At 57.0% G+C, this 55,045-nt stretch carries 58 protein-coding genes and 1 pseudogene (2 of these 59 only partly in view); 31 read left to right on the top strand and 28 right to left on the bottom strand.

Annotated features, from left to right (window positions below; genetic code table 11):
* From AACY49_RS07255 to AACY49_RS07245, 3 genes are all read left to right on the top strand, one after another.
* A protein-coding gene (locus AACY49_RS07255; protein ID WP_339522662.1) for an anti-phage dCTP deaminase crosses the window boundary here: on the top strand, positions 1 to 645 show its 3' portion. 1,035 nt of this gene lie to the left of the window's left edge; 645 of the gene's 1,680 nt are visible here — the last part of the coding sequence; the start codon falls outside the window, past its left edge; it ends in the stop codon at positions 643 to 645.
* 477 nt (positions 646 to 1,122) lie between these two features.
* Positions 1,123 to 2,439 (top strand): serine/threonine-protein kinase, encoded by a 1,317-nt coding sequence (locus tag AACY49_RS07250; RefSeq protein ID WP_339522660.1) that lies wholly within the window; start codon positions 1,123 to 1,125, stop codon positions 2,437 to 2,439.
* Positions 2,436 to 3,155 (top strand): PP2C family protein-serine/threonine phosphatase, encoded by a 720-nt coding sequence (locus AACY49_RS07245; RefSeq protein WP_339522658.1) that lies wholly within the window; start codon positions 2,436 to 2,438, stop codon positions 3,153 to 3,155. Before AACY49_RS07250 ends, AACY49_RS07245 begins: the two co-directional genes overlap by 4 nt.
* A gap of 222 nt (positions 3,156 to 3,377) precedes the next feature.
* Here AACY49_RS07245 and AACY49_RS07240 read toward each other — a convergent pair whose 3' ends face one another.
* Positions 3,378 to 3,581 carry a helix-turn-helix domain-containing protein gene (locus tag AACY49_RS07240; protein WP_339522656.1) on the bottom strand — a complete coding sequence of 68 codons (204 nt, stop codon included), beginning with the start codon at positions 3,579 to 3,581 and terminating at the stop codon, positions 3,378 to 3,380.
* Positions 3,582 to 3,787: 206 nt separating this feature from the next.
* Here AACY49_RS07240 and AACY49_RS07235 point away from each other — a divergent pair, with 206 nt between their 5' ends.
* The 3 genes from AACY49_RS07235 to AACY49_RS07225 all read left to right on the top strand — a co-directional run bounded on the left by AACY49_RS07235 (position 3,788) and on the right by AACY49_RS07225 (position 5,434).
* Positions 3,788 to 4,708, top strand: a complete 921-nt coding sequence (locus tag AACY49_RS07235; protein WP_339522654.1) for a hypothetical protein — start codon at positions 3,788 to 3,790, stop codon at positions 4,706 to 4,708.
* Between the two features lie 29 nt (positions 4,709 to 4,737).
* Positions 4,738 to 5,187, top strand: a complete 450-nt coding sequence (locus AACY49_RS07230; RefSeq protein WP_339522652.1) for a hypothetical protein — start codon at positions 4,738 to 4,740, stop codon at positions 5,185 to 5,187.
* Positions 5,188 to 5,251: 64 nt separating this feature from the next.
* On the top strand, positions 5,252 to 5,434 hold the full coding sequence (locus tag AACY49_RS07225; RefSeq protein WP_339522650.1) for a hypothetical protein: 183 nt from the start codon (positions 5,252 to 5,254) through the stop codon (positions 5,432 to 5,434).
* Between the two features lie 149 nt (positions 5,435 to 5,583).
* Here the strand turns inward: AACY49_RS07225 and AACY49_RS07220 are convergent, their stop codons facing one another.
* The 6 genes and pseudogenes from AACY49_RS07220 to AACY49_RS07195 all read right to left on the bottom strand — a co-directional run.
* Positions 5,584 to 5,838: a hypothetical protein gene (locus AACY49_RS07220; RefSeq protein WP_339522648.1), complete on the bottom strand. Its 255-nt coding sequence runs from the start codon at positions 5,836 to 5,838 to the stop codon at positions 5,584 to 5,586.
* Positions 5,839 to 5,880: 42 nt separating this feature from the next.
* Positions 5,881 to 7,185, bottom strand: a complete 1,305-nt coding sequence (locus AACY49_RS07215) for a hypothetical protein (protein ID WP_339522646.1) — start codon at positions 7,183 to 7,185, stop codon at positions 5,881 to 5,883.
* The gene (locus tag AACY49_RS07210) at positions 7,166 to 7,540 is read right to left on the bottom strand and encodes a plasmid mobilization protein (RefSeq protein WP_339522644.1); all 375 of its coding nucleotides are present in this window, start codon (positions 7,538 to 7,540) and stop codon (positions 7,166 to 7,168) included. Before AACY49_RS07210 ends, AACY49_RS07215 begins: the two co-directional genes overlap by 20 nt.
* 1,201 nt (positions 7,541 to 8,741) lie before the next feature.
* Positions 8,742 to 9,716 (bottom strand): AAA family ATPase, encoded by a 975-nt coding sequence (locus tag AACY49_RS07205; RefSeq protein ID WP_339522642.1) that lies wholly within the window; start codon positions 9,714 to 9,716, stop codon positions 8,742 to 8,744.
* A 237-nt stretch (positions 9,717 to 9,953) separates the two neighbouring features.
* Positions 9,954 to 11,633, bottom strand: a complete 1,680-nt coding sequence (locus AACY49_RS07200; RefSeq protein WP_339522640.1) for a recombinase family protein — start codon at positions 11,631 to 11,633, stop codon at positions 9,954 to 9,956.
* A 45-nt stretch (positions 11,634 to 11,678) separates the two neighbouring features.
* Positions 11,679 to 11,807, bottom strand: a pseudogene (locus tag AACY49_RS07195) (magnesium chelatase domain-containing protein); the annotation flags it as partial.
* A 358-nt stretch (positions 11,808 to 12,165) separates the two neighbouring features.
* On the opposite strand from AACY49_RS07195, the gene AACY49_RS07190 reads away from it, so the two are divergent.
* The gene (locus tag AACY49_RS07190) at positions 12,166 to 12,429 is read left to right on the top strand and encodes a HigA family addiction module antitoxin (RefSeq protein WP_320392922.1); all 264 of its coding nucleotides are present in this window, start codon (positions 12,166 to 12,168) and stop codon (positions 12,427 to 12,429) included.
* 11 nt (positions 12,430 to 12,440) lie between these two features.
* Here AACY49_RS07190 and AACY49_RS07185 read toward each other — a convergent pair whose 3' ends face one another.
* Entirely contained in the window at positions 12,441 to 12,962 is a 522-nt protein-coding gene (locus tag AACY49_RS07185; protein WP_339522635.1) for a BRO-N domain-containing protein, read from the bottom strand.
* A 437-nt stretch (positions 12,963 to 13,399) separates the two neighbouring features.
* Positions 13,400 to 13,660 (bottom strand): accessory factor UbiK family protein, encoded by a 261-nt coding sequence (locus tag AACY49_RS07180; RefSeq protein WP_123720247.1) that lies wholly within the window; start codon positions 13,658 to 13,660, stop codon positions 13,400 to 13,402.
* 416 nt (positions 13,661 to 14,076) lie between these two features.
* Here AACY49_RS07180 and glnK point away from each other — a divergent pair, with 416 nt between their 5' ends.
* From glnK to sutA, 4 genes are all read left to right on the top strand, one after another.
* A complete protein-coding gene (gene glnK, locus AACY49_RS07175) occupies positions 14,077 to 14,415 on the top strand; it encodes a P-II family nitrogen regulator (protein WP_002555808.1) in 339 nt (112 codons plus the stop codon).
* A 35-nt stretch (positions 14,416 to 14,450) separates the two neighbouring features.
* Positions 14,451 to 15,788, top strand: a complete 1,338-nt coding sequence (locus AACY49_RS07170; protein WP_052964517.1) for an ammonium transporter — start codon at positions 14,451 to 14,453, stop codon at positions 15,786 to 15,788.
* A gap of 212 nt (positions 15,789 to 16,000) precedes the next feature.
* Positions 16,001 to 16,426, top strand: a complete 426-nt coding sequence (locus AACY49_RS07165; RefSeq protein WP_008015517.1) for a secondary thiamine-phosphate synthase enzyme YjbQ — start codon at positions 16,001 to 16,003, stop codon at positions 16,424 to 16,426.
* A 102-nt stretch (positions 16,427 to 16,528) separates the two neighbouring features.
* Positions 16,529 to 16,852: a transcriptional regulator SutA gene (gene sutA / locus AACY49_RS07160; RefSeq protein ID WP_007980816.1), complete on the top strand. Its 324-nt coding sequence runs from the start codon at positions 16,529 to 16,531 to the stop codon at positions 16,850 to 16,852.
* A 188-nt stretch (positions 16,853 to 17,040) separates the two neighbouring features.
* Here sutA and AACY49_RS07155 read toward each other — a convergent pair whose 3' ends face one another.
* Genes AACY49_RS07155 through lptM form a run of 6 tightly spaced genes read right to left on the bottom strand, consistent with a single transcriptional unit; the run spans position 17,041 to position 21,648 of the window.
* The gene (locus AACY49_RS07155) at positions 17,041 to 17,748 is read right to left on the bottom strand and encodes an HAD family hydrolase (RefSeq protein WP_258698515.1); all 708 of its coding nucleotides are present in this window, start codon (positions 17,746 to 17,748) and stop codon (positions 17,041 to 17,043) included.
* Positions 17,745 to 18,644: a tyrosine recombinase XerC gene (xerC, locus tag AACY49_RS07150; protein WP_258698516.1), complete on the bottom strand. Its 900-nt coding sequence runs from the start codon at positions 18,642 to 18,644 to the stop codon at positions 17,745 to 17,747. The genes AACY49_RS07155 and xerC overlap by 4 nt, the downstream gene beginning before the upstream one ends.
* A 2-nt stretch (positions 18,645 to 18,646) precedes the next feature.
* Entirely contained in the window at positions 18,647 to 19,372 is a 726-nt protein-coding gene (locus AACY49_RS07145; RefSeq protein WP_339522626.1) for a DUF484 family protein, read from the bottom strand.
* Between the two features lie 13 nt (positions 19,373 to 19,385).
* Complete coding sequence (dapF, locus tag AACY49_RS07140) at positions 19,386 to 20,216, bottom strand: diaminopimelate epimerase (RefSeq protein ID WP_258698518.1); 831 nt, start codon at positions 20,214 to 20,216, stop codon at positions 19,386 to 19,388.
* A gap of 4 nt (positions 20,217 to 20,220) precedes the next feature.
* Entirely contained in the window at positions 20,221 to 21,468 is a 1,248-nt protein-coding gene (gene lysA / locus AACY49_RS07135; RefSeq protein ID WP_339522625.1) for a diaminopimelate decarboxylase, read from the bottom strand.
* Positions 21,469 to 21,477: 9 nt separating this feature from the next.
* Positions 21,478 to 21,648: an LPS translocon maturation chaperone LptM gene (gene lptM, locus AACY49_RS07130; protein WP_074871901.1), complete on the bottom strand. Its 171-nt coding sequence runs from the start codon at positions 21,646 to 21,648 to the stop codon at positions 21,478 to 21,480.
* 369 nt (positions 21,649 to 22,017) lie between these two features.
* Here lptM and cyaY point away from each other — a divergent pair, with 369 nt between their 5' ends.
* The 3 genes from cyaY to rnk all read left to right on the top strand — a co-directional run bounded on the left by cyaY (position 22,018) and on the right by rnk (position 23,236).
* Positions 22,018 to 22,350 carry an iron donor protein CyaY gene (gene cyaY, locus AACY49_RS07125; RefSeq protein WP_258698520.1) on the top strand — a complete coding sequence of 111 codons (333 nt, stop codon included), beginning with the start codon at positions 22,018 to 22,020 and terminating at the stop codon, positions 22,348 to 22,350.
* Between the two features lie 4 nt (positions 22,351 to 22,354).
* Positions 22,355 to 22,582 carry a DUF1289 domain-containing protein gene (locus tag AACY49_RS07120; RefSeq protein WP_258698521.1) on the top strand — a complete coding sequence of 76 codons (228 nt, stop codon included), beginning with the start codon at positions 22,355 to 22,357 and terminating at the stop codon, positions 22,580 to 22,582.
* Positions 22,583 to 22,825: 243 nt separating this feature from the next.
* Positions 22,826 to 23,236, top strand: a complete 411-nt coding sequence (rnk, locus tag AACY49_RS07115; protein WP_320392928.1) for a nucleoside diphosphate kinase regulator — start codon at positions 22,826 to 22,828, stop codon at positions 23,234 to 23,236.
* Between the two features lie 6 nt (positions 23,237 to 23,242).
* Here rnk and AACY49_RS07110 read toward each other — a convergent pair whose 3' ends face one another.
* The 3 genes from AACY49_RS07110 to AACY49_RS07100 all read right to left on the bottom strand — a co-directional run bounded on the left by AACY49_RS07110 (position 23,243) and on the right by AACY49_RS07100 (position 27,103).
* Positions 23,243 to 26,092 (bottom strand): class I adenylate cyclase, encoded by a 2,850-nt coding sequence (locus AACY49_RS07110; RefSeq protein WP_339522619.1) that lies wholly within the window; start codon positions 26,090 to 26,092, stop codon positions 23,243 to 23,245.
* A 207-nt stretch (positions 26,093 to 26,299) separates the two neighbouring features.
* The gene (locus AACY49_RS07105; protein ID WP_007894898.1) at positions 26,300 to 26,545 is read right to left on the bottom strand and encodes a TIGR02647 family protein; all 246 of its coding nucleotides are present in this window, start codon (positions 26,543 to 26,545) and stop codon (positions 26,300 to 26,302) included.
* A 273-nt stretch (positions 26,546 to 26,818) separates the two neighbouring features.
* Positions 26,819 to 27,103 carry a hypothetical protein gene (locus AACY49_RS07100; RefSeq protein WP_258698524.1) on the bottom strand — a complete coding sequence of 95 codons (285 nt, stop codon included), beginning with the start codon at positions 27,101 to 27,103 and terminating at the stop codon, positions 26,819 to 26,821.
* Positions 27,104 to 27,230: 127 nt separating this feature from the next.
* Here AACY49_RS07100 and AACY49_RS07095 point away from each other — a divergent pair, with 127 nt between their 5' ends.
* Positions 27,231 to 27,890, top strand: coding sequence for a glutathione S-transferase family protein (locus tag AACY49_RS07095; RefSeq protein WP_339522616.1), 660 nt, complete (start codon positions 27,231 to 27,233; stop codon positions 27,888 to 27,890).
* Between the two features lie 118 nt (positions 27,891 to 28,008).
* Here AACY49_RS07095 and argH read toward each other — a convergent pair whose 3' ends face one another.
* On the bottom strand, positions 28,009 to 29,403 hold the full coding sequence (argH, locus tag AACY49_RS07090; protein ID WP_258698526.1) for an argininosuccinate lyase: 1,395 nt from the start codon (positions 29,401 to 29,403) through the stop codon (positions 28,009 to 28,011).
* Between the two features lie 462 nt (positions 29,404 to 29,865).
* Between argH and AACY49_RS07085 the strand changes: the two genes are divergently transcribed.
* The 7 genes from AACY49_RS07085 to rsd all read left to right on the top strand — a co-directional run bounded on the left by AACY49_RS07085 (position 29,866) and on the right by rsd (position 36,313).
* Positions 29,866 to 30,612 (top strand): LytR/AlgR family response regulator transcription factor, encoded by a 747-nt coding sequence (locus tag AACY49_RS07085; protein WP_258698527.1) that lies wholly within the window; start codon positions 29,866 to 29,868, stop codon positions 30,610 to 30,612.
* Between the two features lie 136 nt (positions 30,613 to 30,748).
* Positions 30,749 to 31,690, top strand: a complete 942-nt coding sequence (gene hemC, locus AACY49_RS07080; RefSeq protein ID WP_339522612.1) for a hydroxymethylbilane synthase — start codon at positions 30,749 to 30,751, stop codon at positions 31,688 to 31,690.
* Positions 31,687 to 32,454 (top strand): uroporphyrinogen-III synthase, encoded by a 768-nt coding sequence (locus AACY49_RS07075; RefSeq protein ID WP_339522611.1) that lies wholly within the window; start codon positions 31,687 to 31,689, stop codon positions 32,452 to 32,454. Before hemC ends, AACY49_RS07075 begins: the two co-directional genes overlap by 4 nt.
* 16 nt (positions 32,455 to 32,470) lie before the next feature.
* A complete protein-coding gene (locus AACY49_RS07070) occupies positions 32,471 to 33,613 on the top strand; it encodes a uroporphyrinogen-III C-methyltransferase (RefSeq protein WP_339522609.1) in 1,143 nt (380 codons plus the stop codon).
* The gene (locus tag AACY49_RS07065) at positions 33,610 to 34,848 is read left to right on the top strand and encodes a heme biosynthesis protein HemY (protein ID WP_258698531.1); all 1,239 of its coding nucleotides are present in this window, start codon (positions 33,610 to 33,612) and stop codon (positions 34,846 to 34,848) included. The genes AACY49_RS07070 and AACY49_RS07065 overlap by 4 nt, the downstream gene beginning before the upstream one ends.
* Before the next feature lie 263 nt (positions 34,849 to 35,111).
* Entirely contained in the window at positions 35,112 to 35,663 is a 552-nt protein-coding gene (locus AACY49_RS07060; RefSeq protein ID WP_258698532.1) for a disulfide bond formation protein B, read from the top strand.
* A gap of 179 nt (positions 35,664 to 35,842) precedes the next feature.
* Entirely contained in the window at positions 35,843 to 36,313 is a 471-nt protein-coding gene (gene rsd / locus AACY49_RS07055; protein WP_258698533.1) for a sigma D regulator, read from the top strand.
* A gap of 61 nt (positions 36,314 to 36,374) precedes the next feature.
* On the opposite strand, the gene AACY49_RS07050 is transcribed toward rsd, so the two are convergent.
* Complete coding sequence (locus AACY49_RS07050; RefSeq protein WP_339522605.1) at positions 36,375 to 37,040, bottom strand: FKBP-type peptidyl-prolyl cis-trans isomerase; 666 nt, start codon at positions 37,038 to 37,040, stop codon at positions 36,375 to 36,377.
* Between the two features lie 192 nt (positions 37,041 to 37,232).
* Here AACY49_RS07050 and AACY49_RS07045 point away from each other — a divergent pair, with 192 nt between their 5' ends.
* Entirely contained in the window at positions 37,233 to 38,360 is a 1,128-nt protein-coding gene (locus tag AACY49_RS07045; RefSeq protein ID WP_339522603.1) for an AlgP family protein, read from the top strand.
* On the opposite strand, the gene AACY49_RS07040 is transcribed toward AACY49_RS07045, so the two are convergent.
* The gene (locus AACY49_RS07040) at positions 38,357 to 38,821 is read right to left on the bottom strand and encodes a TIGR02444 family protein (protein WP_339522601.1); all 465 of its coding nucleotides are present in this window, start codon (positions 38,819 to 38,821) and stop codon (positions 38,357 to 38,359) included. The two genes, AACY49_RS07045 and AACY49_RS07040, sit on opposite strands and share 4 nt — an antisense overlap.
* 50 nt (positions 38,822 to 38,871) lie before the next feature.
* Between AACY49_RS07040 and AACY49_RS07035 the strand changes: the two genes are divergently transcribed.
* From AACY49_RS07035 to AACY49_RS07025, 3 genes are all read left to right on the top strand, one after another.
* A complete protein-coding gene (locus AACY49_RS07035; RefSeq protein ID WP_320392940.1) occupies positions 38,872 to 40,782 on the top strand; it encodes an ATP-binding cassette domain-containing protein in 1,911 nt (636 codons plus the stop codon).
* A complete protein-coding gene (locus AACY49_RS07030; RefSeq protein WP_339522597.1) occupies positions 40,782 to 41,363 on the top strand; it encodes a mechanosensitive ion channel family protein in 582 nt (193 codons plus the stop codon). The genes AACY49_RS07035 and AACY49_RS07030 overlap by 1 nt, the downstream gene beginning before the upstream one ends.
* 213 nt (positions 41,364 to 41,576) lie before the next feature.
* The gene (locus AACY49_RS07025; protein WP_258698539.1) at positions 41,577 to 42,209 is read left to right on the top strand and encodes a LysE family transporter; all 633 of its coding nucleotides are present in this window, start codon (positions 41,577 to 41,579) and stop codon (positions 42,207 to 42,209) included.
* 79 nt (positions 42,210 to 42,288) lie between these two features.
* Here AACY49_RS07025 and AACY49_RS07020 read toward each other — a convergent pair whose 3' ends face one another.
* The 5 genes from AACY49_RS07020 to AACY49_RS07000 form a co-directional block, all read right to left on the bottom strand.
* Positions 42,289 to 43,032, bottom strand: coding sequence for a penicillin-binding protein activator LpoB (locus tag AACY49_RS07020; protein WP_339522593.1), 744 nt, complete (start codon positions 43,030 to 43,032; stop codon positions 42,289 to 42,291).
* Positions 43,033 to 43,035: 3 nt separating this feature from the next.
* Positions 43,036 to 43,623, bottom strand: coding sequence for a penicillin-binding protein activator LpoB (gene lpoB, locus AACY49_RS07015; RefSeq protein WP_105340689.1), 588 nt, complete (start codon positions 43,621 to 43,623; stop codon positions 43,036 to 43,038).
* Between the two features lie 39 nt (positions 43,624 to 43,662).
* Complete coding sequence (locus AACY49_RS07010; protein WP_223490503.1) at positions 43,663 to 44,034, bottom strand: YcfL family protein; 372 nt, start codon at positions 44,032 to 44,034, stop codon at positions 43,663 to 43,665.
* Positions 44,035 to 44,049: 15 nt separating this feature from the next.
* Positions 44,050 to 45,444: a COG3014 family protein gene (locus tag AACY49_RS07005; protein ID WP_339522589.1), complete on the bottom strand. Its 1,395-nt coding sequence runs from the start codon at positions 45,442 to 45,444 to the stop codon at positions 44,050 to 44,052.
* 207 nt (positions 45,445 to 45,651) lie between these two features.
* A complete protein-coding gene (locus AACY49_RS07000; protein WP_339522587.1) occupies positions 45,652 to 47,049 on the bottom strand; it encodes a COG3014 family protein in 1,398 nt (465 codons plus the stop codon).
* 153 nt (positions 47,050 to 47,202) lie between these two features.
* On the opposite strand from AACY49_RS07000, the gene AACY49_RS06995 reads away from it, so the two are divergent.
* Together AACY49_RS06995 and AACY49_RS06990 are read left to right on the top strand one after the other, a co-directional pair.
* Positions 47,203 to 49,101: an FTR1 family protein gene (locus AACY49_RS06995; RefSeq protein ID WP_339522585.1), complete on the top strand. Its 1,899-nt coding sequence runs from the start codon at positions 47,203 to 47,205 to the stop codon at positions 49,099 to 49,101.
* 105 nt (positions 49,102 to 49,206) lie between these two features.
* Positions 49,207 to 49,662: a YaiI/YqxD family protein gene (locus AACY49_RS06990; RefSeq protein ID WP_258698544.1), complete on the top strand. Its 456-nt coding sequence runs from the start codon at positions 49,207 to 49,209 to the stop codon at positions 49,660 to 49,662.
* Between the two features lie 116 nt (positions 49,663 to 49,778).
* Here the strand turns inward: AACY49_RS06990 and elbB are convergent, their stop codons facing one another.
* On the bottom strand, positions 49,779 to 50,447 hold the full coding sequence (gene elbB, locus AACY49_RS06985) for an isoprenoid biosynthesis glyoxalase ElbB (RefSeq protein WP_258698545.1): 669 nt from the start codon (positions 50,445 to 50,447) through the stop codon (positions 49,779 to 49,781).
* 114 nt (positions 50,448 to 50,561) lie between these two features.
* On the opposite strand from elbB, the gene AACY49_RS06980 reads away from it, so the two are divergent.
* Positions 50,562 to 51,809 (top strand): sterol desaturase family protein, encoded by a 1,248-nt coding sequence (locus AACY49_RS06980; protein ID WP_339522582.1) that lies wholly within the window; start codon positions 50,562 to 50,564, stop codon positions 51,807 to 51,809.
* Here the strand turns inward: AACY49_RS06980 and AACY49_RS06975 are convergent.
* The gene (locus AACY49_RS06975) at positions 51,790 to 52,422 is read right to left on the bottom strand and encodes a DedA family protein (RefSeq protein ID WP_339522578.1); all 633 of its coding nucleotides are present in this window, start codon (positions 52,420 to 52,422) and stop codon (positions 51,790 to 51,792) included. The genes AACY49_RS06980 and AACY49_RS06975 overlap by 20 nt on opposite strands.
* Positions 52,423 to 52,623: 201 nt before the next feature.
* Here AACY49_RS06975 and hemB point away from each other — a divergent pair, with 201 nt between their 5' ends.
* Together hemB and ppk1 are read left to right on the top strand one after the other, a co-directional pair.
* Entirely contained in the window at positions 52,624 to 53,637 is a 1,014-nt protein-coding gene (gene hemB, locus AACY49_RS06970) for a porphobilinogen synthase (protein ID WP_320392947.1), read from the top strand.
* Between the two features lie 18 nt (positions 53,638 to 53,655).
* Positions 53,656 to 55,045, top strand: the 5' portion of a protein-coding gene (gene ppk1 / locus AACY49_RS06965; RefSeq protein WP_339522576.1) for a polyphosphate kinase 1. 833 nt of this gene lie beyond the right edge of the window; 1,390 of the gene's 2,223 nt are visible here — the first part of the coding sequence; its start codon is at positions 53,656 to 53,658; the stop codon falls past the right edge of the window.

Below are 55,045 nucleotides of genomic sequence, written 5' to 3'. Positions count from 1 at the left end.
AGTTCTAAAGTTGAAGTTTCTGACGATGTAAAGGACGAGTTGGCTAAATTGATTCAGAAAGAAACGCGAGCCGGATCGATTATCGAGTTTTCGCGGGCGATTCACGCTGAAATGGAAGCGATTTTGGGATTAGCTCGTTCTCAGGGTAATTCTACAGATTCCTGTGAAATGTATACCACTACGTTCCCTTGTCATAACTGTGCAAGGCACATCATCGCAGCGGGTATTAAGCGCGTAGTTTACATTGAGCCTTACGAAAAAAGCTTGGCGTTAGATCTGCATGAGGATGCCATCACCACAGACGTAAACCATGCAGGCAAAACGCTCTTTGAAACGTTTTCGGGCGTTTCACCAGGAAAATACGCTTCATTTTTTGTAGCTCGTGGAAGTCGTAAAAATAGCAGTGGTCAAGCGGTCGACATTATTAAAACCGATGCTTTGCATATCGGAACTGAATACCTTGACCCTTATCAAACCATTGAAAGTAAAGTAGTCCAGGACCTGATGTCGAAAGTCGCGCCGCCGTCAACGCTATCAACGCCTCCTCCTCCGACAGCTCCGGATATACCTCCTACGCCTCCCGCGCCAAATACACCACCGCCACCAGCACCTCCGCCTGGTCCACCTACGCCTCGTGCGGCTTAATTCAGCCTGCCCTTTGAAAAATTGGTGACCATCAGAAAACGCAGCCCTTGGTCTGACCAACGCCTGCAATAAAAAACCGTCTCATCAAGGCGGTTTTTTTTCACCCGAAATCATACCAATTCATGCGCAACAGCCAGCAGTAGTTTGCCCCCCTAATCCATCCCACCAAATCTCCTCCTCCGACGACCTTCAAAACCGCAGGAAGCGGCTCTCCCCAACTCAAGGAACGACCATGTCCTCCCATCGCCTATAGCCGCGTACAGATTGGCGTGTACCGTTGAAATCTAGCTTGCCCATGGTTTGCCGTCGCTGACGATGGACGGTTTACCCGATACGGCCCAGCTAGCGATTTATCAAAATTAATCCAAAATGAGCAAAAAGCTGTGAGGTGACCCTGATGGGTAAACACGGTAGAATTGTCGGTCGCCCTACGCCCCTAGGATTCGAATCCGCTCACCATATTTCACGGAGACACCGATGACGTATACGTTTAACTACGCCAAAGGCCGCGGCGGATTTGCAAGGGTAGATATCGTCTCCAATCATCAGGGTCAGCAGTTCGCGCAAAAAACCTATGACCCACAAGCGCAACTACTGAATGACGTTGGAGATGCAGAGCTTCGCCGCCGTTTCGTAAGGGAAGTCCAATACCAATCGTCAGTGAACCATCCGAATGTCGTGCAGATTTTGCAGAGTTTTCTGACGGCGGACCCGCCCGCGTTCATCATGCCAGTTGCAGATTGCACCCTCAGAGACGAAATGGCGTTTGACCCGACTCTAGGGACAAATTTGCATACCGCTCTGTCCGACATCCTCAATGGCCTAGAACACCTCCATCGGAGTGGATATGTACATCGTGACTTGAAGCCAGCGAACGTGCTTCGATTCACAAACGGTACAGACGTTAGGTATGCCATCTCCGATTTTGGCCTCATGAGTGCGTCGCACAGCGATTCCTCGACCTTGACGGGAACGAACGCTAATGGAGGCACTACCAATTACGCTGCCCCAGAGCTTATAGGTAATTTCCGGCGAGCGACGGCGGCTGCCGACATATACGCCTTCGGCGCTATCCTGCACGACATTTTCGGAAATGCCGCTCAACGCATTCCTTATACGGAATTGGATGGACCTGGCGAAATAGGCGCAATAATACAGCGTTGCACGAAACGCTTGCCCATGCGTCGGTACCCTAATGTAAGCGTATTGCGTGATGAACTGTATCAGGCGCTAAATAACCGACCTGTAGTTTTCAACTCAACCGGCGAAGAGCGCATTGTAGATTTATTGAGAGCGAATGCGACCTTAACAGACGCTCAATGGGACGAAGTTTTCATTCAGATTGAAAGAAATACTGATAGAAACCAGTCTACAAATACTATTTTCCAAGCGCTATCTATTGATCACATCACAGCGCTAAGCGGAAATGCGCCTGAGTTATTTATCGCCTTTGGGAGTTATTTCTCCGACCACATCAATGGCGCAAGCTTTAATTTCGATTATTGCGATGTCCTCGCAAGCAAAGCAGAGCTTTTTTACAACTTTGGCGATATAACACTAAAGACAAATATCGCGCTCTCGCTTCTTTATTTAGGCGTTTCTCACAATCGTTGGTATGTAGAGAGAAAGGCAGCCGCTATGATTTCTACCTCAATAGAGGACGCGCTTGCAGACCGGATTCGCGTGGAAATATCAGTAACCAATTATCCATTCGCATCCCGAATTCAAAGCATGGAAAGATCGATTAGCTTCACAAGGGAGTCATTGCATCCAACTCTCAGAGCACTCGTATGACTATCGAGAGCTTTAAAGTCGACTCATTTTCGTTTCCTGGTAGGAATAAACCTAATCAGGATTCGGTAATGACCAGACGATACGGCAATGGTCATCTAGCGCTCGGTATCGCTGACGGTATGGGTGGCAAACCGGGTGGAAACTTCGCGTCTAAAATTGCACTTCAGACCATTGACGCAGAATTAGATAAAAATCCTGAGATTTCAATCGAGGACATTTTTTTACAGGTAAAAAAGGCACTTGTGGCTGATAGCCTCGCATATCCCGCCTTTGGAGAAATGGCTACAACCCTTACCGTATGCTTGATTAAAGGGAAAGAAGTTACCCTTGGGCATGTTGGAGATTGTCGAGCATACCAACTTAGAGGTAACGGAATCGCTACGCGAACAAAAGATCAAACCGAAGTTCAACGGTTGCTTGATGATGGAATACTTCCTCGGCACATGGCTAAGGATTATCCCAGAAGAAATATATTGCTTTCCGTGATGAATGCAACGCTGGAGTATACCCTTCAGAAGAGCACGTTCAGCCTTAAATCCGGAGATAGGATTGTCCTAATGAGCGATGGGGCGTATAGCCTTCTTTCCAAATCAGAAATCAGAGACCTTTCGGTTAGCTCAGAATCCGAAGCCTCGTTCAAGTCCAGTATTCTTGAGTTAATCCGAACACGCCCTATCAAAGATGATTACTCTGCAATATTGTGCCGAATAAATTAATACACCCCCCAAACCTCCTTGCTTCAACACTCGCTTTTTTGAGGAGAATCCCACGGGGGGGAGGAAGGGGTGTTCAGCCTGTTTCTGTGAACTCTATAAGGGCTTTCCTACGAGACTTCTAATATTCGACGGCACTTCATATTTTGCATTCACTTAAGTATTTTATGTACGTGATCGTCGCCCTGGGACTCGGAACAGTTATTGCTGGAAGCTTTAATTAAATCAACTGCTATTCGAGTCCTGCCTTTCAAGCTCGTTAATTATTTTATGAGGATCAGCGCCAAGTCGATGGCAAACCTCAAGAAACTCCACGATATCTAATCTTCGCTCACCTCTTTCATATTTTGAAACGAACGACTGCGGCTTGTCTAAAAGCACCGCAAGCTGAATTTGTGTCAGATTTGCTTGTTTACGCGCTTTACGCATTAGGTTTAGCACTAGCTGATACGAGTTTGAATAGATAGATGTCACGAGAGGTCGCCAGAGTGAGGGCCGACACACGTAATAAACCCAAAAAAGGTTTATCCCAAAACGGGTTTTTTGTGGGATGATTGCGCGTGGCCACTACGACCCATTGGCCGTACACAACCGACCACGGCGCTCATAGGCGCCTACGCGCATAAGGACCCTGCATGATTAACCTTTGTGGTTTGCCCTTACGAACTGTTGCCCTGGCAGCGCCCCTGAGCCTTGCCTTGCTGAGTGGTTGTTCCGATGAAGCGAAGCCTGCGCGTGACGTTGCAAGTAACTCAGCTCAGCGGATAAAGGATGCGCAGACAGCCGCCAATGAAGCGGTAAGAAAGCAGCTGGAAGATGAGAACAGGCCGCTTTCAGTGACGTTCAGCAACCCGGGTATGGGGACGCTGGACGAGTACCTGAACGCTCGGGACTCAATGATTCCTTTTAATTTCTATAGTGCGAAGCGCAATTGGGATGAGAGCGCTGACGAGATAGCGGAGTCCGTTCAAGATCCGATCAAAACTCGGAGCGATAGCCCAGAATTCTACAGTCTTGCGCTGGAGCGCATCTCGACATCGGACGCTTTCAAAAAGCGCGAACTGACGGAAAAGCTTCATGCACTAACGCTGACCGATGCAGCCAGATTCAAGAATAAAAGCCTGATTCAGTTCACGTCCGATGAGTGGATTAAATTGCCACTCAGCAATTATGATTTTATAAGAAAGGGTTTTTCAATCGATAGCTGTCTACTTTCTGACAAGCTTGAGTATACAGAAGCTGAACAGCGCGATCCTGCATTATTAGCTAAAGCAGAAAAGATTCGCTGTTATCTAAATCCGGGGCCTAATAATTACTATTTAGGCTTCACCGGTGGATCGAGTGCTTTTCTGGAAGTTTCTGATGAAGCATTGGCAAAAAATATTGAGGCAATGCGTGAATCTATACAAATCTCAATTTACGGATACGTTAAAGAGATTCAGCGGGAGAAACTAGGTGGCAATCTAGGCCCGCAACGTTACGTCTTGATTGCCCCGCAGAGAATTGATGTCGTTGATACAAAAAACCACACGACTTTGTTAACAAAATCGTTCTGATTCAACTATTTAAAACTGTGGGAGGCATCATGGCGCTGGTAATTCTAGATGGAATGATTGAGGAGCTTGGACTCGCGTCTTTTGTCAACGGTGAGCGCGTGCTGTCGTTTGTAAAAATAAACGGCAAGCGCATAAAAAACGTAAGCTGCGATGATTATATAAGGTCTTTTTTAAAGATTGGCTCAAAGGTTAAGCTGGCACTTGTACGAAGGCTGTTTGGAACGCACATGCTTTATGCAGTTCGGCTTGAAAGTGGCGAAGTTATCAACAGAAGCAAGGCATGGCCAATATTTATGGTCTGCATGTTTGGTCTCGCCATTTCTTTGCTATTGAGCCCTTTCTTTGTGGCGGCGTTAAAAGTTACACATTCGATATTAATCTCATTGATTATATTTGTTTTGATTGGGCTCGGCTCAGCATATTTAATATTAAAAGATCACTTTAAAGCGCGGCTAGCGCTTGGTCGCCCATTAAGCTGATAGTCCTAGACTTTATCAAACCCAACGATGCTTCAAGATCCAAACTAAGAATAAGGTAAATCAATTGAAAGATACCAAGACGCTGCTGGCGATCACTTCTCTCAGCTTGGCAATATTTTATTTGGCTGGTTGTTCTAGTTACCCGATCAGCGCCGCACAAGCGTATGCCGCTGCGAATGAGCCTGACCCGGCGAATAAAACCGTCGCTACCGACCTTCGTAACAAAATGGCTGCACGTGCTCGATAGTTCTTACAGTAGCCCGTGAAGTGCATGGCCCTGTCTTATTGACGGGGCCTTTCATGTAATCGAAAAGCTCACCTCAGCTACCCACTTTCAAGCTTTCACCGCGAGTTGCGATTAGATTTAAGCCATTAAAAAGTTTTAAATCTATAGCATCAAGGACAAGTTGGAAATATCGTTGGGGTTGTTTTACGAACATCCGAATGAGAGGCTTCTCCAGTCCAGAAATTGTTGTTAACTCCAATTGTCTCTAATGGGGGTAGCTCCTTGTAAGTGTCCAGTAGCAAAGCTTCTGCAATGACCCTAAACGACTCTCGCAGCTCTAGCATAAGTTTCAGTTGTCGCTCAAAAATATCATCAACGGTCTTAACGTATTCAGCAACATCAAACTCCAGCGAATTATTTTTCATTATTTAACCTTTATTATTATTATTATTTTGAAATTAGTATTGTCAGCTCAAAGAATAACCGCTGCCATCCTTCTTCTTTGTACTTTCTATCTGCCGTAGTTTATTGGTAAGCGCCCCAAATTCAGATCGCTTTTTGTTAATTATTTTGTCAGCCTCAAAATCGCCGCTTTCCATACTTCCACCTCCGCAGTTTCCAATGTCGGCGGGTGTCGACGGAATTAATAAATAATCCGAAGAGGAAGCTATTGCTGGAGAGTTAGACTGCAAGCCATGAAGTTTATCGTCGTTTACTTCATTGCGCCCATTATGAGCAGAAACATTGCGAGACAGATTGTCGAAATGGATACGTTCAAGATCAGACATATTTTTGATAGCCTTGCGTGTTTGAGGCTGATCTGGCTGTAATGTTTTATTGCCTTCTTCGTTCCTAACAGTTGCGAGTATTTTCTTGAAGCGCTTTTCGACAAACGCTCTACGTTCGCTGACTGCCTGTTTATATCTTGCAGCAACCTTAGGTTTTGTAAGGTACGCTTCTCGATCAATGATTTTTCTTTCTGTATTCTCAAACTGAGCACTGCTAGTGAATCCTGCGTCATATAGGGCACCTTTGAATTTAAATGCTTTTTCGCTCCCAGGCGGCTTCATTGATACGTAATCTCTACCAACACGTGTAATCTCAAAACCGGCTTTTCTTGATAAATCCAGTAGTCCTGCCCGGCTTTCGATAACTCCATCTATAACTGCTCGCGTGAAGATGTTGTGCAGCTTTTCCCGGGTGTATTTCTCGCCATCTGGCAGCCAATCAGGGCTGTGGATCGCCCTAGTTCTCAGGGGGGACCGAGGGTCATCAAGACCGTACTTCACATTCACCAAATCAACGAAGGCATCCATCTGTTCGAATTTCTTCTTACCCGGTGGCGCCGGGTTCCAGGCTCGATCAGTCTCGTAGTTGCAGCGCGGGGTTACGTAATGCAACTCAAGACGATCAAGGTGCATTTGGGCAACAATCAGAATGTGACGATGTTCTTCCTTGATGCCGGCGAAGAGCATGTCCTTGAAACGTGCGGTGATGTCAAAAACAGCTTCGTGAAAATGCGTTCCCTCAAGGGTATGCAGACGCGCAGTATCAGCTTTCGTGAATGACAGGACCCCGCTCGTGTACTTGTGAACATATGGAAGAGCGTCAATCATCCTGACCATCGTCTGCGGATCGCCCTCGATGACCTCCGGCAGCGGGTCTCGCTGATACCAATCTCCGAGCTGCCTGTCGTACGCCTTATCGTCCAAGAAGTAGTCTACGGGGCCTGCGCCGGCTCCGGTGCCGTATTTACTGAAGCCGTGTAGCATCTACAGGCTCCCCAAATAGGGTGCGACTGAGCTTCAGCATTTCGCTTTCGATCGTAGACAGCCCCTGAAGAATGAAAGCGGTCTCCGATGCGCCTTTGTGATAATTGCAGTGCTTCGCGATCATGTTTAGCTGCGAGCCAAGCTTATTTACGGCAGCCGTAAGCTTCAAAATCTCTGTAGTTTTTTCCGGCTTTGACGAAACCGTAATTCTAATTTTTGAGTTCAGTGCGCTCTGTATCAGCAGCTGAGAGAGGGACATGTATGCCTCCCTCGCCTTTTCCTTCAATGCCTGCTTCAGCTCAGACGTGACTCGGATTTCAATTCGTTCAGACGCATTGCAGCTATCAATTTTCATGGCTCACCCATTGTTATTATTTTTATAGAGGGCAGAGAAGTCCCCGTTTTATAAGGGTCCTAGGGTGAAACCCTAGCAAGGCATCATGGTCCCGTACGCAGTACGGGCCGTGAGTAGCCTTGTTCCTGCCCCCCTTACTCTTACCTCAATTATATCAGAAAAAGCGGTAAAAATAGCCGATGACTATTGTCAATGACATTGACATAGAGCGAGGCTATTGATGCCTTCGTTTTCGATGCTTTAAATTCATTGGGCAGATCCAGAATCGGTTCCTATGATTCATGTATCAAATGAATCTTTAATTGAGAGAAAGGACTTTTCATGACAGGGCAGATAGTGGTCTTTAAGCCAAAGAAAAGGCTGCATGAAAGCAATTCTGGTAAATCTTTGATACGAAATTTAGTAGCCATCTATATAAGAGGGAAAAGTGCTGGGCTGCTAGGGGTATCCCACATGGAGGATATTGTGTTCTCTCACAAAAAACATGATTTCCCAGAGCACAGGCACGTCTTTTTTGCAGGATTCCATGACGGGAACTTAGAACGCTGGTCGTCTAAGTGAATGCCACTTTTACCATCGGCCGTGCAGCATAAAGTACCGACGTCGTCGAACTTATCCAAGTTGTACCCCTAGATTTAGATTAGATCGCAACAGAGATGGAAAAATTTAGGAATTTTTAATTCCGACGATTTTTGCATCAGGCTGGCATCTGTTCCTGTCTAATTAGTATTGAAATGGTCTATAGATAATTTTTAAACCATTGGCGATAGCCATCTCTTAGGAATAGATATATGAAAGATGAACAGGTAATGGAAGTAGAAGGCCCGGAGCTATTGGGATCTACCGTGCTCCTTGTCCTAAATGACATGGGATTTTCGGAGTCACTTAGTAAAAAAGTTATCGGATTGATGTCGGAGGAAGAAAAATGCTCTGTTATGAATAGGCACATGCATTCTCTATTGCGGGATATTCTTCAGCTCTAAGTGATGGATGCCATGACAAACATTAAATTACGCAATAAAGCTGGGGGGTTCGCTCCGCTCTCCCCTGGGTATATTCCGACGCTAAGCGTCGGGTATGCTGTTTTGGCTTTTTTTTTCCGTTTGAAACCGGGGGAGAGTACGAGAGGGGGTATACATACACGACATCCTCTATATATAGAGCCGGATGGCAAATGTCGTGCATTATCCAAGGTCTAAATTTAATTCGAAAGTGCGAGCCTGTAATGTGCTTCCCTACCAACTTTTGACTTGGTTAATAGCCCATCTAGAACCATCTCATTTAGCTTTCGTTCTAATTGCCTTGCTCCGATTTTTAACTCGCCTTCTAACAGGGTTACGAGTTCTGGCTTTTTGATTGATACACGATCTTTAAAAATATTCTGAAGTGTAACCGGTAACGATTTTGTTTCCTCTACGAGAACGGCTTTTGCCTTCCTGAAACCGAGCCCTTCGCTTTCCAGCCACATTTTCCCCGGATCTTCGATTGCCCTAGTTGAGAACAGCACACTATGGCTCCCCTTTTTTGATGTCTCCAATGCAAGAGCCATCACGCCGTCAGCCTCTCCATGAATACTTGAGGCACCTCTTAATGCTTTGGCACCTCCATTACCAAAGTTTTCCTTTCGCGCATGATGCACGACGATATGAGCGGCTCCATGGCTAAGCTGCCGGATATTCTGCATAATTTGAATCATTGCAATATTGCTATTTTCATCTACAGAGTGCATGCGAGCTAAAACATCCCAAATGATAAGATCAGGGTTTAGAGTTTCTATAATCTTTTTTATCGCGACACATTCAGCTGTTGAGTTAACATCGATTTGTTTGTGATCACTGCATTTAAAAAAGCTTTCATTGCGCGATAACTGGTCATGATCATTCTTGTAAAAATTTAGCACCCGTGAAGCTGATATTCGCGGGCTCAGCTCAAAGTCTACGTACAAAACGCAATGTTTTTTGGGGCATTTGAAATCCAAGAAACTCCTTCCTTCGCTAGCACATAGTGCAAGCTGTAGAGCAAACCTGGATTTCCCCGCCTTTGGGGCACCTGAAACTATCCATTGTTCGCCCCGTTCGATTAGGTCGTTAAATATCCACTCCGTTTTTTGTTGAGAGTGCTTGATAATTGCTTTGGCCCCTAACCTTTCCTGCATTAATTTAAGCTCTAAATTCAACTCAATTTTCTCCGACTAACAAGTTTTATGCACAACCACCTCCTACTTACGAGTTTTAGAGAGCCAGTCGCCCTATGGAAGCCGTGCATCTTGCTTAGATCGTATTGAAAACTAATACCCTTGTAAAATTAGAGTTTTTTAATAAATTGGTTTACGGGGTTTTTTCAAGCTAAAATCGTCAATATTTCATTAGCATATTACCGTTCGTCGGCAGAGAAATTTATTTTAAATTGACAGCTACAGTGACCAGTCAATTTTAAAGCTCTCATGATCCACATCCTCTATTGGAGTAGGTTCGCCTACGAAACCATCGCTATATGTTCTTGTGTAAAAATTGTAGCGTCCCGTGAAAGGAAGTATTGCTTCCTTTCGGTTAAATCTTATGTTCTCAGAAAATCCTTTCTCATGAAAGAAAATAAACATGCTGCTGTACTCTTCGCCAAAGTTTCTGCTAATTAGCACTTCGATTTTTTGAATAGATAGCAAGGAGTTGAATTTCAATCTGCCTTCTTCGCTATCTAAAAGCTCGTGAAGTTCTGTGCGTGTAATCTCATTCTTTATTACGTCGGATGCCTCTAGGTTTTCAAGCTGCCCCAAAAGCAAGTTAAATTCTTCTTCTAGTTTTGATAACTGACTTTCGATCTTTGTGATAAGTGACATCAAGGTTTTGGGGATTTCCCCATTGTTTTTTTCGATGTCACTAGAAATTCTAAGGAGGGACGCATTTTTGCTAATCCTTTCTTGATTTACCGCTGACAACTTATTTTTCAACTCCTGCGAGTTGGAGCTTGAAAGTAATTTTTCTACGCCATAATTCTTGAAAAACAGAAGAAATGGCTCAAGCACGTGCCGATAAGGAATTATCACTTTCTTGCCACTTGGGCACGCATTCACCAAGCTTTTATGACAAATAAGATACATGTACTCCTTTCCTTTTCTCTTCATAAAGCTCTGATGAAGATAGGAGTCACAGTCGAGACACTTAATCAGTCCTTTGAATACGTTACGAAAGCCTTTTGGGGTCCGTCCTCGTGTGGCGTAAATCTCTTTGTTTTTCTCTAGAGATGCCTGCACTTTGTAAAATTCGCTTTTCTCAATTACCGGAGGAAAATACCCCTCAATCTCTTCATATGTTTGGTTTTTTTCCAAGGTTCCGCTTAGTGATTTTGTTTTAAAAGCCTCAAAGCTACCGTAAACTGACTTCGAGCTTAAGAGGTGCCTTATAGCAATAAGTGTCCACCTCTTTTCGGCCCCCTCGCTGTTAATTTTTGTCGCTATCGCCTGCGCTCCAAGCTTATATGAGGCAAGCTCAAATGCCCGTCTAACCTCTTTTGCCCTCTCTTCAATTACTACAATTTTCGTTGTGCCGTTATCTTCGATTGTTCTCAACCAGTACGGAAGTTTTCTCGTCATCACGGCTTTTCCGCTTCGAGCTTCTTCGTGCTTGCGTGTCCAGGCTGAAATAGATCTACGTTGTTTGGTTAAGCTTTCGTCATGCGCCCGACTAATAATGAAATTTATCTGAAAAATTAGATTTGCATGATCTTCGTCTTGAGCGTTGTAAACTCGCTGGTCAGCAAGAGTAAAAATGACAACGCCAGCGTTCAGGATGGAGGCAAGAATTGAGATCGTATCTAGCTCTTTTTGTCGTGAGATTCGGTCCAGTGATTCAACAATAAGAGTATCTCCAGTCCCAATTTCGCCTTTTTTTACACGATCAAGAAATCTGCTCAATTGCCCGGCTTTTACGTTTTTTCCTCGAAATGCCGACACCCCCAGATCGTTGAATTGCTCGACGACCTCGGCGTTGTTTTTTTCAAGGTAATCATTGATCAGCCTTTGCTGGCGCTCGATAGAGTCCCCATGCTCCTGTTTTTTGGAGCTGAATCGGACGTAGCAAAAAACTTTTTTCTTCATGAATGCCTATCTCAAAAGTCGATAATCTAGTTTGAGAATACAACATCTAAGCGCCGCCTCGGGCAGCCCGACCATGGTCAGCGACGGCAAGCCGTTGGCCAGATGGACTTCTACGGTGACGGCGGGTGCATCTACGCCAATCTGGGCGCGGCTGTGGACGATGGAGAGGGACATGGTCGTTCCTTGAGCTACATGGAAACCGCTTCCTGCGGTTTTTTGAAGGGTAGTCGGGGAGTCAGGGTTTAGCGTGGCAGTAGAGCTGCCAAACTTTCGCAGGATGTTGCTGGGGGCGGTGAGTTGATTCCAGTCAGTTAAGCCGTAACGCGACTCGTAGCAGCTGGCGGAGCCTGCGTTCGGCAGCTGCTACAACGGTATGTCGCGGCTGGTATTTGGGTGTAATCAACTGCGAGAGCTGTTTTTTGTAGGATCGGGCCTGGATAGATGAAGGACTTCGGTGAAAACGCATAGACACCCTTGTCGGATCGAAGTGGCTACTTATGATCACGGCTGATCAAGCCCTCAGGAGGGGGAAATGAGCAATTCTGGAATGCGGCCGATTCATCCTGGCGAAATCCTTGAAAAGGAGTTTCTTAAGCCAATGGGCATTACGGCGGCTGGTTTGGCTAGCTCGTTGACTGAGGTTGGAGATGAGGTGAGTGCCCTTGTGATGCAGGAGAGCGGTGTAGGCCCTGATCTTGCCGAGAGGCTTTCCATTTACCTGAACACCACGCCCGATTTCTGGCTAAACCTGCAATCGACCTACGATCTGCGTAAAGCCGAAATCGAGCGTGGTTGAGCTTCGGGTACTTAAAAAGACTGCAGCACCCGTGAAGCACGCTTCCACCACGGCGCATTGACCGTACTTCGCGGTCGTTCCCCATTTGGCAGCAGCTGCGGAACATCCTGCAACCGAATCCACGGCTGGTTATTCCAGTGCAGCAAACTCAACGACATCTGCGGCCAATTCAGCAGGCTCAGAATCGGGCGTTCGGTTGAGGTGGGTTGCTGAGCGTCTCTAAGGGTTGGCACCACGTCGTGGGTCAGCCATTCGCGCAGGCCTCGGTATTCGGGGCAGTAGTGGTAGATCAGTAACGCGTAGACGCCGGATTCGCTGATCAGCAGGGTGTTTTCGACGGTGCCGTGGATGAACATCTGCAAGTTCTGGTGTTGGTCGGGATCGAGTTTGCGTAGTGCTCGTTCGTCCAGGAATAGCCTGAGTAAGCGGCCGAGGTCGCGAGCGCTGAACCAGGGTTGGTTTTCGAGGAGGAGGGCGTGGAGGTGGAGTTTGTGGCGGGTGAAGATGTGAGGGATTGGATAGTTTTCGTTCATGGTGCAGTTCTCAAGGTGCGATGAAGAAAACTGCCTCTGATCGTCGCCAAACGAAAAGGGTGGCAGCCATGCGGGGGTTGGCGAACCGGTAACGCACCAAACCGGCAGACCCGAAGGTCTCCCACGCATAGCCGCCATAATTCGAGATGAGAGCAAATTTCTCGGTCGAATGCGGTCGCGATGCGTTGTGGTTTTCCGGGTCGCCAAACCCAGAGCTGAACATTCAGCTGGGGATGAGCATAGAAACTGGAGGCCTTACGACGCAATCGGACGGCGGTGGTTTTGTTGTAGGAAGGTGCTTGGATTTTTGAGCGCTTAAAGATCAAAAGATCGCAGCCTTCGGCAGCTCTTACAGATAAATCTGAAGGTCGTTCCGACCTTATCGCGAGCAGGCTCGCTCCCACAGTGGATTGGGTTTCACAGTGGGATCGGTGGGGTTATTCAGTCGGTGGATTCAGCTTCGCTTCCAGCTCAGTCACTTTCGCTTCCAGGCTCTCCAGCCGTGCGCGGGTTCGTGCCAGCACAACCATCTGGCTATCGAATTCTTCCCGGCTCACCAGATCCAGCTTGCTGAAGCCGCTCTGCAACAAAGCCTTGAACTGGCTTTCGATTTCGCTTTTTGGCAGTGGGGTGTCGCCGCTGAAGAGGCGGGAGGCGGTGCCGCTCAGGGCGTCGAGGAAGTCTTTGGGCGCGAGCATGGGAAATGTCCTGTCAACAATGGCGGGCAGTGTATCACGCAGTGTCTATAGTCAATCTCGGCGGCTGCGATGCACGCTTTTCGCGCATGCGGGTAGATGGCGCTGCACTATTTTTGTGCGTAACCGTTGCGTCAATCGGCTGGAGGGACCTGCGGCAGCGGCCAAGGTATTGAAATCAATGGGTTTTGGATAGATGGCAAGCTTTCTGCTTAGTCGCTGGTGACCCATGCACTGATGCAGTCGCTGTGACGAATGCAGTGCGCCAAGCGGAACGGAGGAAGTTTCGTGCGGAGTGGTTAGCTGGCGTCGGACGGGCAGGTAAGGCCGACGATGCGTTACAAAGCCAGGCACTGCGCTTAGACTTGAGTCGGGTTTGTTTTCCTGGGGCAAGTCCACCAATTCGGGAGAGAGTTTTCATGAAGCTAGTCACTGCCATCATCAAGCCGTTCAAACTGGACGACGTGCGCGAGTCGCTGTCCGAGATCGGCGTGCAGGGCATTACCGTTACTGAGGTCAAAGGCTTCGGTCGGCAGAAGGGTCATACCGAGCTGTATCGCGGCGCGGAGTACGTGGTCGATTTTCTGCCCAAGGTGAAGATCGATGTCGCCATTGACGACAAGGATCTGGATCGGGTTATCGAGGCGATAACCAAGGCTGCCAACACCGGCAAGATCGGTGACGGCAAGATCTTCGTGGTCAATCTGGAACAGGCGATTCGCATCCGTACCGGCGAAACCGATACCGACGCAATCTAAGCCGCCACAAACCCAACGCCCCAGGAGAAAACAATATGACTCTGCGTAAAATCGCAGGGCTAGGAGCCCTGTTGTCCCTCGTAATGCCCGGCCTGGCCATGGCGGCAGACGAAGTGGCGGCCCCAGTCCTCAATTCCGGCGATACCGCCTGGATGATGACCTCGACAGCCCTTGTGCTGTTCATGACCATTCCCGGTCTCGCGCTGTTCTACGGCGGCATGGTTCGCTCGAAAAACATTCTTTCCGTGATGATGCAGTGCTTCGCCATTACCGGTCTGATCAGCATTCTGTGGGTCATTTATGGCTACAGCATTGCGTTCGACACCACCGGCATGGAGCAGGGCGTCGTCAACTTCAACTCGTTCTTTGGCGGCATGGGCAAGGCGTTCCTCGCCGGTGTCACGCCTTCGAGCCTGACCGGCCCCGCGGCGCTGTTCCCCGAGGCGGTCTTCATTACCTTCCAGATGACTTTTGCCATCATCACCCCAGCGTTGATCGTCGGTGCTTTCGCCGAGCGGATGAAGTTTTCCGCCATGCTGATCTTCATGGGCATCTGGTTCACCCTGGTTTACGCACCGATTGCGCACATGGTCTGGTCCGGCAACGGCGGTCTGATGTGGGATTGGGGCGTACTCGACTTCGCCGGCGGCACCGTGGTGCACATCAACGCCGGTGTGGCCGGTCTGATTGCCTGCCTGGTGTTGGGCAAGCGTAAAGGTTTCCCGACCACCCCGATGGCTCCGCATAACCTCGGCTACACCCTGATGGGCGCCGCGATGCTGTGGGTCGGCTGGTTCGGCTTCAACGCCGGTTCTGCTGCCGCCGCTAACGGCACTGCCGGCATGGCGATGTTGGTCACCCAGATCGCCACTGCTGCTGCGGCGCTGGGCTGGATGTTTGCCGAGTGGATTACCCACGGCAAGCCAAGCGCACTGGGTATCGCTTCGGGTGTTGTGGCCGGTCTGGTTGCAATCACTCCGGCGGCCGGCACCGTGGGCCCGATGGGCGCTCTGGTGATCGGTCTGGCGGCGGGCGTGGTGTGCTTCTTCTGCGCAACCACCCTGAAACGCAAGCTCGGTTATGACGACTCCCTGGACGCCTTCGGCGTACACGGTATCGGCGGTATCCTCGGCGCGATCCTGACGGGTGTCTTCGCGGCACCGTCCCTGGGTGGCTTCGGCACCGTCACCGACATCGCGGCTCAAGTCTGGATTCAGTGCAAAGGCGTCGGCTTCACGGTGATCTACACCGCGATCGTCACCTTCATCATCCTCAAGGTGCTGGACGCCGTCATGGGTCTGCGTGTCACCGAGGAAGAAGAGGCGGTTGGCATCGATCTGGCGCTCCACAACGAACGCGGCTACAACTTGTAAGCACGCCTATAAAAAACGCCCGGCTTGCCGGGCATTTTTTTGTCTTGAATTTGTCAGTGAAGGACGGGCTGAAAGGTTTTTTCATACGCGTTCAGGGGCGTTTACAACGGGCGTTTTTCTGCGGCCAATGGCTTACACGATTGAAGGAATATTAGGGCCTTTGTTTTTTCCCAGAGCGCGCTAGAATGCGCCCCGAACGTGCGGAGAACTGTATGTGGCAACAGACTCTGATTACCTTGCGGGCACGGCCCCGGGGCTTTCATCTGGTAACGGACGAGTTACTCGCCGGCTTGCCTGAACTCAAGGCGTGTCGGGTCGGTCTGTTGCATTTGTGGCTGCAGCATACCTCGGCGTCGTTGACCATCAACGAGAACGCCGATCCGGCGGTACGTCGCGACTTCGAACGATTTTTCAATCGTCTGATCCCACAAGGAACAGACGGCTATGAGCATAACGACGAAGGCCTGGACGACCTCCCGGCGCACTTCAAGGCCAGCGTGCTTGGCTGTCAGCTCAGTTTGCCGATCTCGGCAGGCCGACTGGCGTTGGGGACCTGGCAAGGTGTTTATCTGGGCGAGCACCGTGATCATGGCGGTGCCCGCAAAGTCCTCGCCACCGTGCACGGTGAAGAGGCATAAACCGCTGGTCACCAGCGGTGGTTGAATTTTTTCCAGCAGCCTTCGACAGATGGCAAAGCTGGGCTATAACTAATCTGCTTTTCGCAAGTCATGAGGTAGAACATGAGCGACGATGATCTGGAAAACGACGACCTCGAAGTAGGCGACGACGACGAAACCGAAGAAGGCCTTGAAGCGGCGGCAGAAGACGTCGCTGAAGACGACGGCGGTGATGCACCCGTTCCGACTGCCAAAGGCAAGGCCAAGGCTGCGGTATCGGTCGATGAGCTGCCGAGCGTCGAAGCCAAGAACAAGGAACGCGACGCCCTGGCCAAGGCCATGGAAGAGTTTCTGGCACGGGGTGGCAAGGTGCAGGAAGTGGAGGCCAATGTGGTCGCCGATCCTCCCAAGAAGCCTGATAACAAGTACGGCAGCCGGCCTATCTAAGCGCCTGCTTCCTGCTTGCTGAGAAAGCCCGCCGTCGCTGCGGGCTTTTTCATGGGTGAGGATAAGAAATCAAAGTTTACGGTGATCCCTGTGGGAGCGGGCTTGCCCGCGATTGGGGCGTCACATTCGAAATTGATGTCGTCTGACACGCCGCTATCGCGGGCAAGCCCGCTCCCACAGGTTATGTGTCAGGCGGAAGCCGAATTCCACTGCGCCAACAACCCCGGCAACTCGGTCAAACTGCGAACCTCGGCATCCGGCGTCTTCTCGGCTTCCCACACCTTGCCCGCCGGGTTAAACCAGATTGCCCGCAACCCCGCCTGCTGGGCGCCGGCAATGTCATCGCCGGGATGATCGCCAATATGCACCGCGGTTTCGGCGGTCGCGCCGCCACGTTGCAGCGCTTCATGAAACAGTCGTGCATCCGGCTTGGCGATGCCGAGGTCTTCGGCGCACAGGGCAAATTTGAAGTAGTCCGCCAGCCCCAGCCGACGCACATCGGCATTGCCGTTGGTGACTACACCGAGGGCGTAGTGCTTGGCCAGAGTCTCCAGAGTCGGCTCGACGTCGGGGAATACTTCCAGCTGATGCCGGGCATGCAGAAACACTTCAAAACTTTGATCAGCCAGGTCTTGGGCCTGACCATGGTCGTAACCAGCCTCTTCCAGAGCATGAAAAAGCACGCGGCGCCTCAAGGCGCTGATGCGGTGCTTAAGGCTCGGTTCGTTGCTCAAAACCCGTTCGCGAATCAACCACAAATGCTCCACCGGCACCGCGCCCAGGTTCGGTGCATGCTCGGTCAGCCATTCACGCAATACGACTTCGGCGCTGGCGATCACCGGGGCGGTGTCCCACAGGGTGTCGTCGAGGTCGAAGGTGATCAATTGGATGGTCATGAATCATCGCCTTTAATGCGTTTGGCCCGTGGATGGGCACTGTCGTAGACCGTCGCCAGGTGCTGGAAGTCCAGGTGGGTATAGATCTGGGTGGTCTTGATGTCCGAGTGGCCGAGCAATTCCTGCACCGCGCGCAAGTCTTGGGAGGACTCCAGCAAATGACTGGCGAAGGAATGTCGCAACATGTGCGGATGCAGGTTCTGCCCCAGCTCGCGCTCGCCGGCGGCCTTGACCCGCACCTGAATCGCCCGAGGGCCAAGGCGCCGACCTTGCTGGCTGACAAACACCGCGTCATCCGCCGGGTTGGTCATGGCCCGCAACGGCAACCATAGCTCCAGTGCTTCACGAGCCTTTTTGCCCACCGGCAGCAGTCGCGTCTTGCTGCCCTTGCCTAGGACCTGAACCATGCCGTCAGCCAGATCCAGCTGATCAAGGTTGAGTCCGGTCAGCTCCGAAAGCCGCAAGCCGGAGGAATAGAACAGCTCCAGAATCGCCTGATCCCGACGCGCCAGAAAGTCATCCTCAACCGCGCCTTCCAGCAGTTGCAACGCGCGATCGGTGTCGAGGGTTTTCGGCAGGCGGCGTTCGCCCTTGGGCGGTGCCAGACCATTGGCCGGGTCGTGGTCGCACAGACCTTCGCGGTTCAGATAGTGATAGAGCCCGCGCACCGCCGAGAGCAGTCGCGCCAGGCTGCGGGACGACTGGCCTTGGGCATGCAAACGAGCGATCAGGCTGCGCAGACGCTGGATGTCCAGCGCGGCCCAGCTACCGATGTTTTGTTTGAGGCACCAGCCCAGCACTTTGTCGAGGTCGCGGCGGTAGGCGTACAGCGTGTGTGGCGACACCTGCCGCTCACTGCGCAGGTGTTCGCAGTAAGCGTCCAGTTGTCGTTCCATGGTTAGCGTACCGAGCGCAGGGAATTGTTGACCCGTGGCAGCACGCGGCCCATGACTTCGGCGATGTAACTCAGGAACAGCGTGCCCACCGAACTTTTGTAGTGCTGCGGATCGTGGCTGGCGATGGCCAGGACGCCGTGGATGCCCTGGTGGCTGATGGCGACGACGGCAGTGGAGCCGATCTGCTTGCGCTGTTCTTCGCCGAACAGGAAGTCCAGTTCGTGTTCACGCAGGCTGCCGCTGACGCTTTTGTCTTCCGAGAGCAAACCGCCGATGGCTGTTTGCGCGTCGGCATGTGTCACCCAGCGCCCCACCGGCATCGGGTTGTCGCCCAACAGGATCAGGCTGACAAAGGGCACCTGGAAGTCCTGGCGCAGGCTGTCTTCGACGCTGATCACCACGTCTTCCAGGCTGGTGGCGTCCATCAGCGCGAGAATCAGGCGACGGGTTTTATCGAAGAGACGGTCGTTGTCGCGGGCCACGTCCATCAAGTGCGAGAGGCGGTGACGCAACTCGATGTTGCGGTCGCGCAGAATCGTCATCTGGCGTTCGACCAGCGAAATGGTGTCGCCGCGCTGGTGCGGAATGCGCAGGGCCGGGAGCAGTTCTTCGTGCTCGATGAAGAAATCCGGATGAGCCTCCAGGTACGCGGCAATCGCCGCCGCCTCAAGGCTTTCGGAAGGGGATTCGTCGGGCTGTAGGGCGGGAACCTGAGGCTTGTCGGTCATGGATTTGGCTCACTCAAAGACGCACTTGTCCTTCGTATACGCGCACTGCCGGGCCGGTCATCATGACCGGTTGGCCAGGGCCTGCCCATTCAATGGACAAACGCCCGCCGGGCAGGTCGATCAATAGCGGCGAATCCATCCACCCCTGGCTGATCGCGGCCACTGCGGCGGCACAGGCACCGGTTCCGCATGCCTGGGTTTCCCCGGCCCCGCGTTCCCAGACGCGCAACTGCGCACGGCTCCGGTCGATGACTTGGAGAAAACCAACATTGACCCGCGCCGGGAAGCGCGGGTGATGTTCGATTTTCGGTCCCAGTTCATGCACCGGTGCGTTGTTGATGTCGCTGACCCGCAACACGGCATGGGGGTTGCCCATGGACACCGCGGCCAGTTCGACCGAGGTGCCGTCGACGTCGACCTGATAGCTCAGGGCCTGGCTCGGGGCTTCGAACGGAATCTCGGCCGGCACCAGGCGCGGAGCGCCCATGTTGACGCTGATCTGGCCATCGTTGCGGATGTCCAGTTCGATGATGCCGCTTTTGGTCTCGACGCGAATCAGCCGCTTGGCGGTCAGGCGCTTGTCGAGAACGAAGCGGGCGAAACAGCGCGCACCGTTGCCGCACTGTTCCACTTCGGAGCCGTCGGCGTTGAAGATCCGATAGCGGAAATCCACGTCCGGGTTGCTGGGGGCTTCGACGATCAGCAACTGGTCGAACCCGATGCCGGTGTGCCGATCGCCCCAAAGCTTTGCGTGCTTGGGCAGGATGTGCGCGTGCTGGCTGACCAGGTCGAGGACCATGAAGTCATTGCCCAGGCCGTGCATCTTGGTAAAACGCAGCAGCATGGTTTTACTCCGGCAGCAGGCTTTCGCCAGCAAACAACTCGGCTACCGTCTCACGGCGACGCACTTCAAATGCCTGATCACCGTCCACCAACACTTCAGCGGCACGGCCGCGGGTGTTGTAGTTGGAACTCATGACAAACCCGTAGGCACCGGCCGAATGCACGGCCAGCAGATCGCCTTCTTCCAGGGCCAGCTGACGATCCTTGGCCAGGAAATCGCCGGTTTCGCAGATCGGGCCGACGATGTCGTAGGCGCGAGCGGCGCTGTTGCGCGGGCGCACGGCGGTGACGTCCATCCAGGCTTGATACAGCGCCGGGCGAATCAGGTCGTTCATGGCCGCGTCGACGATGGCGAAGTCTTTGTGTTCGGTGTGCTTGAGGTATTCGACCTGGGTCAGCAGCACGCCGGCGTTGGCGACGATGAAGCGGCCTGGTTCGAACACCAGCGCCAGGTCACGACCGTCGAGGCGTTCGCGCACGGCTTTGATGTAGTCGGCAGCCAATGGCGGCTCTTCATCGCGATAACGCACACCCAAGCCACCACCGAGATCGATGTGGCGCAGATAGATGCCGCAATCGCCGAGGCGGTCGACCAGGCCCAGCAGACGGTCGAGGGCATCGATGAACGGCGGCAGGGTGGTCAGTTGCGAACCGATGTGGCAATCGACGCCGACCACTTCCAGGTTAGGCAGTTGCGCGGCACGGATGTACACGTCTTCGGCGTCGGCGATGGCGATGCCGAACTTGTTCTCTTTAAGACCGGTAGAAATGTACGGGTGAGTGCCGGCATCGACGTCCGGGTTGACGCGCAGCGAGATCGGCGCGCGAACGCCCAGCTCGGCTGCCACCACTTGCAGGCGTTCCAGCTCATCGGTGGATTCGACGTTGAAGCAATGCACGCCGACTTCCAGGGCGCGACGCATGTCGTCACGGGTCTTGCCGACACCGGAGAACACGATCTTGTCGGCGCTGCCGCCCGCGGCCAGTACGCGCTCCAGCTCGCCACGGGAAACGATGTCGAAACCGGCGCCAAGGCGGGCCAGGACATTCAGTACACCCAGGTTGGAGTTGGCCTTGACCGCAAAGCAGACCAGATGCGGCGTGCCGGCCAGCGCATCGGCGTAAGCCAGGTACTGGGATTCGATGTGGGCACGAGAGTAGACGTAGGTCGGTGTTCCAAAGCGTTCGGCGATGGCGGACAGGGCAACACCTTCCGCGAACAGCTCGCCGTCACGGTAGTTAAAAGCGTCCATGGCGTTCCCTTAGTAGACGTCGTGCTTGTGAGCTTTCGACGGAGTCTGCTGCGACGATTTGGCTTGCTCTGCAGGATCCTGATTTTCATCGGGCAGGTACAGCGGGCCTTTTTGACCACAGGCCGACACCAGGCAGGCAACCGCGACGAGCGCAGCAAGGGAAGAGATCAGGCGCTTCATGGCGAAATCCTTGAAAATGCGTTAATTGCGCCGGAGTATACCGGCCACCCGGCAGCTTGCCTATGCGACGCGGCTCCCGTCCGGCGGGCCTTCGCCCGATGCCGGTCAGTTGTGTGCAATCCATCGTGGGAGCGGGCTTGCTCGCGAATGCGGTCATTCATTCAATATTGATGTTGACTGACACGGCGCTTTCGCGAGCAAGTCGGATCGCCGCACCGCCGCTCCCACATTAGATTTTGGCGCTATCAGGTCCTGCGTCGATATTTCGTACCGCTAGCGAGCCCTTGGTGGTTATCCTTTGCAATCACCGGGGCTCGCCCGTATCTTGCGGCGCTTGAGCGTGAGTAGACACTTTTTGAGGTTCCCGCAATGAGTTTGACCGAAGCCCGTTTCCACGACCTGGTCGATGCAACCCAGCAGTCGCTGGAGGATATTTTCGACGAAAGTGACCTGGATATCGATCTGGAGAGCTCGGCCGGTGTGCTCACCGTCAAGTTCGAAAACGGCAGCCAATTGATTTTCAGTCGGCAGGAGCCATTGCGACAGTTGTGGCTGGCGGCGGTGTCCGGTGGCTTCCACTTCGATTACGACGAAGAGAGCAAGCGCTGGATGTGCGACAAGAGCGACGAACAACTGGGCGAGATGCTCGAGCGCATCGTCAAGCAGCAAGCCGACGTCGAACTCGATTTCGAAGGCCTGTGAAGTCATGACCCAGCCTGCGCCCGTTCGCCCGCCCAAACCGCTCTATAGCAACGTCAGCCCGGCAGTGCCTTCGCCGTGCAGCGGTGTGTGTCGGCTGGATGAGCAGAAGGTTTGCCTCGGGTGTTTTCGGCATGTCGAAGATATTCGCGAATGGCGCTCGGCCGACGATGAGCGGCGGCGGGTAATCTGCGCGCAGGCCTCGAATCGCAAGACCACCGCCAATCCCTTGTAGGAGCTGCCGAAGGCTGCGATCTTTTGGCGGCGCTGAAGATTGCCGAAGAGCAAGATCAAAAGATCGCAGCCTGCGGCAGCTCCTTGTACAGGGTTCGCGCAGGCTGTCCGGTGGCGGCTTGTATATTTATTGAGCTGTGATAGTGTCCAGAGACGCCTCAACCCATCGAGGTTCGTGAAAACCCCGCCTTTTTCTGGCGGGGTTTTGCTTTTTTCGTGCAGAAGAAAGGAGTCTGCCCTGATCATGACCGCACCTTCCATCACCCTTACCCGTCTGGACGTGCAACGTCTGGAGCGCCTGATCGACAGCCTGGATGACACGCTGCCGGGCGTTATCGCGCTGCAAACCGAACTGGATCGCGCCGATACCCTGGTCGGTCACGAAGATGTGCCTGCTGATGTCGTGACCATGAATTCCAAAGTGCATTGCCGTGAAGAAAGCAGCGGCAAGGACTACCACCTGACGTTGGTTTACCCCAAGGACGCCAACGCCGACGAAGGCAGGATCTCCATTCTGGCGCCGGTCGGTAGCGCACTGCTGGGTCTCAAGGTCGGTCAGCACATTGACTGGCCTGCTCCGGGTGGCAAGACCCTGAAACTGACCTTGCTGGCAGTCGAATCGCAGCCGGCCAATGGCGGCGACTTCCCGGAATAACCCCCCTCAGACCTGCTCGAGCGCCTCGTTCAATGCGTTCTCCAGGTCGGCCTTGTAACGCAGATACAGCTGGCTTGAACTCTGACCATCACCGAGCAAGCCCGACAGGTCCAGGTCGGTGATGTAGCAGCGATAGCGTTCGGTCTCGCGGCGCTGCTCGACGATTTCCCGGGCGACCACGCTGAACAGTTGGTCGCCATGTTCCAGCTCTGAAAATTCCCGTTGATTGCAATACAACGTGACCTGCACCTGTCCCGGTGCGGCTTTGCCGACGATCGCCTGCACGTCGTAGAACGGTTTGTTGACCGGGGTTTGCGGTGCCGGCCGGGCTTCGACCCGACGCGCCCGCGCGGTACCCGAAGGCAACAATTGGTAATACAAAGTGTCCAGGCTCAGTGGTTGGGCAGCGTCCATCGGCAGCAAGGCGTCGCGCCGGTACTGGATCGATTGCAGGAAACGTTGCAGCGGCACCAGCAGGCTTTGCTCGTCGTGATAGGGCAAGCGCTGCTGCCACAGGGCATTGAATTCATCCAGTACGTACAAATCAGCCTGGTGTTCGTTGTTGATTCGGTAGAACACCTGAACGCAGTCGGGTTGCCCCATGGGCAGGATCAGCGCCAGATCGTGGTCTTCCAGCGCCATCGGGTCCAGATGCAGGGGGCTGTAGCTCGCCAGTTCTTCGCTGAGGTAGGCAAGCAGCGCCGGCAGCGTGGCGAGGGCAACGTGATTGATCTGGCCGGGCACCAGCTCCAGCACGTGGTAATGCTGCTGGACCTGAATCAGGTAACGATGATTGAGTTTGCTCAGCAGCAGGTTCTGCGCGGTGTCGAGGATTTCTTCAACCCGTCGGGCGATGAATTGCGCGCGGTTGTGGCAGAAGCAACGCACCCGCAACTTGGGCTGCTCTGGCCCGCTTGGCAGGTTGTTGAGGTAATCGCGCAGGCAGTCGAGCAGAGCGTGGGGGCCGCCAAAGCGGCTGACCAGCACCTCATTCCAACTATTGAGCGTGACCTGATCCAGGGTCAGCACCAGGTTTTCCCGCACGCCGGCGTAGCTCAGGGAATCGGTGCGCTCGGTAGTCATCAGGATATTCAGGTCGCGATGGTGCTTGAGCGGATCGATGCCGACGTTCACCAGAATCAGTACTTCGCTCGGCACGCTGGCGCGCAGCAAAGGCTCCTCGGCGACGGTGGTCAGGGGCAGGGCGATGCTTTGTTGCAGGCTGCCGAGCAAGTTGAACAGTTCGAACTCGCTCAAGTCGCTGGTGCCGGGGTGCAGGGCCAGGCGGGTGCTGCTGTCGATCACGCCATTGCGGTGGCACCAGGTGAGCAGCTCCAGTAACTGACGGCTGCGCTTGATGGGCGCGAAATGCTCCCACTCGTGGGCGGCCAGGCTGCCGTTGTACAAACCCCATTGGGTTTGTCCCGGTTCTCTCTTGTTCGGGGCTTGCACCAGCGTCAGGGTGTCTTCGGCGAGATCGGGGGCGATGCCCGGGTTGATGAATTCGACCTTGTCGGCCTTGCGTTCGAAGGCCGCGTACAACCGCCGGCCCAGCACATTGAGGTCGCGTTTGTTGATCAGGCTGACGGTCTGTTCGTTGCGGGCAAACTGCGTCAGGAAGCGGTAGCTGTAATTCAGCTCGCTGACCAGGGCCCGCCGTTCGGCGCTGACCTGGCGGACTTTCCACTGGCTGCGGCTGTCGAGCAATGCCAACTGACGCTGATCCCAATGCCATTCGTGGGCCAGGCGTTCGAGCAGCGAACGCTGCCAGCTCTGGGTGCGTCCGCTGCTGCCGGTGAGCTTGCGATTGACCTTCAGGTACAGCGCGCGGCGTACCAGCTCCAGCCGTTCCGGTTCGCCCCGGGCCGTGAGGTATTCCTCGATGCGCCGGTAAACCACCATGTATGGGTCCAGCTCATCGAGATCCAGTTGATTGGCAAACACGGCCTGCTTGAAACGCAGGCTCAGGCAGTGGACCTTGGGGTGTTCGCTGGCGTAAACCTCGGTCAGCAGCAGTTTGAGCACCGATTTGTACGGTGACTCAATGCCTTTGAATAACTGCCAGAGCCCGGCACCAACGAATTCCCCGGGCGGGATATACGCCAGATGCCCCAGGTCCAGGGTTTCGTCGGCACGGATGAAACGCTTGGAAAGCAGCGTATGGGTGTAACGGTCATACGCCGCCTCTTCGTAAACCGGCACCAGCCACCAGATGGGTGTGCGCCCGGCCAGCCAGATTGCGGTGCGGTAGAACTCGTCCAGCAGCAGATAGTGCTGGGTGGTGCCGCAGTCTTCCGAACTCAATTGCGTATCGCGTTCGCCGAGCACGAAGCGGGCCGGGTCGATCAGGAAGAAATGCGCCTCGGCGCCCTGGCTGGCGGCCCATATCTCAAGCAACTGGCATTTCTTGCGCAGCTCAGCAAGCTCGCTTTCGCTCAAGTCCGGCCCGTGGCAGACCCATACATCCATGTCGCTCTGGTCAGCCTGGGCCAGAGTGCCGAGGCTGCCCATCAGGAACAGGCCGTGAATCGGTCGCGGCGGATTGCTGCCGTGGCGTGGCTTGTAGGAAAACGAGCGGGTCAGGCGTTGGGCTTCGGCGAGGGTGTTGGTGTCGGGTTCGTAATTCGACAACCCGGCTGGGGTGCTACCCGAAACGTAACCCGGCAATAGCGGATGATTGACGTGGAAAAACAGCGGCAACAAGGTCAGAACCGCTTGCTGGCGGGTCGACAACCCTTCCATGGCACGGGCCATGCGGCCCTCGTTGAGCTTCAGAAAACGGGAGCGCAGCTGGCTGAGAACCTTGCGGTCGATTCCCTCGTCCAGATCGGGGCGGATTTCATGGGTGCGGGTCATGTCAGCTCAATCCGGCTCGCGGGGCTCGGACGTGGGAGGGCTCAGGATGAGGGGCAGTTTAGCGCCTCGGCCCCGGGACTTTTAAGCTGATTTTGTTTTTCTGGCGTCAGATTTTTATCGTTTGGCGACGGCAGATAACAGGGCCGGTAATCAAGTGAGCCCGCGGAAATCCCGTGACAGAGGTTTCCGTGGGCAATGCAGTGGTACTCAGGCAGTTTCCCGCACGGACAGAATGGTTAGAACGGTTTGCACGTTTTGTGCAGCGTCACGACCCAGGCTGGTCAGGTAACCGCCATCGGGTTGGGTGATCAATTCTTTGTCGAACAGTCTTTGGGCGGCGGCAATGGCTTTCGGGGCAGCGGTCTGATGAATTTTCAAACCTTCCTGGGAACTGTCCAGGTTGAAGAGTGCGAGGATTTCCAGTTCGGCAACCAGCTCAGGGGTAAGCGACATAAGGACTCCAGACTTTCTAGGAATTGGACGACAGCGCCCCTAAGGTGATCCCACACGCGCAGCATGTCCAGTGCTCGTAACAGGGTTTTTCGCCTCGGGGGCGGTTTCCAGTGTAGTCAGGGTCTGGGGGAAGGCGGCACTGAATGGGTGACAATCTGTGTGGGAGCGGGCTTGCTCGCGAAAGCGGCGTGTCAGCCAACATCAATGCTGGATGTGACGGCCTATTCGCGAGCAAGCCCGCTCCCACAGGTATTGCGCCAGGCAATCGCTTGTCTATTGTTTTTCCGGCGGCAACTCTGGCAGCGCGCGCAGCGCCGCTTCGTACCATTGGGTGTTGAACGCGCGGTCTTCTTCGAGGATCGCGTCGATTTCCACCGCCAGTACGTGGGCCATCAGGTTGAGGATTTCTTCACGCTCGTAACCCACCAGGGTCAGCTTGTTGAAGGTCGCCTTGGCCGCTGGCGGGTTATCGCTTTCGATCTGGTTCTCGATCGCTTCGATCAGCGTCGTTTCGGCGAACGCTTCTTCGTCGTTATCGATGTCGTTTGGCTCGCTCATGGCAGGCTCCTCAAGGTAAGGCGGCCAGTTTACCTGCATTCGGCGCAGTGATGCTGCTGGCAAGAAGCGCCCGGGCGTTCTATAACTGGCGCTGCCAACCCCCCCCACACGGCCTGGAGGCTATGTAATGCTCAAGCTTTATGGATTTTGCGTCAGCAACTACTACAACATGGTCAAGCTGGCGTTGCTGGAGAAGGGACTGCCGTTTGAAGAAGTGCCGTTTTACCCAGGCACCAGCCCCGAGGCACTGACCATCAGCCCGCGCGGCAAGGTTCCGGTTCTGGGCGTCGAACAAGGTTTCATCAACGAAACCAGCGTGATTCTCGAGTACCTTGAGCAGAGTCAGAAAGGCACGCCGCTGCTGTCCAGCGAGCCCTTCGAGCGAGCGCAGGCGCTGGCTTTGGCCAAGGAAATCGAGTTGTACATCGAACTGCCGGCGCGCGCCTGCTACCCCGAAGCGTTTTTCGGCATGTCTGTGCCGGAGGCGATCAAGGACAAGACCAAGGCCGAGCTGCTGCTGGGGTTCGCCTCGCTGGGCAGGCACGGCAAGTTCGCCCCTTACGTAGCGGGCGACAGTCTCAGCATTGCGGATTTGTATTTCCTGTACAGCGTGCCGATGGCCTGTGCCGTGGCGCAGAAGCTGTTCGATATTGATCTGCTGGCCGAGATGCCGGCGGCCAGGGCGCTGCTGGAGCGTCTGGGGCAGAACCCGCATGTACAGCGGATCGCAAAGGACAAGGACGCGGCGATGCCAGCGTTCCTGGAGATGATCGCGTCGAAGAAGTAAGTTTGTAGTGCTCTGAAGTCAGTCATCGCGGGCAAGCCCGCTCCCACAAGGATCTCCGGCCAGCCAAAATCTATGGCAGACAGGGAAACCTGTGGGAGCGGGCTTGCCCGCGAAGCTCTTAACGGCTGGCGAGCAGCGCCTGACCGCGAGCAACAGCCTTCTTGACCTGCGCCGGCGCAGTCCCGCCGATATGGTCACGGGCATTCACCGAACCTTCCAGGGTCAGCACGGCAAACACGTCCTGCTCGATCTGGTCGCTGAATTTGCGCAGTTCTTCCAGGCTCATTTCCGCCAGGTCCTTGCCGCTTTCCACGCCGTACTTCACCGCGTGGCCAACGATCTCGTGGCAGTCACGGAACGGCAGCCCGCGGCGTACCAGGTAGTCGGCCAGGTCGGTGGCCGTGGAGAAACCACGCAGGGCCGCTTCGCGCATCATGGCGTGCTTGGGCTTGATCGCCGGGATCATGTCGGCAAAGGCCCGCAGCGAGTCGCGCAAAGTGTCGGCGGCGTCAAACAGCGGTTCCTTGTCTTCCTGGTTGTCCTTGTTGTAGGCCAGGGGCTGGCCTTTCATCAGGGTCAGCAGGCCCATCAGTGCGCCGAACACCCGGCCAGTCTTGCCGCGAACCAGCTCCGGCACGTCCGGGTTTTTCTTTTGCGGCATGATCGAGCTGCCGGTGCAGAAACGGTCCGGCAGATCGATGAACTGGAACTGCGCGCTGGTCCACAGCACCAGCTCTTCGGAGAACCGCGACAAGTGCATCATCGCGATGCTGGCGGCCGAGCAGAACTCGATGGCGAAGTCGCGATCGGACACGTTGTCCAGGGAGTTGCCGCCGACAGCGTCGAATCCCAGCAGTTGCGCGGTGTATTCGCGGTCGATCGGGTAGGTGGTACCGGCCAGTGCGGCGCTGCCCAGCGGCATGCGGTTGGTGCGCTTGCGGCAGTCCACCAGACGCTCGTAGTCGCGGCTGAGCATTTCGAACCAGGCCAGCATGTGGTGCCCGAAGGTCACCGGCTGTGCGGTTTGCAGGTGCGTGAAGCCTGGCATGATACTGCCGGCTTCGCGCTCGGCCTGCTCCAGCAAGCCTTGTTGCAGGCGGGTGATTTCGCCGAGGATCAGGTCGATCTCGTCACGCAGCCACAGGCGGATGTCGGTGGCGACCTGGTCGTTACGGCTGCGACCGGTGTGCAGTTTTTTACCGGTCACGCCGATGCGGTCGGTCAGACGCGCCTCGATGTTCATGTGCACGTCTTCGAGGTCGATGCGCCAGTCGAACTGGCCGGCCTCGATTTCACCCTGGATGGTCTTGAGGCCATCGATGATGCTGTCGCGCTCGGCATCGGTCAGCACGCCGACCTTGGCCAGCATGGTGGCGTGGGCGATCGAGCCCATGATGTCGTGGCGATACAGGCGCTGGTCGAAGGTGACGGAGGCGGTGAAGCGGGCGACGAAGGCGTCGACGGGTTCACTGAAGCGGCCGCCCCAGGACTGATTGGTCTTGTCAGTGCTCATGAATTCGCTCGTATCGGCTTGAAGAAAGATGGCGTGGAACGCTGAGGCGGATAATAACAGGGTTGCCAATCCTGTCGTTGACACTGGTCGACACGTTTTTTTCTCATGGCGTGACCCATACTCGAAGCAAGCGATGCGCAAATTGCGCAACGATATTTCTCATTTGAGCAATATCGTCCCGGCAACCGTCTACAGTTGGACAGTAGGATCAGCGCACTTCTCGATGCTGCAGCTGACTATATAGAGAAGAGGGGTGTTCATATTGTGTATCAGCAAACCCTACGGCGATGCCTCGCCAATGCGGGCCTGGGCCGCTAGTCACCCGGCAGATGAAAATTTAGCCGGCGGTCTCGCGGCACTTTTTGGCCCTCGCGCTAGTCTTAGCGTGGATCGCGGTGACGGACGTCACTTCACCTGTCTACGCTATCTTTGTGCGAGACTCACGCAGGAATCCAGCGCAATATGAATGTCCTGATCGTTGATGACGAACCCTTGGCCCGCGAGCGCCTGAGCCGAATGATCGGCGAACTCGAGGGATACAACGTCCTGGAGCCCAGCGCTACGAATGGCGAAGAGGCGTTGGCACTGATCGACAGCCACAAGCCGGATATCGTACTGCTCGATATTCGCATGCCGGGCCTCGATGGCCTGCAAGTGGCGGCACGATTGTGCGAACGTGAAACCCCGCCCTCCGTGGTGTTTTGCACAGGGCCCGATGAATTTGCCGTGGAAGCCCTACAGGCCAGCGCCGTGGGCTATCTGGTGAAGCCAGTGCGCACAGAACAGTTGCACGAAGCATTGAAGAAAGCCGAGCGTCCCAATCGCGTCCAGCTCGCGGCCTTGACTCGCCCGGCGGCCGAAACCGGCAACGGTCCGCGCAGTCACATCAGCGCCCGTACCCGTAAAGGCATCGAGCTGATCCCGTTGGGGCAGGTGGTCTACTTCATCGCCGACCACAAGTACGTGACCTTGCGCCATGAAGGCGGTGAAGTGCTGCTCGACGAGCCGCTCAAGGCCCTCGAAGACGAATTTGGCGACCGTTTCGTGCGGATCCACCGCAACGCACTGGTTGCCCGCGAACGCATCGAACGGCTGCAACGCACCCCCCTGGGACATTTCCAGCTGTTTCTCAAAGGCCTGAACGGCGACGCCTTGATCGTCAGCCGACGCCATGTGGCCGGCGTGCGCAAAATGATGCAACAACTGTAATCCGCCATTCGGGGCGGATTTCTACCCTGTTTCTGGGCATTGAAGGCCAGGGAGGCCATGCAGTTTCTGATACAAGTCAAAGTGGATTTGGCTGAGCTGTTATTATCCGCCGTATCTATTCAGTACGGATTGATCCATGTCCTCTCGCGAAATCCGCATCGCCACCCGCAAAAGTGCTCTCGCCCTGTGGCAGGCCGAATACGTCAAGGCTCGTCTGGAACAGGCCCATCCGGGCCTGCTCGTGACGCTGGTGCCCATGGTCAGTCGCGGCGACAAGCTGCTCGATTCGCCTCTGTCGAAAATCGGCGGCAAGGGCCTGTTCGTCAAAGAACTGGAAACCGCGCTGCTGGAAAACGAAGCCGACATCGCCGTGCATTCCATGAAAGACGTGCCGATGGACTTCCCCGAAGGCCTCGGTCTGTTCTGCATCTGCGAGCGCGAAGACCCGCGCGATGCGTTCGTTTCCAACACTTACTCCAGCCTGGATGAGTTGCCGCCGGGTAGCATTGTCGGGACCTCCAGCCTGCGCCGCCAGGCGCAACTGTTGACCCGTCGCCCGGACCTGGAAATCCGCTTCCTGCGCGGCAACGTCAACACTCGCCTGGCCAAGCTCGATGCCGGCGAATACGACGCCATCATCCTCGCCGCGGCGGGTTTGATTCGCCTGGGCTTCGAAGACCGCATCACGTCAGCCATCAGTGTCGAAGACAGTCTGCCGGCCGGTGGCCAGGGCGCGGTCGGTATCGAGTGCCGTAGCGCCGACACTGACATTCATGCGCTGCTGGCGTCGCTGCATCACCCGGACACCGCCACCCGCGTGACCGCCGAACGTGCACTCAACAAGCATCTGAATGGCGGCTGCCAGGTACCGATCGCTTGCTACGCGGTGCTTGAAGGTGAGCAGATCTGGTTGCGTGGTTTGGTGGGCGATCCGAGCGGTGGCCTGTTGCTCAGCGCTGAAGCCCGTGCGCCACGGGTTGATGCCGAGGCTTTGGGTGTGCAAGTGGCTGAAGACTTGCTGAGCCAGGGCGCCGCCGACATTCTGAAAGCAGTCTATGGCGAGGCAGGTCACGAGTGACTGGCTGGCGCCTGTTGCTGACACGCCCTGCGGATGAGTCGTCGGCGCTTGCCCGTGTGCTGGCCGAAGCGGGGGTTTTCAGTAGCAGCTTGCCGCTTTTGGACATTGAGCCGATTCCTGCCTCTGCCAAAATGCGCGAAGTGATTCAGAATCTGAATCGCTATTGCGCGGTGATCGTGGTCAGCAAACCGGCCGCCAGAATCGCTGTCGACCTGCTCAACCGGCACGGGCCGCAACCACCGGTTCTGAAGTGGTTCAGCGTGGGCGCGGCGACGGCGCAGATCCTCGAGGATAACGGGCTGGATGTGAGCTTCCCGGTCGACGGCGATGACAGCGAAGCCTTGCTTGAACTTCCACAGTTGCGCGAGGCTATCGTCCGACCCGATGCACGGGTGCTGATCATGCGTGGGGAGGGTGGCCGCGAGCTGCTGGCTGAGCGTTTGTGCGAGCTTGGTGCTAGTGTCGAGTATCTGGAGTTGTACCGCCGCGGTTTGCCGCAGTACCCGCCAGCGACGCTGCCTGAGCGGATCGAAGCGGAACGCTTGAACGGGCTGGTGGTCAGCAGTGGACAGGGTTTTGAGCACCTGCACCGATTGGCCGGCGATGCCTGGCCGCTCATGGCACGGTTGCCGTTGTTTGTTCCAAGCCCCAGGGTCGCCGAGCTGGCACGTGCCGCCGGGGCCCAAACAGTTGTGGATTGTCGTGGCGCCAGTGCCGCGGCTTTGCTGACGGCGTTACGGGAGCATCCCGAACCCGTTCTCTAATGCAAAGGATGGATACGTGAGCGAAACAGCCTTGCCTAAAGATGACGTCCAGCCAGTGCTCGATGCACCGGTTGAAACACCAACACCTGCTGCTGTGCAGCGCCGAGGCAATGGGCTGGCAATCATCGCGCTGCTGTTGGGCGCGGCCGGTGTTGCCGTGGGCGGTTGGGGAGTCTGGCAGGTGCGTCACCTGCAAGCCAATACTCAACAGCAGTTGAGCCAGGTCCAGGCGTTGAACGATCAGGCGCAGAGCCTGAAACTCAATGAGCAGCGCCTGACGGCTCGCCTCGAGCAAATGCCCGCCGCCGAGGAGCTCGACGCGCGCAGTCGTTTGGTCATTCAGCTTCAAGGCGATCAACAACGCTTGAATCAACGCCTGGAAACCGTCCTCGGCGCCAGCCGCAAGGATTGGCGTTTGGCCGAAGCCGAGCATTTGCTGCGTCTGGCCAGCCTGCGTCTGTCGGCGTTGCAGGACATCAGCAGCGCCCAGGCCCTGGTGCAGGGCGCCGATGAAATTCTCCGTGAACAGAACGACCCGGGCTCATTTGCCGCCCGCGAGCAAGTGGCCAAAACGTTGGTAGCGCTACGCAGTACCGAACAGCCGGATCGCACCGGGTTGTTCCTGCGACTGGGCGCCTTGCGCGATCAGGTGATCAACCTCACCGAGCTGGCGCCTGAGTACAAGGACCGTGGCGAATCCCTGCTGGGCCTGACTGCCGATGGCGACGGTGCCAGTCGCTGGGCGCAATGGTGGGATCAGATCTCGCGTTATATCCGCATCGACTTCAACGCCGACAAGAATGTCCGTCCGTTGCTGGCAGGGCAGAGCCTGAGCCAGGTGCGTCTGGCCCTGAGCCTGGCGCTGGAGCAGGCGCAGTGGGCCGCGCTCAATGGCCAAGCCGCGGTTTACACCCAGGCGCTGGCCGAGGCGCGGGACGTGCTCAAGGGCAACTTCAACCCGGACAACCCGCAGAGCAAAATCATGCTGGAACAGGTGGGCGAATTGAGCAAGCAGCCGGTCATAGTGGTCACGCCAGATCTGACGGGCACGTTGAGCGCGGTTCAGGCCTACCTTGAGCGGCGCAATGTCAACGCCGAGGACTCGGTGAAACCTCTGGTCAAACCGACTGCGAACGCCGCGCAGGAGGCGACGCCATGAAGCGCCTCTATGTGATCGTGTTCGTGGTCATCGCCGCTGCCGCGGCGCTGGGGCTGGCGATTGCCGAGCATTCCGGTTACGTGCTGATTGCCTACAAAACCTTCCGTTACGAATCGAGCCTGTGGGCCACCCTGGCCCTGGTGGCCGTGCTGTGGCTGGTGTTCTGGGGCATCAAGGCGTTGATCGAGCTGGTGACGACTTCCGGTGGAGTGGTCAATCCATGGTCGCGACGCAATCGCAGTCGGCGGGTGCAAGTGGCGATCGAGCACGGCCAGCTGGATCTGGCCGAGGGCCGTTGGGCCAGTGCGCAGCGTCATCTGTATCGCGCAGCGGAAGCCGAACGGCAACCGTTGCTCTATTACCTGGGGGCTGCCCGCGCCGCGAACGAACAAGGTCACTATGAGGAAAGCGACAACCTGCTGGAGCGCGCGCTGGAGCGCCAGCCCCAGGCCGAGTTGGCGATTGCCTTGAGCCATGCCCAATTGCAGACCGACCGCGGCGACACTGAAGGCGCCCTGGTGACCCTGCAAGCCATGCACGAGCGTCATCCTCACAACGTCCAGACCTTGCGCCAGTTGCAACGCCTGCATCAGCAGAGGGGCGATTGGTCGGCAGTGATTCGCTTGTTGCCGGAGTTACGCAAGGACAAGGTGCTGCCGACGGCCGAGCTGGCTGAACTGGAGCGCCGCGCCTGGGGTGAGAATCTTTCGCTGGCGGCACACCGGGAAGAGGACGGAACGGTCGGTTTGCAATCGCTCAATCGTGCCTGGCAGCAACTCACCGCCGCTCAGCGCCAGGAACCGCAATTGGTGCTGGCCTATGCCGAGCAATTGCGGCAACTGGGGGCGCAGGTCGAGGCCGAAGAAGTCCTGCGTGCGGCCCTCAAGCGCCAATACGACAGTCATCTGGCACGCCTGTACGGACTGGTTCGCGGCAGCGATCCGGCCAGGCAACTGCACACCGCCGAGGGTTGGCTCAAGGATCATCCGGCCGACCCGAGTCTGTTGTTGACGTTGGGCCGTCTGTGTCTGCAAAGCAGCCTTTGGGGCAAGGCCCGGGATTATCTGGAGAACAGCCTGCGTGTGCAGCGCAATCCTGAAGCCTGCGCCGAACTGGCGCGGTTGCTGGCGCAACTGGGTGACACCGAGCGCAGTAATCAGCTGTTCCAGGAGGGCTTGGGTCTGCTGGACGAGCGCTTGCTGTCGGCACCGCTGCCGCTGCCGGCTCACGCCTGAGACCTGTCGCCGGGACTACGTAGGAGCTGCCGAAGGCTGCGATCTTTTGATCTTGTTATTAAGAGCGCAGTCGCTCCGAATCCAACACTGTTTTTGCGCTGTAGTCCTTCGCCGGCAAAGTCCTACAGCGGATTACATCTTATCCTCTCGACTCTGTCGGGAATTCCCTACACTTCTGGTGAAGTGTCCGTGCTGGCCTGCCTTGAAAGGCTGCCGTGCTTTCCTCTACCGTAACCGCTTGTCTCTACAGTTACGGAAAAGCCATGTCTTTGGCCTGCTCACGCTCCTTGTTTTTCATGGTTTTCATTGCAGGTGCCCTGGCCTTGGGCGTTTCCTATTACCTGGAATATTCGGTCGGCCTCAAGCCTTGCGGGTTGTGCCTGCTACAGCGGTTTTGCCTGGCGCTGCTCACGGGTATTTGTTTGACGGCTTCGGTGCAGGGGCCTGGCCGCTTCGGATCGTTCCTGTATTGGCTGCTGGGCCTGCTTTGCAGTCTGGCGGGTACCGTCACGGCGTGGCGGCAGGTCGTGTTGCAGAGTGATCCGGTGCATCAGTTATCGGCGTGCTCACCCAATCTGGCCGATCTATTCGCCAGTACGCCCTGGTTGTGTGTCGTGCAGCGAATGTTCAAGGGCACCGCCGACTGCGCGGAAATCTCCTGGACGCTGTTCGACCTGAGCATCCCGGAATGGAGCCTGCTGTTCTTCGTTGCGATGATGATCCTGGGCGGGTATCAGTTGCTGCGCCTTGTCTGGATCGCGTGTCAGCGACCGCTCGGCGGCGAGTCGTCGCACCGGGTACTGGCGGGCGATTAAACACTTGTATGAACTTTATCTCCTGCGTACCTTGAAGCCATAGGCGTGCGGGCATAATCTGGCCCGCACGTGTCATTGGAATTATGTTGCTCGTTGCTGTTCTGTCTGAGCCAAACCGGATATACCGAGTCTTGTTGCAGGTGTAGAACGGCATGACCCATTAGGGAAGAGAGATCGCCATGTTAGATAGTTGTCAGAATGCTCAGGAACGCTGGGGTGGGGTTCATAAGCTCATTGACCGCTGGCTACAGGAGCGTGAAGAGTTGGTAAAGGCGTTCCGCGACTTGCGAGATGCCAAACCGGCTTTTGCCGACAAGTCCTTGAACGGTCGGTTCTGCGAGATTCTTGTCGATTACGTTTCTGCCTGGCACTTCGAAGTGAGTGAGCATCTGGTCAATGAGGCCAAGGCCTTTGGTGACGATGGCGGTCTTGAGCTGGTTGAGCAGATCAACCCGCGTATCGACGTGAGCACCGAGATGGCTCTGTCCTTCAATGATCATTGTCACAAGGGTGACTGCAACGACACCGAGCGTTTCGCCGAAGCGCTGGAAAAGCTGGGCAGCCAACTGCGTGAACGCTTCGAGCTGGAAGATTGCCTGATCGAAGTGCTGCACACCGCCCACAAGGAAGAGAGTTCGGTTCAGGCCTGAACCCTTCTTGGCCAGAAACTGGAAACGGTGCGCAATGCGCACCGTTTTTCGTTTCCGGCATTCAGCTTGTCGCACCACGCAATTCGACTTCGAATACCAGCGGCGTGAACGGCGCGATCAAGTCGCCGGCACCGTCGGCGCCATAGGCTTGCGCCGATGGAATCACCAGGCGCCATTTCGCGCCGACCGGCATGTTTTGCAAGGCAGTGCGCCAGCCCGTGATCACACTATCAAGACTGAACCACTGCGGCTGGCTGTTCTGGTCGAACACTGTGCCGTCAGGCAAGCGACCGATATACAGCACCTGCACTTTGCCGTTCGGACCTGCCTTGGCGCCGGTGCCCGGCGCCAGCTCTGTCAGCAATATTCCATCCGCCAGTTCGCGAACCCCTGGTTTGGCTTTTTCTTCAGTGAGAAAACGCCGTTCCTTTTCGAGGGCGACTTCGCTTTGCGCGACTGCGGGTTGCTCGGCAGTCTGTGCTTCGTGCTCGGCAAGAATCTGTTCGATCCGCTCGTCTTTCAGTGCCAGCGGTTTACCTTGATAGGCTTGCTGCAAACCGTCGAGCAGCGCCTGAAGTTGCAGATCCGGAACCTCCTGGCGCAAGCGTTCGCCAAGGCTCGCACCCAGGCTGTAAGCGAGATCGTGAGCGTCATTCGTGGAGGTTTTTTCGGCGGCCTGAGCCATGGAAAAAAACACGCACAGCGATAAAAAAAGGTAGCGCGACATGGGCACTCTCCGACCTGAGATGCGCAGGATTATGCCAGTGTGAATGCGCTCGAAGGTGAACTGGTTTTGCGTAAGTGCAGAACATTTTTACTTCGTTGCAACGCAGCGCTTTCGATACTGTCAACATGCCCTAGCGGCGGTTGCAGCAGAGGTCTAGTATGAGCCGCATTCACGTCAGCCAGGAGGTAAACCATGTCGGCCACCAAGAAGCCAGTAAATACTCCGTTGCACTTACTCCAACAACTCTCGGGCAGCCTGCTCGAGCATTTGGAAAACGCTTGTTCCCAAGCCTTGGCTGATGCTGAAAAACTGCTCGCCAAACTGGAAAAGCAGCGCGGAAAAGCGCAGGAAAAACTGCACAAGTCTCGCACCAAATTGCAGGACGCTGCGGCGGCCGGCAAAGCCAAGGCACAAGCCAAGGCCAAAGAGGCGGTGAAAGAACTTGAGGACCTGCTCGACGCCCTCAAGAATCGTCAGTCCGAAACTCGCAGCTACATCCTGCAACTCAAACGCGACGCTCAAGAAAGCCTGAAACTGGCCCAGGGCGTCGGTCGTGTTCAAGAGGCTGTCGGCAAGGCGTTGTCCCTGCGTTCGGCCAAGCCTGCTGCGGCACCTGCGAAGAAAGCCGCTGCCAAACCGGCTGCTGCAAAAGCACCGGCCAAGCCTGTCGCCAAACCGGCTGCCAAAGCACCGGTAAAAGCCGCAGCAAAACCTGCGGCGAAAAAACCAGTCGCTGCCAGCGCTGCGAAACCAGCAGCTAAAACGGCGGCTGCCAAACCTGCCACCAAGCCAGCTGCTGCCAAAACAGCTGCTGCTAAACCTGCCGCTAAACCTGCTGCAAAAACCACCGCTGCCAAACCCGCCGTGGCGAAAACTGCAGCTGCAAAACCGGCCGCTAAACCTGCTGCAAAACCAGCAGCCAAAACTGCCGCCGTAAAACCAGCTGCCAAGCCAGCCGCCAAACCTGTCGCGGCTAAAACAGCTGCTGCCAAGCCTGCTGCAAAACCGGCGGCGAAACCCGCCGCTAAACCTGCTGCTGCCAAACCTGCCGTCGCTGCCAAGCCAGCCACTGCCGCCAAGCCAGCTGTAGCGAAACCAGCAGCCAAACCTGCCGCTGCCAAACCGGCTGTAAAACCTGCCGCCAAGCCAGCCGTGAAAAAACCAGTAGTTGCTGCGAAGCCGACTGCCGCACCTGCTGCCAAGCCAGCAACCCCGGCTCCGGCTGCGGCGGTCCCGGCAGCCACTACCTCGACAGCTTCGCCTGCGCCAACGCCAGCCGTGTCGTCGAGCACCAGCACCACCCCAACCAGCGCTTCCTAAGTGCCGGTTACCGCGACGCGCAGCTGATGCAGCGCGTCGCGGTCCAGGTTGGCGGCGCCTGCCGCCATACCTTCCAGCCAGGTCGAGAGATCGTTCGTCTCATCCTGCGGCCAGCCCTGCGCCAGTCGTTCCAGCCGCAACAACAGTTGCCGCTCGGCTTCCAGTTCCAGTGTTTTGACTTGCTCGCGCAACGTATTCAGTTCGGCGTCCTCCGCCGCGTCGGCTTTCCATTGCGTGCGCAACGCCCGTAGCGGTCGCACGACATCCGCGTCCCAAGGGGTGATCACATCGCGAAGCTGCTGCAATCGTTGTTCGTTACAGGCGACACCATGCTGTCCCAGCCACAACCCACAGAGCAGCAGGCACACGTTCACCCCCGCCGACTGCAATTGCAGGCAGGCGTCTTCAACGCCGGGACGGGCGTAAGTGTCGAGGGAAAAGCTCCACAGGTCAGAGGACATAGTGCTACTCGCGCCAGTTGCGAGCGAAGCTGGTAGACTCCGCCGCCATTATGATTCGACTTCAGAACCTGACTTTACAGCGTGGCCCGCAACGTCTGCTAGAAGACGCCGAGCTGACCCTGCACGCCGGCCACAAAGCCGGCCTCATCGGTGCCAACGGCGCCGGCAAATCGAGCCTGTTCGCCTTGCTTCGGGGCGAGCTGCACCCGGACTCGGGTGACTGCTTTCTGCCGGCCGACTGGCGCATCGCCCACATGCGCCAGGAGGTCGACACGCTCGAACGCCTGGCGGTCGACTACGTGCTCGATGGCGACCTGCGCCTGCGCCAGGTACAACATGACCTGGCGGCAGCCGAAGCGGCCCATGACGGTGCCGCTCAGGCCCGCCTGCACTCGGAACTCGACAGCGCCGACGGTTACACCGCCGATGCCCGGGCCCGCAAGCTGCTGGCCGGGCTTGGGTTTACCAATGAGCAAATGGATCGGCAAGTAGGAGATTTCTCCGGTGGCTGGCGGATGCGTCTGAATCTGGCGCAGGCTTTGATGTGCCCCTCGGACCTGTTGCTACTCGATGAGCCCACCAACCACTTGGATCTCGATGCCATCATCTGGCTCGAAGAATGGCTCAAAAGCTATCCCGGCACCTTATTGCTGATTTCCCACGACCGCGATTTCCTCGATGCCGTGGTCGATCACGTGGCCCACGTCGACCAACGCAAGATCACCCTGTATCGCGGTGGTTATACAGCGTTTGAGCGGGCCCGTGCCGAACGTCTGGCCCAGCAACAGCAGGCCTACGAGAAGCAACAGGCACAACGTGCGCACATGGAAAGCTACATCGCCCGCTTCAAGGCCCAGGCCACCAAGGCCCGTCAGGCCCAGAGCCGGATCAAGGCGCTGGAGCGGATGGAGGAACTGTCCGCCGCCCACGTCGATTCACCCTTCGACTTCGTCTTCCGCGAATCGCAGAAAATCTCCAGCCCGTTGATCGACCTGTCGGATGCGCGCCTGGGTTACGGCGACAAAACCGTGCTGGAGAAGGTCAAGCTGCAACTGACCCCCGGGGCGCGGATCGGTTTGCTCGGCCCTAACGGTGCGGGTAAATCGACCCTGATCAAAAACCTCTCCGGTGAACTCGAGCCATTGGCTGGCCGACTGACCCGGGGCGAGAACACCGTGGTCGGCTACTTCGCCCAGCATCAACTCGACTCCCTTGACTCCAAGGCCAGCCCGTTGCTGCATTTGCAGCGCCTGGCGCCAACCGAGCGTGAGCAGACCCTGCGCGATTTCCTTGGCGGTTTCGACTTCCGTGGGGCGCGCATCGATGAGCCGGTGCTGAATTTCTCCGGCGGTGAGAAGGCCCGTCTAGCCCTGGCGTTGATCGCCTGGGGGCGGCCGAACCTGTTGCTGCTCGACGAACCGACCAACCACCTGGACCTGGAAATGCGCCTGGCGCTGACCATGGCCTTGCAGGAATTCAGTGGCGCGGTACTGGTGGTCTCCCACGATCGTCATCTGCTCAAAAGCACCACCGATAATTTCTATCTGGTGGCCGACGGCAAGGTTGAGGAGTTCGACGGCGACCTGGAAGACTACACCCGTTGGCTGGTGGAATACCGTCAGCGCAATACGCCGGTCAGCAACACCCCGGTCAACCCGGACAAGACCGACAAGAAAGCTCAGCGCCAGGCCGCCGCCGCGTTGCGTCAGCAACTGGCACCGCACAAGCGCGAGGCCGACAAGCTCGAGGCCGAGCTGGGCAAACTGCACGAAAAACTGGCGAAAATCGACGCCAGCCTCGGTGACAGCGATATTTACGAGCCGGCGCGCAAGAACGAATTGCGTGATCTGCTGGCCGAACAGGCCAGGCTGAAGGTGCGTGAAGCCGAACTGGAAGAGGCCTGGATGGAAGCGCTCGAACTGCTCGAAAGCATGCAGGCGGAGCTGGAGGCGCTGTCTTGATGGAGGCCTTCAAGCTGCCGTTGCCGGCGATGTGGGTCGAGCCGATCTGGCTGGTCGTGCAAATCCTGCTGATCCTGCTGGCCGGTTATATCGCCCAGCGCGTCGTCGCTAAATGCCTGACTCGCCTGGGCGAGCGCTACCCGTTTCCGCCGCAGTTTTTGCTGCCGCTGCGCGGCGGTTTGCGCTGGCTGATCATGGGCAGTGCGCTGATTTTTGTGCTGGAACGCCTTGGGGTGTCGGCAACGGTGCTCTGGACGGCATTATCCGGTTTCGTTGCGGTGGCCGCCGTGGCGTTTTTCGCCATGTGGAGTGTGCTCTCCAACCTGTTGTGCGCGATCCTGATCTTCACCGTCGGCCCATTCCGTATCGGCGATGTGGTCGAGTTGGTGGACACTACCGACAAGCCGGGGGTCAAAGGCCGGGTGGTGGCGATCAATCTGCTCTACACCACGTTGATCGAAGCCGAAGAGCTCGGTACCGGCAACGCCATGGTGCAAGTGCCCAACAGCCTGTTCTTCCAGCGCTCGGTTCGACGCTGGCGCGGTACTGATGCATTCCCTTCGAACGGGTTCGAAAAGTAAGCCTTCTGTTGCCTGATACACCGCTTTCGCGAGCAAGCCCGCTCTTACCCTCAGTCTAATTCCTGCGCAAGACACAAGCGGGCTTGCTCGCGAAGGGGCCCTACTGCCGTAAACGCTGTTCGGCAGCCGCCACGTCCTATAAAAAATCGGTAGTCATCGGCCCAAAGGCGCATTAGCTTAGACGTCTGTCACGGGTCTGAGTCGAGGTGTGCAATGGTGCTTCAAACATGGCTGGCGTTTTTTGCCGCCTGCTGGGTGATCAGTCTTTCCCCCGGTGCCGGCGCCATTGCGTCGATGTCCAGCGGTTTGCGCTACGGTTTCTGGCGCGGTTACTGGAATGCCCTGGGCCTGCAACTGGGCCTGGCGTTGCAGATTGTGATCGTCGCTGCCGGTGTCGGCGCAATCCTCGCGGCCTCCGCCACTGCCTTTTACGTGATCAAATGGTTCGGCGTGGCCTACCTGGTCTACCTCGCGGTCAAACAATGGCGCGCGCTGCCTGGCGAGATGAGCGACGACGCTGCCATTCGGCAGATCGGCAAGCCGATGGCGCTGGTGTTCCGCGGTTTTCTGGTGAACGTCAGCAATCCCAAGGCCTTGGTGTTCATGCTTGCGGTGCTGCCGCAATTCATCGACCCCCACGAGCCGTTGGTAGCCCAGTACCTGATCCTCGGCGTGACCATGATCTGTGTCGATCTGATCGTCATGGCCGGCTACACCGGGCTGGCGGCCAAGGTCTTGCGTTTGTTGCGCACGCCCAAGCAGCAGAAACGCATGAGCCGTACCTTTGCCGGACTGTTCATCGGCGCGGCGGCGTTCATGGCAACCCTGCGCAAAGCGGCGGTATAAAACCTCAGGCACAAAAAAGGCGACCTATCGAGGTCGCCTTTTTTATGGTGGCTGGGCGCTTTTTGTGGCCAGCCTGAGATCAGCGCAGAATCACCGGTGCCGTATCCCGCGGCAGGTTGTTGCGCAGTGGCGCTTGCCCTGGTTGCTCGTAGCCACCGCCACCGAGCTGTTGGCTCAGTTGCGCGGCCACGTCTTCACCCAGCGCCTTGGACACGTCACGCACCACCCGTGGGCGGTTCAGGGAAACCCGGATGTCCCGGCCATTCACCAGTTTGGTGTCCTGACCTTCGCCCATCGCCGTGAAGGCCGAGGTGATCTCAAAGGTCTTGGTGTTGATCAGGCTGAAGTCTGCCACCAGCGTCAGCCCCAGCACCGCCGAATAGCTGTCGGTGTTGGCCAGCTCGTTCATGTCGCGGGTGAAGTCGATGTCGGACACGGTGCCGAACAGCACGTAGTCGGCACCCTTGAAGCTACCGGCCTTGATGCGCTTGATCACGTCATATACGTCACCTTTGGACGATGCTGTGTAAGGCGTGCCCTGCACCAGCTGAAACATGCCGGTGCGCAGAATCTCGCCCTTGATGTCGCCGGTGAATTTGCGTAACTCACCTTGCTCGATGTAGCTGCTGGTTGCTTCGTACTCTTCGTAACTGGACGAACCACTGGCGCCGTAATAGCTCTGGCTGTGGTTGCTCTGGGCCGAAATAGTGTGGACGTATTGCTCCACCCGTTCCTGATAGGCCAGGTCAGCCACTGCGACTTTCGGGGCCGCTTGCACGCTGAACGCGCAAGCCAGGGCCATCATGCCAATCCATGTGCGCATCGATTAACGCTCCGTGGTTTTGCGGATCTCTTTTTCGTCCATCCACTCGGCCAGACCGCTCTCAACGTCGATCAATTGCAGGCTGAATTTGTAGAAGACGTCCTTGTAGTCGCTGCTGCGCTTGACGATCGAGCTGATCGAACCTTCAAGACGGTATTGGGCGGCGATCATGTTGCCAGTCTTGGCCACAGTGCTCTTCTTGTACAGGCCGCTCTGGTTTTGCAGCTTGAGCTGGTCGACCTGGCTCTGCATGGCGGTGTTGTCGCTGGCAAAACGGGCCACGCCGGTTTTCATCAGCTGGGTCTTGATGCTGGTGGTGATTTCGCGGGTATCGATGTACTCGCTGGTCTTGTTCTTCACGTCGTAGACCTGAACCACCGGACGGCCTTGCAGAATGCCGGACTGGGCCAGGGAGCGGGTCATGGATTCGGCGATCATCTGCAAGTCGGTGGAGCCGAACTCGTTGGTCACGGTTTCCACAGCCTTGGTGTCGCCGTAGCTGATGTTTTTACTGCCCAGCGTCGGCGAAGTGTTGGCGCAACCACTGGCCAGGAGGGCGATGACGGCGATGAATGAAAAGCGTGCAAACATGGGAATGCTCTCTAGAACTGAACGAATAGGGTGTCGAGCTTAAGGCGTTTTGATTTCGAGACGGAAATCCACGGCTTTGGCGGTTGGCGCAATGGCCTGAATGAAACTGGTCTGCTCGCCGTACATCATCTGGCTTTTCCAGGTCTCTTCTTCTGCAACCGGGAAACCTTCAGGGCCGAGCCAGGCAAAACGGTAGTAGAAGGTCTTGTTGTTGTAGCTGGTGTTGCTCAGCTGCACATTGACCGTCATGAAGCCGTTTTCCCGGGCCACGCGCATGGCGCCGACCACGATGTTCTTGAGCTTGCCCATGGCCACGACCTTGCTGGCAGCGCTGCCTGGTTCCGGTGGTGGCGGGGTGGCGCAGCCGGCCAGCAAGGCCAGGGCGACGACAGCGATGAGTTTGAAGCGCATGCAAAGACTCCGTTCTTAAGGTTGTTTGAGGCTGGCCACGGCGGTCGGGTTGGCGCTCGGGATCACGTGAGCGGCCAGGCCGCTGGCGAATACCTGATTGCCCACGGCGCGAAGGCTGATGACCTGATAGCGCTGATCCACAGTGACCTTGACCACTGAGCCGCCCACGGCGCTCGGCAGGGTGACTTGGTGCTCGCCTTTCTTCAAGCGCAGACGCACTACTTGAGTGTTGTCCGGCAGGGTGCGCCACGTACGGGTATCGGCACCTTCGAGCACGGCTGAAGAGATACCGACTGCAAGACCCGCCAGCGGGTTGGTTTCGTTGATCTGCTTCTGTGCCACGCCACGGGTGATCGCCCGCACGGTGGTGCGCAGGATGATCCCCGGCATGTCGTCACGCAATGCGCGGCGGGACATGGCGGTGGTGCTGTTGAGTTGAGTCAGGTTCAGTTGCTGACCGTCCACGCCGATCTGGGCAAAGGTGGCGGTGGAGGTATCCGGTTTGATGATCGGGAACGACAGCGGCGTGATCACCACGTTGTTGCTGATCGGCAACGGCAGCGGAATGCGGATCGAGTCGCGGGACGGCGCCAGACCGCTTTGCACGACGATCAGGATGTCGCTGTCCTCGTCCTTGGCGGGTTTGTCGAGATTCACCAGCGCCTGTTCCAGCAGCGGCGTGTTCGGGCGCAGCTCGGCGGCCTTGCGATAGCCCGGTGCGGCCAGGTCTTTCTCGCCCAGGGCTTCATACACGAAACCGGCCAGGTAATGGCTGAACGCACTCTGGTAGCTGTTTTTCAGGCTGACCACGTCCGGCGCGTCGAGGCTGGCCACCGGATAACCCTGAAGATCCTTGTACTGGGTTTTGACGCCTTCTTTCTCGGCCTGCTCTTCGCTCTTGAGGTATTCCTTGTCGCGCAAGTCGGCGATCACTGCTTCACGTTCGTGGGTCTTCTTGATTGCGGTGCGCGCGCCGTCGAAGTCATTCACCGCCAGCAGGTTGAGGGCCATCTGCGTGGTCAGCATGACTTTTTCGTAGTCGTAGCCTTCGTAGCGACGGACCTTGTCGTTGACCAGAAAACTGCCGAACTGGGCCAGGTACTTGTCGGCGTCGAGCTTGACCGAGTCTTCCCACTTGCCCACCACCTGATCGGCGCTGGTCCAGGCGTTCTGGCTGCCGGACAAATCGCCCTTGGCGCGCAGCAGTTCACCCTTCTCGAAGTAATAGAGCAGGTCTTTGTCGGCGCCGGTGTTGTTCTTTTCCAGCAGGGTCAAGGCGGCATCGACGTTGCCGGCAGCCAGTTGCTGGTTGGTTTGTGCCAGTTCGGAGTCGTAGTTACGAAAAGCCGAGCAGCCGGAGAGCAAGGTGACAGCACTGAGCGCGATCGAGGTAAGGGCGCGGGAGGCCATAGGGGGTACTTCTTCCCTGAGTTAAGCAGCCGCGCGTGCTGGTCGGGCTGTTGGGACCTATCGGCAGGGCTGTTGGTATCCTGCCAATTCCTCATAAAAAGAGGAGCTTAAATGCCATATCGAAATAACGAAGGCGCGGCATTATAAACAGGGATGCTGGCTATGTAATGGCTTTTTAATTACATGTTTTCACAACTGTGCCATTGCTTATTTCTGGCCTGATACCGGCGCTGGCGAGGTTTGCACATAAGCCCTTCCGACGACGAATGTCACGGTGTTTATTGTGCGCAGGTTGATGACTTGAAAGTCGCGGTCGATGCGCAGGGTAACCGGTGCGGTGCCGGGCGCGTTCGGCGCGTTGAACAGGTGTTCACCTTTTTTCAGCCGCAGACGCGCGACCAGGGTTTTGTCCGGCAGGGTGCGCCACGTGCGGGTGTCGGCCTCCTCGAATGGGTCCTCGCGGGTGACCACCAGCGATGCTTTGGCCGGGTTGCGTTCGTTTTCCTCGGCCTGGCCGATAGCCGCCATGTTGGCGCGGAACATGGCCCGCGAGATGATGGCGGGCATGTCATCACGCAAGGTGCGCAAAGCCATGTCGGTGACGCTGTTGAGTGCGGTCAGCGGCCGTTTGCGACCATCGACGATGATGTGGTCGAACGCTGGCGTGATGGTGTCCTGGATCATCACCGGGAAAGAAATCGGGGCAACGATCACCAGGTTTTCGTTCAGCCGTACCGGAATCGGCACGCGCACCGAGCTGCGTGCCGGCGCCAGGCCGCTTTGGACGATGATTAACACATCACTTTCATCGGCTTTTGCCGGCGGCTTGTCTAGATTGCGCAGCGCCTGCTCGAGAAACGGCAGGTTCGGGCGCAATTCAATTGCCTGGCGATAGCCCGGCGCGGCGAGATCGCGTTCGCCGAGGGCTTCGTAGGTGAAGCCAGCCAGGTAATGACTGAAAGCACTCTGATAGCCGTTCTTCAGTTCGATGACGGCCGGCGCATCGAGCGTGGTCACCGGGTAGCCCTGCAGATCCTTGTAGCGCACGGTAATGCCCTGGGCCTTGGCCTGCTCCTCGAGCTCTTCGTACTGCCGCTCGCGCTGACGGGCAATCAGCGCTTCGCGTTCGTGGGTTTTCTTGATGTCGGCGCGGGCGCCGTCGAAGTCATTCGCAGCTAATTGGTTGAGGGCCATTTGCGTGGTCAACATGACTTTTTCGTAGTCGTAACCTTCATAGCGACGCAGTTTGTCATTGACCAGCAGGGTGCCCATTTCATTGCCAAACCGTGTGAGCAGTTTCATGGCGCCGGAGGGCACCGCTTCTTCGCGCTGGAACACCATCTGGTCGGCGCTGCGCCAGGCTTTCTGGCTCTGCGGCAGCGCACTGGCGACACTAAGGATGGCGCCTTTCTCGAAGTAATAGAGCAGATCCTTGTCTTCCCAGGGATTGTGCAACTCCACCAGGTCCAGCGCACCCTGGAGGTTACCCACCAATAGTTGGTCGTTGGTCTGTTGCATTTCCTGATCATAATTTCGGTACGCGGCACATCCACTCAGTTGCAGGGCGAGACTCAGCAGCAGCGAGAAAAACAGGCAGGTGCGCATGGACGATGATTCTTCCCTGATCGGATACCGCGAAGAGATAGCAATTTGCCGCCGAATGTACACGCCGTTGCGCGGGAAATACCAACAAAGCTTGAGCGAAACTCATTGGAAGTGAACAATGTGTTACTTCGTATTTCCATTTGAGATTTATTCATGACTGGCTCCTCTCGTTTTCTGGCGTGGCTCATGCTGCCGATGATCGCGTTCTGCAGCTTCAATGCGCTGGCCGAAACCGCAGAGGATGCGCCCAAGGCCCTGCATTTGCTCGATTACATCGCCGCCGATTACCCGGCGGCGGTCGAGGGTGGCAAGGTTATTGATGAGGCTGAGTATCTCGAACAGCAGGCGTTTCTGGGGTCGCTGCAAGGGTTGATCGCCGATTTGCCGGCCAAACCCGAACGTGCCGAACTGGAGCAGGGCGTCAACGGCCTGCGCACCGCGATCGCCGCTCGCAAGGACAGCGCGGACGTCGCCCGTCAGGCGCGGCAACTGGGGGCAAAGCTGGCAGTGACCTATGAAGTCAGCCAGGCCCCGGTCATCACCCCGGACCCGACCCGCGGCGCGCCGCTGTATGCCCAGCAATGCTCGGTGTGCCATGGCGATGCGGGCGCCGGTGACGGCCCGGCGGGCGTCGGCATGACACCACCGCCGACCAATCTGCGCGATGCCGCGCGACTGGACCGTCTGAGCCTCTACGCGATCTACAACACGCTGGGCATGGGCGTCGAAGGCACCGACATGCCGGCCTTCGCCGATCAGCTGGATGATCGTCAGCGTTGGGACCTGGCGACCTATATCGCTAGCTTCAGCGCCGATCCGGCTGCGGCAAAATCCGAGAAAACCTACAACATCGCTGACCTGGCACGTCAGACGCCAGCCGAAGTGCAGGCCGCCGAAGGTCCGCAAGCGGCCGCGACCTTCCGGGCGCAACGGGCGCAACCGCCGCAGGTCAAGCGTGGCCCGGGGCAACTGCTGGAATACACGGCTGCCACGTTGGACAAGAGCATCGCCGCCTACCGTGCCGGCGATCACGACCAGGCCTACGACCTGTCGGTGGCGGCGTACCTGGAAGGCTTCGAACTGGTCGAAAGCTCCCTGGACAACGTCGACGCCAATGTGCGCAAAGACACCGAGAAGTCCCTGATGGCTTACCGTCAGTCGTTGCAGGACGGCTTGCCGGTGGCCCAGGCCGAGCAGCGTCTGGAGGTGGCCAAGGCCAAGTTGAAAGAGTCCGCTGGCCTGCTTGGTAGCGATGGCTTGAGCTGGTCGCTGAGCTATATTTCCGGTCTGTTGATTCTGTTGCGCGAAGGTCTGGAAGCGATTCTGGTGCTCGCGGCGATCCTCGCGTTCCTGCGCAATACCGGCCAGCAATCGGCGGTGCGCAGCGTCAATATCGGTTGGGGCCTGGCGCTGCTGGCCGGGCTGGCGACCTGGGCGGTGGCGGCGTATGTGATCGACGTCAGCGGGGCCCAGCGTGAACTACTGGAAGGTGCCACGGCGCTGTTTGCCAGCGTCATGGTGCTCTGGCTCGGCGTTTGGATGCACGACCGTCGCCACGCAGCGGCCTGGCAGGATTACATCAAGAGCAGTCTGGTCAGTGGTGGCGGACGTTTCGGGTTTGCGATCCTGGCGTTCTTCTCGGTGTATCGCGAGCTGTTCGAAGTGATCCTGTTTTACGAAACCCTGTGGTTGCAGGCCGGGCCTGCTGGGCATAACGCCGTACTGGCTGGCGGGGCGACGGCGCTGGTTATGCTGGTCGGTCTGGCCTGGGTGATTCTGCGCGGCTCGGCGAAACTTCCGCTGGCGTTGTTCTTCGGCATCAATGCCGGGCTGCTGTGCGCGTTGTCGGTGGTGTTTGCCGGCCATGGCGTGAAGGCGTTGCAGGAAGCCGGGATCTTCGGCACGCGGCCGGTACCGTTTTTTGACTTCGACTGGCTGGGGATCCACGCTGATGCGTATTCGCTGAGTGCTCAGGCCGTGGCGATCATTGCGATCATCGTGCTGTACAGCCGTAGCCGGATGGCCGAGAAGCGGCGTCTGCCGGTTTCTTAAAAGCATTCGCTGCGCTCACAATCGCGAGCAGGCTCGCTCCCACAGGATTGCGTATAACCTGTGGGAGCGAGCCTGCTCGCGATTTTTTTGGAAGAGGAAAACACTATGCGCGTGTGGATCGATGCCGACGCCTGCCCAAGGGCAGCCAAGGATCTGGTGGTGAAATTCGCCCTCAAGCGTCAGTTCGAAGTGGTGATGGTGGCCGGGCAGCCGCAGATCAAGCCGGGCCTCGCCCTGGTGAAGCTGATCGTGGTGCCCAGCGGCCCGGATGCCGCCGACGATTACCTGGTGGAACACGCGGTGCCGGGGGAGTTGGTGATTTGCAGCGATGTACCGCTGGCGGACCGGCTGGTGAAGAAGGGTGTTGCGGCGCTGGATCCACGGGGCAAGGAGTTCGATGCGCAGAACATGGGCGATCGGCTGGCGGTGCGTAACCTGTTCACCGACCTGCGCGAGCAGGGTCAGATGAGCGGCGGGCCGGCGCCGTTCGGCGACCGCGAGAAGCAGGCGTTCGCCAATGCGCTGGACCGGATACTTACGCGGTTGTCCCGCAGGTCTTAAGCAAGACGGTGGACCCTGTGGGAGCGAGCCTGCTCGCGATGGGGTCGGCACGCTCAACATTGATGTTGACGGTTAGACCGCTATCGCGAGCAGGCTCGCTCCCACATTAAACAGTGTTACTCGTCGTTTTCATGGGTCAGTTCCAGTACGCGGTCGACCAGTTTGTTGATGCCGGAAGCCGCCTCGCTGATCGATTGCGCCAGCATATAGGCCGGGGTACTCACCAGCTTGCGTGCTTTATCTTCGATGATATCGGTTACCGCACACTCGGCATGGGTGGCGCCCATTTTGTTCACCGCGGCGGCGGTATCGGCGTCGTTACCGATGGTGCAGGTCACGCCCGGGCCGTAGATTTTTGCCGCCAGGGCCGGCGAGATGCAGATCAGCCCCACCGGTTTGCCAGCCTCGGCGAACGCTTCGGTCAACGCCAGGACGTCAGGTTGAACGCTGCATCCGGCGCCTTCGACGGCAAAGCTCGACAGGTTCTTGGCCGCCCCGAAACCGCCGGGAACGATCAGCGCATCGAAATCTTCGACGTCCGCTTCACGGATATCCTTGATGTTGCCCCGGGCGATACGCGCCGATTCCACCAGCACGTTGCGCGATTCGGGCATTTCTTCGCCGGTCAGGTGGTTGATCACATGCAACTGCGCGATATCGGGTGCGAAACACTGCACCTGGGCACCGCGCTGGTCCAGCCGCAGCAGGGTGATCACGCTTTCGTGGATCTCGGCGCCGTCGTACACGCCACAGCCGGAAAGGATCACTGCAATTTTTTTGCTCATGGGCTTTTCTCCAGGTTCATGGCGTTAAATGTCCACTAATTTGTCACTCGTTGCCATAGGGTTAATTCGCGGCTACACCTAATCTCTGCTGAACGATTCCGATCAGGTCGCGTCATGAACTTCATTCTGTATGCGGTGCCGTTTTTCTTTGTGCTGATTGCGGTCGAATTGCTGGCCGACCGTTGGCGCGGGGCGAGCAATTACCGCGTGGCAGACGCGATCAACAGCCTCAGTACCGGCGTGCTGTCGACCACCACGGGCCTGTTGACCAAGGGCGTCGGGCTGGTGACTTATGCCTTCGCCCTGGAGCACCTGGCCGTGATCGAACTGTCGGCCGACAGTGTCTGGGTCTGGGTGTTCGCTTTCGTCTTCTATGACTTCTGCTACTACTGGCTGCATCGAATGGGCCACGAGCGCAACATCCTCTGGGCTGCCCATTCGGTGCATCACCAGAGCGAGGACTACAACCTCTCCACCGCCTTGCGCCAGACCAGCACCGGGTTTCTGCTGAGCTGGATTTTCTACCTGCCCCTGGCCGTGCTCGGCGTGCCGCTGCTGGTGTTTGTCAGCGTTGCGGCGCTGAACCTGCTGTACCAATTCTGGGTGCATACCCGGCACATTCCCAAGCTCGGCTGGTTCGAGTGGTTCTTCGTCACGCCGTCCAATCATCGGGCTCACCATGCACAGAACGCCCTCTACATGGATCGTAACTATGGCGGGGTGTTCATTATTTGGGACCGTCTGTTCGGCTCGTTCCAGGAAGAGGACGACAACGAACCGGTGATTTTCGGCGTGACCACGTCGCTGGCGAGCTGGAATCCGTTGTGGGCGAACGTGCAGTTCTATGCGCAGTTGTGGGATGACGCCCGGCGAGCCGAGCGCGGGTGGGACAAGCTGCGGATCTGGTTCATGCGCACCGGGTGGCGGCCGGCGGATGTGGCGGCCAAATACCCGATGAACAAGCCGGACCTAGCTCGGTTCCGCAAATTCGAGGTGCCGCTGGATGGGCGCCAGCAGTGGTATGTGGCGCTGCAATTCTGCGTTTACATCGCCTTGGGCAGTTACTTGATGAATTTGGAGCAGAGCCTGCCGACCGCAGCCCTGGTGTTGGGCTGGGGCGCCGTGGCGTTGGGGTTGTTTGTGTTGGGCGCGGCCCTGGAGAATCGCCCGCAGGCACTGAAACTGGAGCTGTTGCGGCTGGCGTCGAACCTGCCGCTGGTATGGCTGGCACCGATGGTCGGGCTATGGCCGGGCGGTGTGGTGGGAAGCGCGGCGGGCTGGGTGGTGCTGCTCAGTTACAGCCTGCTCAGCGGCATCGGTCTCTACTGTTGTAGAAACCGTGTCACTCGATGGGCGTCGTAGGTTCGTTGGACTTGGCCTGTTCGGCTTTCAGCGCCTGCTCGTCGGCGTAGACCTTCTTCGCCAGACGGGCATTCTTGAAGCGCCGCCGCAGCCATAGGAAAAAGCCCAGGACCAGCAGGGCGCCCAGCACCCACAGCTCGTACTTCTTGACGCTGCCCAGCATGCCTTCGAGCACCGCGCCGAAGTGATACGCGGCAGCGGCCAGTGCGGCGGCCCAGATCGCCGCGCCAATCCCGTTGAGTAGCAGATAGCGTCCTGGCGGATAGCCCGACAGACCGATCGCCACCGGCATCACGGTGCGCAAGCCATAGACAAAGCGGAAGCTCAGCACCCAGATGTCCGGGTGCTTGCGGATATGTTCCAGTGCCCGATCGCCCATCAGTTGCCAGCGCGGTTTGCGTGCCAGCAATTTGCGCCCGTGCTTGCGCCCCAGGAAGTACCACAGCTGATCGCCGGCATAACTGCCGAAGAACGCCACGACCACCACCAGATTGATGTCCATGTATCCGCGGAACGCGAGGAAGCCTGCGAGTACCAGAATGGTTTCGCCTTCGAAAAACGTGCCGAGGAATAGGGCAAAGTAGCCGAAGTCATGCAGAAATTGTTGGAGCATTGTCTGGGTGCTGGCGAAATGAACGCGCAGCCTAACCCTTCGTGCACATTCATGAAAGTGTCCAAATGTGTCTCGACGTGAACATTTCCTACAAGGACAATGGAATGCGGCTCCAGGGGTGCACATAACTGTCATGCGTTCGTCATAATGGCCGCTTATAACTGTCACGCTCGCCCGCCAGCGCGGGCTCAGGAGTCTGCCGTGAGCTTTACCCCCGCCAACCGTTTGTTTCCTGCAACCCGCCTGCGTCGCAATCGCCGTGATGATTTTTCGCGTCGACTGGTCCGTGAAAACGTTCTGACCGTCGACGATCTGATCCTGCCGGTGTTTGTGCTGGACGGTGAAAACCGTCGCGAAGCGGTGGCCTCGATGCCGGGCGTCGAACGCCTGACCATCGATCTGTTGCTCGAAGAGGCCGCCAAGTGGGTCGAGCTGGGGATTCCGGCATTGGCACTGTTCCCGGTGACGCCACCGGAGCTCAAATCCCTGGACGCCGCCGAAGCCTGGAACCCCAACGGCATCGCCCAGCGTGCTACTCGTGCCTTGCGCGCGCGGTTCCCTGAACTGGGTGTGATCACCGACGTCGCCCTGGACCCGTTCACCACCCACGGTCAGGACGGCATTCTCGACGAAGAAGGCTACGTGCAGAACGACATCACCGTCGACGCACTGGTCAAACAGGCCCTGTCCCACGCCGAAGCCGGTGCCCAGGTGGTGGCCCCGTCGGACATGATGGACGGCCGCATTCAGGGGATTCGCGAAGCGCTGGAGCTGGCCGGCCACGTCAATGTGCGGATCATGGCCTACTCGGCCAAGTACGCCAGTGCCTATTACGGCCCATTCCGCGATGCGGTGGGTTCGGCGCTGAACCTGGGCAAGGCCAACAAGGCCTCCTATCAAATGGACCCGGCCAACAGCAACGAAGCCCTGCACGAAGTGGCGGCGGACTTGTCAGAAGGCGCGGACATGGTCATGGTCAAGCCAGGCATGCCGTATCTGGACATCCTTTACCGGGTCAAGGAAACGTTCAAAGTGCCGACCTTTGTCTATCAGGTCAGCGGTGAATACGCCATGCACATGGCGGCGATCCAGAATGGCTGGTTGAGCGAAGGGGTTATTCTCGAATCCCTGACCGCTTTTAAACGTGCAGGCGCTGATGGCATCCTGACTTACTTTGCCGTCCGTGCCGCTCAATTGTTACGAGAGCAAAAATAGCCCTCCCAGGAACATTCGATGAATACCGAAGGACTCACTGAAGTTGCCGTAAAAGACGCTCAACCTTTGGTGGAGCAAATCGCCGAAACCCCGCCGGAGCTGGAGCCAGCTCCACCGGCGGTGGTGGCCGAGCCGGTTGTTGCGGCGCCAGCGATTGCCATTCCCGGTCTGGATGACAGCAGCCTGTACATCCATCGCGAGCTCTCGCAACTGCAGTTCAACATCCGCGTGCTGGAACAGGCGCTGGATGAGTCCTACCCATTGCTGGAGCGGCTGAAGTTTCTGTTGATCTTCTCCAGCAACCTGGACGAGTTCTTCGAGATTCGTGTGGCCGGCCTGAAGAAACAAATTACCTTTGCCCGCGAACAGGCCGGTGCCGATGGCCTGCAACCGCACCAGGCCCTGGCCCGTATCAGCGAGTTGGTGCACGGTCACGTCGACCGTCAATACGCGATCCTCAACGACATTCTGTTGCCGGAACTGGAAAAACATCAGGTCCGCTTCATTCGTCGCCGCTACTGGACCACCAAGCTCAAGACCTGGGTTCGCCGTTATTTCCGCGACGAGATCGCGCCGATCATCACCCCGATCGGCCTCGACCCGACGCACCCGTTCCCGTTGCTGGTGAACAAGAGCCTGAACTTCATCGTCGAGCTCGAAGGCATCGACGCCTTCGGTCGCGATTCCGGTCTGGCGATTATTCCTGCACCGCGTCTGCTGCCGCGGATCATCAAGGTGCCGGAAGAAGTCGGTGGCCCAGGCGACAACTACGTGTTCCTGTCGTCGATGATCCACGCCCACGCCGATGACCTGTTCCAGGGCATGAAGGTCAAGGGCTGCTACCAGTTCCGCCTGACCCGCAACGCCGACCTCGCGGTCGATACCGAAGACGTGGAAGACCTGGCCCGCGCGCTGCGCGGCGAGTTGTTCTCCCGTCGCTACGGTGACGCGGTGCGGCTGGAAGTGGCTGACACCTGCCCGAAACACCTGTCCGATTACCTGCTCAAGCAGTTCAACCTGCAGGAGACCGAGCTGTATCAGGTCAACGGTCCGGTCAACCTGACCCGGCTGTTCAGCATCACCGGCCTGGACAGTCACCCGGAGCTGCAATACACGCCGTTTACTCCGCAGATCCCGAAACTGCTGCAAAACAGCGAGAACATTTTCAGCGTGATCAGCAAGCAGGACATCCTGCTGCTGCACCCGTTCGAGTCGTTCACCCCGGTGGTCGACTTGCTGCGCCAGGCGGCCAAGGATCCGCACGTGTTGGCGGTTCGCCAGACGTTGTATCGCAGCGGCGCCAACTCGGAAATCGTCGATGCGCTGGTGGACGCGGCGCGTAACGGCAAGGAAGTGACGGCGGTGATCGAATTGCGCGCGCGGTTCGACGAAGAATCCAACCTGCAAC

The sequence above is a fragment of the Pseudomonas sp. EL_65y_Pfl2_R96 genome, from assembly GCF_963970905.1.
GTDB lineage: Bacteria > Pseudomonadota > Gammaproteobacteria > Pseudomonadales > Pseudomonadaceae > Aquipseudomonas.
The sequence above is the reverse complement of the archived record's forward strand: the minus strand, read 5'-3'. Positions and strand labels throughout refer to the sequence as shown.

Coding starts and splice junctions, on each gene's coding strand:
- AACY49_RS07250 (WP_339522660.1), top strand. CDS start 1,123: ATGACGTATACGTTTAACTACGCCAAAGGCCGCGGCGGATTTGCAAGG.
- AACY49_RS07245 (WP_339522658.1), top strand. CDS start 2,436: ATGACTATCGAGAGCTTTAAAGTCGACTCATTTTCGTTTCCTGGTAGG.
- AACY49_RS07240 (WP_339522656.1), bottom strand. CDS start 3,581: ATGCGTAAAGCGCGTAAACAAGCAAATCTGACACAAATTCAGCTTGCG.
- AACY49_RS07235 (WP_339522654.1), top strand. CDS start 3,788: ATGATTAACCTTTGTGGTTTGCCCTTACGAACTGTTGCCCTGGCAGCG.
- AACY49_RS07230 (WP_339522652.1), top strand. CDS start 4,738: ATGGCGCTGGTAATTCTAGATGGAATGATTGAGGAGCTTGGACTCGCG.
- AACY49_RS07220 (WP_339522648.1), bottom strand. CDS start 5,838: ATGAAAAATAATTCGCTGGAGTTTGATGTTGCTGAATACGTTAAGACC.
- AACY49_RS07215 (WP_339522646.1), bottom strand. CDS start 7,185: ATGCTACACGGCTTCAGTAAATACGGCACCGGAGCCGGCGCAGGCCCC.
- AACY49_RS07210 (WP_339522644.1), bottom strand. CDS start 7,540: ATGAAAATTGATAGCTGCAATGCGTCTGAACGAATTGAAATCCGAGTC.
- AACY49_RS07200 (WP_339522640.1), bottom strand. CDS start 11,633: ATGAAGAAAAAAGTTTTTTGCTACGTCCGATTCAGCTCCAAAAAACAG.
- AACY49_RS07190 (WP_320392922.1), top strand. CDS start 12,166: ATGAGCAATTCTGGAATGCGGCCGATTCATCCTGGCGAAATCCTTGAA.
- AACY49_RS07185 (WP_339522635.1), bottom strand. CDS start 12,962: ATGAACGAAAACTATCCAATCCCTCACATCTTCACCCGCCACAAACTC.
- AACY49_RS07180 (WP_123720247.1), bottom strand. CDS start 13,660: ATGCTCGCGCCCAAAGACTTCCTCGACGCCCTGAGCGGCACCGCCTCC.
- glnK (WP_002555808.1), top strand. CDS start 14,077: ATGAAGCTAGTCACTGCCATCATCAAGCCGTTCAAACTGGACGACGTG.
- AACY49_RS07170 (WP_052964517.1), top strand. CDS start 14,451: ATGACTCTGCGTAAAATCGCAGGGCTAGGAGCCCTGTTGTCCCTCGTA.
- AACY49_RS07165 (WP_008015517.1), top strand. CDS start 16,001: ATGTGGCAACAGACTCTGATTACCTTGCGGGCACGGCCCCGGGGCTTT.
- sutA (WP_007980816.1), top strand. CDS start 16,529: ATGAGCGACGATGATCTGGAAAACGACGACCTCGAAGTAGGCGACGAC.
- AACY49_RS07155 (WP_258698515.1), bottom strand. CDS start 17,748: ATGACCATCCAATTGATCACCTTCGACCTCGACGACACCCTGTGGGAC.
- xerC (WP_258698516.1), bottom strand. CDS start 18,644: ATGGAACGACAACTGGACGCTTACTGCGAACACCTGCGCAGTGAGCGG.
- AACY49_RS07145 (WP_339522626.1), bottom strand. CDS start 19,372: ATGACCGACAAGCCTCAGGTTCCCGCCCTACAGCCCGACGAATCCCCT.
- dapF (WP_258698518.1), bottom strand. CDS start 20,216: ATGCTGCTGCGTTTTACCAAGATGCACGGCCTGGGCAATGACTTCATG.
- lysA (WP_339522625.1), bottom strand. CDS start 21,468: ATGGACGCTTTTAACTACCGTGACGGCGAGCTGTTCGCGGAAGGTGTT.
- lptM (WP_074871901.1), bottom strand. CDS start 21,648: ATGAAGCGCCTGATCTCTTCCCTTGCTGCGCTCGTCGCGGTTGCCTGC.
- cyaY (WP_258698520.1), top strand. CDS start 22,018: ATGAGTTTGACCGAAGCCCGTTTCCACGACCTGGTCGATGCAACCCAG.
- AACY49_RS07120 (WP_258698521.1), top strand. CDS start 22,355: ATGACCCAGCCTGCGCCCGTTCGCCCGCCCAAACCGCTCTATAGCAAC.
- rnk (WP_320392928.1), top strand. CDS start 22,826: ATGACCGCACCTTCCATCACCCTTACCCGTCTGGACGTGCAACGTCTG.
- AACY49_RS07110 (WP_339522619.1), bottom strand. CDS start 26,092: ATGACCCGCACCCATGAAATCCGCCCCGATCTGGACGAGGGAATCGAC.
- AACY49_RS07105 (WP_007894898.1), bottom strand. CDS start 26,545: ATGTCGCTTACCCCTGAGCTGGTTGCCGAACTGGAAATCCTCGCACTC.
- AACY49_RS07100 (WP_258698524.1), bottom strand. CDS start 27,103: ATGAGCGAGCCAAACGACATCGATAACGACGAAGAAGCGTTCGCCGAA.
- AACY49_RS07095 (WP_339522616.1), top strand. CDS start 27,231: ATGCTCAAGCTTTATGGATTTTGCGTCAGCAACTACTACAACATGGTC.
- argH (WP_258698526.1), bottom strand. CDS start 29,403: ATGAGCACTGACAAGACCAATCAGTCCTGGGGCGGCCGCTTCAGTGAA.
- AACY49_RS07085 (WP_258698527.1), top strand. CDS start 29,866: ATGAATGTCCTGATCGTTGATGACGAACCCTTGGCCCGCGAGCGCCTG.
- hemC (WP_339522612.1), top strand. CDS start 30,749: ATGTCCTCTCGCGAAATCCGCATCGCCACCCGCAAAAGTGCTCTCGCC.
- AACY49_RS07065 (WP_258698531.1), top strand. CDS start 33,610: ATGAAGCGCCTCTATGTGATCGTGTTCGTGGTCATCGCCGCTGCCGCG.
- AACY49_RS07060 (WP_258698532.1), top strand. CDS start 35,112: ATGTCTTTGGCCTGCTCACGCTCCTTGTTTTTCATGGTTTTCATTGCA.
- rsd (WP_258698533.1), top strand. CDS start 35,843: ATGTTAGATAGTTGTCAGAATGCTCAGGAACGCTGGGGTGGGGTTCAT.
- AACY49_RS07050 (WP_339522605.1), bottom strand. CDS start 37,040: ATGTCGCGCTACCTTTTTTTATCGCTGTGCGTGTTTTTTTCCATGGCT.
- AACY49_RS07045 (WP_339522603.1), top strand. CDS start 37,233: ATGTCGGCCACCAAGAAGCCAGTAAATACTCCGTTGCACTTACTCCAA.
- AACY49_RS07040 (WP_339522601.1), bottom strand. CDS start 38,821: ATGTCCTCTGACCTGTGGAGCTTTTCCCTCGACACTTACGCCCGTCCC.
- AACY49_RS07035 (WP_320392940.1), top strand. CDS start 38,872: ATGATTCGACTTCAGAACCTGACTTTACAGCGTGGCCCGCAACGTCTG.
- AACY49_RS07030 (WP_339522597.1), top strand. CDS start 40,782: ATGGAGGCCTTCAAGCTGCCGTTGCCGGCGATGTGGGTCGAGCCGATC.
- AACY49_RS07025 (WP_258698539.1), top strand. CDS start 41,577: ATGGTGCTTCAAACATGGCTGGCGTTTTTTGCCGCCTGCTGGGTGATC.
- AACY49_RS07020 (WP_339522593.1), bottom strand. CDS start 43,032: ATGCGCACATGGATTGGCATGATGGCCCTGGCTTGCGCGTTCAGCGTG.
- lpoB (WP_105340689.1), bottom strand. CDS start 43,623: ATGTTTGCACGCTTTTCATTCATCGCCGTCATCGCCCTCCTGGCCAGT.
- AACY49_RS07010 (WP_223490503.1), bottom strand. CDS start 44,034: ATGCGCTTCAAACTCATCGCTGTCGTCGCCCTGGCCTTGCTGGCCGGC.
- AACY49_RS07005 (WP_339522589.1), bottom strand. CDS start 45,444: ATGGCCTCCCGCGCCCTTACCTCGATCGCGCTCAGTGCTGTCACCTTG.
- AACY49_RS07000 (WP_339522587.1), bottom strand. CDS start 47,049: ATGCGCACCTGCCTGTTTTTCTCGCTGCTGCTGAGTCTCGCCCTGCAA.
- AACY49_RS06995 (WP_339522585.1), top strand. CDS start 47,203: ATGACTGGCTCCTCTCGTTTTCTGGCGTGGCTCATGCTGCCGATGATC.
- AACY49_RS06990 (WP_258698544.1), top strand. CDS start 49,207: ATGCGCGTGTGGATCGATGCCGACGCCTGCCCAAGGGCAGCCAAGGAT.
- elbB (WP_258698545.1), bottom strand. CDS start 50,447: ATGAGCAAAAAAATTGCAGTGATCCTTTCCGGCTGTGGCGTGTACGAC.
- AACY49_RS06980 (WP_339522582.1), top strand. CDS start 50,562: ATGAACTTCATTCTGTATGCGGTGCCGTTTTTCTTTGTGCTGATTGCG.
- AACY49_RS06975 (WP_339522578.1), bottom strand. CDS start 52,422: ATGCTCCAACAATTTCTGCATGACTTCGGCTACTTTGCCCTATTCCTC.